We start from the raw sequence: 55,135 nt of genomic DNA, 5'->3' as shown, positions 1-55,135 counted from the left end.
CCGGGGCCAGCGCCACCGGCACGGACACCCGCTGGGGGCGCAGCCACGAGGCCAGGTGTCTGAGGGTGTGGTCGATCTCGTTGACCACGAACCCGATCTCGGTGGTGTGCGCCTCGACCGGGGGCTTTCCCAGGTCGGAGCGGAGCGCCTTCTCCAGGGTGGGGCGCTCCTCCGTGAGCATGCGCCGCAGCGCGCGCAGCTGCGCGCGGCGCCAGGAGAGCGGCTTGGTGCGGCCGCTGTCGAAGGTGGCACGCAGCCCGGCCACGATCTGGGGGATCTCGGAGGTGAGCGTGAGCGATTCGGAGGCGTTGGTGTGAGCCATGGCCCCAGAGTAAACGAAAACGTTTCGTTTCCAAGTGTCCGATCACCTACGATTTGAGCCATGACGACGGACCATCTGCCGGAGACGTCCGCCGGGGGCGCCCCACGGGGCCGCCCCCGCGACGCGAGCCGGGACCGCGCGCTGATGGACGCCACCCTCGCCGAGCTACAGCTACACGGTTACAGCGGCCTGACCACCGCTGCCGTCGCACGCCGCGCGGGGGTCTCCACCGCCACCCTGTACCGACGCTGGCGCTCCAAGGAGGACCTGGTGGTCGGTGCCGCCAGGGCCTGGGCGGAGAACCTCGGCCCCGACCACGACCACGGCGACCTCACCGCCGACCTCGGGGCCCTGCTCCGGGACAAGGCCTCCGCCCTGGAGGGCCCCTCCGGGCGGCTGCTCCGCGCGGTCCTCGGCGAGGCCGCCCACAACCAGGCACTGGCCGACGTGCTCTTCGATGCCTTCGTGGTCCCTCTCCAGGAACGCGTACTGGCCGTCCTCGACCGGGCGGTGGAGCGCGGGGAGATTCCCCTGGTGGAGGACCCGCTGGTGGTCGCGGAACTGGTCATCGGCCCGATGGTCAGCCACACCTTCCTGGTCCCACCCGGGAGCGGCGGCGGGGCCGCCGCCACCCCCGGAGCCGACATCGCCGAACGCCTGCTCCCCTACCTACTCCGGGCCCTGGGCCTCCGCGCCGCCTGAGCGCCGTGGGTCGGGGAGGCGGTCAGCCCACGGCCCCGCGCACCGGGTCGGCCAGAGGATCACCGCACCCGCGTGGGACACGGACGTGCTGGCCCGCTTAACGGCGCATGACCCGGCGTGCCAGCGCGTTCCCCACCACCTGCAACGACTGAACGAAGACGACGACCACGACCACCGCCAGCCAGGTCACCTCGGGCCGGAACCGGTTGTAGCCCTCCACGATGGCGAAGTTGCCGATCCCACCGCCCCCGATGATGCCCGCCAGCGCGGACATGTCGGTGATCGCGATGACCACGAACGTGTAGCCGAGCACGAGCGGCCCCAGCGCCTCGGGCAGCAGTACCGTGAGGACCACGCGTATCCGCGAGGCGCCCATGGACCGGGCCGCCTCGATCACGCCCGGGTCGACCGACACCAGGTTCTGCTCGACGATCCTCGCGATCGCGAAGCTGGAGGCGCAGACCATCACGAAGACGACCGCGTCGTTGCCGATGCCGCTGCCCACCACCTGGATGGTGACCGGTTGCAGGGCGGCGATGAGGATGACGAACGGGACGGGACGGACCAGGTTCACCAGGACGTTGGTCAGGTGCCACACCGGCCGGTTGGCGTACAGCCCGCCCTCGCGCGTGGTGTAGAGCGCCAGACCGATCACCAGGCCGAGCAGGCCGCCGATCAGGAACGCCCAGCCGACCATGTACAGCGTGTCGAGCATCGCCCGGACCAGCGCGGGACCGTAGTACTCCCAGTCCAGACCACGGTAGGCCTCGACCATCAGTCCACCTCCTGGACGGGACCGGCCGCGGCCAGCGCCTCGATGAACCGCCGGGCCGCGGCGTCGGGCCCGCCGACCGCCAGGGTGACCAGGCCGTAGGACGCGTCCTTCGTGGTGCTCATCCCGCCGTGCACGATCTCGAAACTCGCCCCCAGACCTTCGGCGCGCCCGAGCACGGACCCGACCGCGCCCGGGTCGCCCAACGACACCGTGACCAGCCTCCCCGAGGTCGTCCTCCTGATCCGCGCCACGTCCTCGGGCGTGGGCCGCCCCTTCAGCGCGCGGGACACGAAGCCGGTCGCCTCACCGGCGCGCGGGTCCGAGAAGAGCGCGTGGACCGTTCCGGTCTCGACGACGCGGCCCCGGTCCATCACGGCCACCCGGTCGGCGATGGCGCGGATGACCTCCATCTCGTGGGTGATGGCCACGATGGTCACGCCCAGTTCCTCGTTGGCGCGCCGCAGCAGGGCCAGGACCTCCCCGGTGGTGGAGGGGTCCAGGGCCGAGGTGGACTCGTCGGCGAGCAGGATGTCCGGCTCCGCGGCCAGGGCGCGGGCGATGCCGACCCGCTGTTTCTGCCCTCCGGAGAGCTGCTCGGGGTACTGGTCGGCCTTGTCCGTGAGGCCGACGAACTCCAGGAGTTCGGCGACCCTGCCCCCGCGCCGCCGCCGGTCCCATCCCGCGACGCGCAGGGGGTAGGCGACGTTTCCGGCGACCGTGCGGGACGTGAACAGGTGGAACTGCTGGAAGACCATCCCGATGCGGGAGCGGACCCTGTTCAGGCTCCGCTCCGGAAGGGCGGAGATCTCCTGGCCGAGCACGTGGACCGACCCGGACGTGGGCTTCTCCAGACCGTTGACGAGCCGGATGAGGGTGGACTTGCCCGCACCGGAGAAACCGATGACCCCCAGGACCTCGCCCCGGTGAACGCTCAGCGACACGTCGTCGACGGCCGTGACGGCCCGCTCCCCCTGGCCAAAGGTCCGGGTGACGCCCCGCAGCTCGATCAGGGCCGTGCCCGGCGGCGGACCGCCGCCGGGGTGCGCCGTGCTCATCTATTCACCGTCTCCGATGGCGGCCTGGTAGTCGGACAGGGCCGTGCGCAGCTCGTCGACGTCGACATCGGCCGGTACGGAGGTGCCCTCCGACAGTTCCGAGGCGATCTCCAGGACGCGGTCGTCGTGGTAGAGCGCGGCGATCGCCGCCAGGGCCTCGTTGTCGCCGTCCTCGGCGCGCACCACGAAGGCGTTGACGAAGGGGAACGCGGCGGGGTCGCCGGGGTCGTCGCCGAACAGGGCCGACTTCGGGTCGATTCCGGCGTCGTTGAGGAAGCTGTTGTTAATGACCGCGCCCTGGACCGACTGGAGGGCGTTGACGGTCTGTTCGGCCGAGAGCGGGGTGACGGTGACCGTGGAGGCGTCCTCGTCCACGTCCCGCGGCTGGGGCTGCGGGGTGTCCTCCCTGAGCTCGACCAGCCCGGCCTGGGCCAGCACGTTGATGGCGCGCCCCTGGTTGACGGCGTCGTTGGGGACGGCGATCTCGTCGCCCTCGCGGAAGTCGTCGACCGCTTCGTAGTCGGCCGAGTACAGGGAGAGCGGGACGATCTCGGTGGGCCCGATCGGGGTCAGGTCGTCGCCGGAGGCGGCGTTGTAGTCGGCCAGGTAGGCGATGTGCTGGAACCAGTTGGCGTCGAGGTCGCCGTTGGCCAGCGCGGGGTTGGGCTGGTTGTAGTCGGTGAAGTTGACCAGCTCGACCTCGTGGCCGAGCTCCTCCTCCGCGAGCTGGGCCAGGAGCCGGTGGGTCTCGTTGACTCCCACGACCCCGATCCGGAAGGGCTCCCCCTCGGCTCCGGACGAACCGCCGTCTCCCCTGTCGGGTCCGCAGCCGGTCAGGGCCAGGGCGAGGGCCGAGGCGGCGGCGAGCGCCGAGGCGCCGTGCGGGTACAGGGAGGAGCGTTCGGTGGTGGACATGGGTGTTCTCTTTCGCATGGGTACGGGCACGCCGCGCGGGAGCGGCGCCGGACAACGTTCCGGAGCGGGCGGTGAGGAATTCCTGGACGAAAGGAGAATAACCCAAAAAGGCAAAACGAACTTCAGAAATATTTCGGCAACAATACAGTGTGCGCGTCATGTTAACGCCCCTTGAAAAACGTTCCCTGTTTCCCTTTCGCCTCCGGACCGGCCACCAGCCCTGAAGGGGTTACACCCGACGTGACCAGGGGGGAACCGTGAGGCGACTCACAGATCAGAATCGACCGAAAGCGCGGGGGCAGCCTTGTTGCTTTCACCGATTCCCGACTACCTCGACGCCATCGTCGACCGCAGCGGACACGTCGTTTCCGGAGAACGGGCCGACTACATCCCGGAACCGGCGTCGGACGATCCGGACCGCGTGTCCGTGACCGCGTGGCCGTGACCCGTGCGCGGACAACGGGGCCGTTGACGCGAGCGGAGACGCCGACCACGCGTTCGGCGTCCAGCCATCCCCCCACCCTTCGCCCAGGCCCGGGCGATCGAGGACCACGGCGTGGAGTTCGCCCTGGAGCGCGTCGGGTGGAACCCAGCGGCGAGGCCTTCACCGGGGCGGGCCACTCCCGGGCACGTGAACCGCGTGATCCACAGCCCCGCCGAACGACTGGACAGGAGTTCGAAACCATGTTCGAATAACGCCCATGCGCTGGGAGAACCTTCGTGAGGAAACCGACCACACCGGGCAGCGGGCTCTGTTCGCCCCCGCCGCACCCGCACCCTCGCGCGGCACCGGAAGGGCCGGGCTGGGCGCACCGGCCCCCGGTCCGGTACTCGCGGGACAGGACGGCGAGGCGGTCGCCATCGAGATCCGCGCCCGGTCCGTCATCAACCGGGTCCCCGGAGACGACCCCATGTTCCGGTGGACCCTCAACCCCTACCGGGGCTGTTCGCACGCCTGCGTGTACTGCTTCGCCCGCCGCACTCACGAGTACCTCGACCTGGACAGCGGACACGACTTCGACACACGCATCCTGGTCAAGGTCAACGCCGTTGAGCGGCTGCGCGCCGAACTCGCCCGCCCGTCCTGGACCGGCGAGCACATCGCGATGGGCACCAACACCGACCCCTACCAGCGCGCCGAGGGCCGCTACCGGCTGATGCCGGGGATCATCTCCGCGCTGAGGGACACCGCCAACCCGTTCTCCATCCTCACCAAGGGGACCCTGGTCCTGCGCGACCTACCCCTGCTCGAACAGGCGGCGCGGGTGACCCGGGTGGGCATGGCGGTCTCGGTCGGCTCCGTGGACCCCCGGGTCTGGCGCACCGTCGAGCCGGGCACGCCCCGCCCCCGCGCCCGTCTGGGCGTGGTCCGCGCGCTGAGCGAACGCGGCCTGGAGTGCTCGGTACTGATGGCACCGATCCTGCCCGGGCTGACCGACTCCGCCGAACAGATCGAGGAGACGGTGGCCGCCATCGCCGAGGCCGGGGCGAAGCGTGTCTCCCCGGTCGTGCTGCACCTGCGGCCGGGCGCCCGGGAGTGGTACCGCGCCTGGCTGGCCCGGGAGCATCCGCGCCTGCTGCCGCTCTACCGCGAGCTGTACGGGGGCGGCTCCTACGCGCCCCGGTCCTACCAGCGGATCGTCACCACGGCCGTGCGCGAGATCGCCGCCCGGTACGGCCTCAACAGACCGGGTTCCCCCCGGGGCACCGAAGGCGCGGGCGGAGACGAGGCCGGAGAAGGCAGGAGCGGGGAGGCCGGGGGCGGGGAGGCTCCCGCGGGAGGAGCGGCCCGAGGTGACGAGCAGCTCCGACTCGATCTCCCCGTGGCCTAGCGGCGTGCCCGGCGCGGGGGCGCTCGCGCGCCCCACCGGTACGGCCCCCGCTCCCCCGGGCCCTCGCCCGGCTGCCGCCGCGGCCCGGTGTACGGGTGCCGGTGATCAGTGCCGGTGTCAGTGCCGGGGAACGGCGGCCAGGGCGGCCGGGGTGACCACGCGCAGGAAGGGCACGACGGTCAGCAGCGCCGCCACGGCGAAGAACGCGAAGGCCGCCCGTATCCCCACCAGTTCGGCGAGCACACCCACCAGCGCCGCGCCCAACGGCATGGCTCCCCATCCGAACAGGCGGAACGCGGCACTGAACCGGCCCAACATGGCGTCGGGCACCATCCGCTGGCTGATGGTGCGGGTGTTGACGGTCCACAGGGTGCCGCCCATACCGCCCAGGAACGCGGCGGCGCCCACCACCCACAGGTTCGCGCTCAGCACCGGAGCGGCCATCATCGCGGCGGTCCCGAGCAGATCGGCGAACATCGCCCAGCGCCTGCCCAGCAACCGGTTCACCCATCCCACGGTGAGCGCTCCGACGATGCCTCCGGCCCCGAGCGCGCTCATGAGCACACCGAACTCGGCCGCGCCGAGGTCCAGCAGTTCGGTGGCCACGAGCGGCATCAGCGCCAGCCACGCGCCCCAACAGGCGCACAGCACGGTGAGCAGCAGTGCCATGCCGCGCAGCATCGGCTGCCGCCACAGGTAGGCCAGCCCCTCGCCGATCCGTTCGTGGACCGACCCCTGCGGGCGCGTTCCCCCCGCGTGCGGGGCGAAGCGCCCCACCAGGAACAGCAGCACCAGCATGCCCACCACGTACGCGGCCCCGGTGGCTCCCAGAGCGAGCCCGGCACCGACGGCCACCAGTACACCGCCGACGAAGGGACCGGTGAACTCCCCGCAGGCGGTCTCGGCTCCGGCCATCCAGGCGTTGGCGCGTTCGCGGCCCGGTGGGGTGACGGCGGCGGGGACCAGGGCCACCGACGCGGTGGTGGCCACGACCTCGGCCACCCCCATCAGCGCGGCGCCCGCGTAGAGCGGGAGGAGCGAGAGGGAGTCGGCGAGCAGGGCCGCCACCAGGCCCGCCATGGTCGTCACCCGGACCAGGTTGGCGGCGAGCAGCAGCGCGCGGCGGTCGAAGCGGTCCACCAGCACGCCCACGTGTAGAGAGGTGAGCAACCAGGGCAGCGTGAGGACGGTCGCGACCGCCGCGACGAGCCCGGGCGAGGAGGTCAGCGTGGTGGCGACCAGGGGCAGGGCCACCTTGAGCACGCCGTCCGCGAGGTTGGTGAGCGCGGTGAAGGCGACCAGGACACCGGTGTTGCGCGCGTCCGAACGGGCACCGGAACGCGTCGTGGCGAGGAGCTTCGACATGACTAACCACCTTAAGCCGTTTGGTGGATAGTAGCCCGGAATGGGCGGCACCGACAGTGGGTTTGCACCAGAACAGACCCGTAACCGCTAACCTTGGTTGACCAGTTACTCGAAGGAGGCGAACATGGAACGCCCGCCCGCTGCCGCCCGCGTCGAACTGTTCACGAACACCTTCGACCTGGAGAGTGGCCGCGACGAGCTGTCCACGCCCGAGGACCTGACCCGCTGGCTGCGCGAACAGGGCCTGATCGGGGCCGGAACCCGGGCCGACGAGGCCGACCACCGGGCCTTCACGGACCTGCGCGCCGGGCTGAGAGCCGCCCTGGACGGCGCCGACGCCGATCCGCACGCGCTGGCGCGGGGAGACGCGCTCCTGGCGGAGCTGCCGCTGCTGGCCTCCCTCTCCCCCGGCCAGCGGACACTCGTCCCCGACCCGGACCTGGGCCCGGTGCGCGCGGCGTGCGCCTCGCTGGCCCTGGACTGGGTACGGCTGGTGACCACCGGGGACGTGGCGCGGCTCAAGAGGTGCGCGGAGCACACCTGCCTGTGGGTGTTCTGGGACGGCTCCCGCAACCAGAGCCGCCGCTGGTGCTCGATGCGGGTGTGCGGGAACCGGACCAAGTCCCGTCGGCACTCCGAGAGGGAGCGCCGAGCGCGCACACGGGACTGAGGTTTTTTGGAGAACGGCTCTCCTGTGGAGAGGCGATGGAGGGGTTCAAGCGGTTGCTATCGACCCGAACCGACACCTTTACGTTGTAGATTCACATGCGTGGCGCCGGGTGTCTCACCCGAGCCTTCGCGCCTCCTCGGCGCGGCGCACCATCTCCCCGATCCACACCGGCGCGTACGGGGTGAGGCACCCGGGCGGGGTCGGGTAGTCCTCCAGGACCCGCAACCGCTCCCCGATCGCCACCGCCCGCTCGCGGTACTCCGGGTGGTCGATACCGATCCGCGCCAGGCAGTTGTTCATCTCCCACTGCAACCGGTCGGGGGCGTCGGCCATGCCGTCCTCGATGGTGTCCAGCAACCCCGGTAGGTCCAGCCCCTCGGGCCGCTTCCCGACCCGCTCGACAGTCAGCGCCCAGCCCGCGCTCGCCACCACCGGGTCGGGGTCGTCGAACCAGGCCAGGCGCAGCTCCTCGGCGTGCGGGCCCTTCTTGACCACGTAGTTGACCAGCCAGTCGTGCACCTTGGGAGTGCGCGCCCCGCGCAGCATGGCGTCCAACTCGTCGCGGCCGAACTCCCGGGGGCGGCAGACGAGCAGCGCGAGCAGCCGCGCGGCGCTGTCGCCGGTCGCCCAGAGCTCCACTGCCAGGTCCTGTCGCTTCCTGAGCCGTTTCGCCACGGCCCGCAGCTTGGTGAGGTTCACACCGTGGTCGTCGCCGTGCCTCTCGTTGACCGCACGGACCCGGGCGTCCTCCAACCCGGCCAGCTCCGCCATGACCTCGTCCACCGTCGTCTCGACCACCTCGACCACCCCTCCCCCACTCGACGCACCCAACCTACGCCGGGCGGAGGACCCGAACGCACAGGTCGGTGCACACGTCGTGGAGGGGGTGCCCCGGGATCACCACGATGCGACGACCGGGTCCACGTGCCCCTCGCGCGACCACGCTTCGGAGAACCGGCCGAGCCGCTCCGCTGAGGCGGTTCCGACCACCTCCGCGATCCGTCCGTCCCGCATCCCCAGGGCCATGACCCCCACGACCCGATCACCCAGGGCGACGACCATGGCGGGCGAACCGTTGACCACGGTGGCGTGGACCGACGGTGATCCGCCCACCAGGCGTCTCTTGGCCTCGGTGGGCCGGAACCCGGCACGCAGCACGGAGGCGACCTTCTGCGCCCCGGAGTGCCACCGCACCCTTCCGAAGCCCCCGGCCCCGTCGCTGACCACGGTCGCGTCGTGCGTGAGCAGCGCCACCAGCCGCTCGGTCCGACCCGAGGAGGCGGCCTCCACGAAGGCCTCCACCACACGCCGGGCGACGGCGCGGTCGACCTCGCGGGTCTCCCGCTCGGCGCTGACCCGGCGCCGTGCCCGGTGGGCGTGCTGTTGGCTCGCCGACTCGCTGATGTCGAGGATTCCGGCGATCTCCGCGTGTGTGTAGGAGAAGGCCTCCCGCAGCACGTAGACGCCCCGTTCCACGGGAGTGAGCCGCTCCATGAGCAGCAGGACCGCCAGGTTCACCGAGTCGCGCTGTTCGGCGGTCTCGGCGGGGCCCAGCATCGGGTCGCCGTCCAACAGGGGCTCGGGGAGCCAATCCCCCGCCGCCCGCTCGCGGCGTGCCCGCGCCGACCGCAGCCGGTCCAGGGCCAGGTGGGTGACGACCCGGGTGAGCCAGGCCTCGGGGACCTCGACGCTCTCGCGGTCGGCACCCTCCCAGCGCAGGAAGGCGTCCTGCACGGTGTCCTCTGCGTCGGCGGCGGAGCCGAGCAGACGGTACGCCAATGAGGCCAGCCGGTCCCGGTTGGCCTCGAAGCGCGCCACTGCGGCGGTGTCCACGCGGGTCACGTTAGTCGGCGACCGCCCCGGCGGGCCTGACCGGGGCGGTCAGGCGAAGCCGGCGCACCGGCAGACCGTAGGTGGGGTGACCCATGGTCCAGGCGACGGTGGAGATCACGCACCTCTTGAAGAACGCGACACCCCGGCCGCGCAGAGAGGAGGCCTTCGCCCGCGCCTGCTTGTCGACGCCCTGGTAGATCGCGTTGTCGCGGCCCAGGCTGACGCAGTTGCCCAGGTAGCCGAGCGGGGTGGGCCAGGACCGGTGTCCGGTGAGGTCCGCGATGATCGCGGCGGTGGCCCGCATGCGGGTGAACCCGGCCGAAGCGCAGGACATCGGCAGCGGGAGGCCGTTGTCACCGACAGCCAGGACGCTGTCACCCGCGGCGTAGACCTCGGGATGGGAGACCGAACGCATTCCTTCGTCCACGATCATCCTGCCCCGCTCGTTTACGGCCAGTCCGCCGTGCGCGGCGATCGGGTGGACGGCGAACCCTGCCGCCCACACGATCACGTCGGCGTGCAGCGTCTCTCCCGTGTCGGTGGTCGCCCGCCCGCGTTCGACCCGGGTGACCGCGCTGTTCTCACGCACGGTGACACCCAGCCGTTCGAAGGCCGCCAGCGTGCGGGAACGGGCCTGATCCCCCAGCCATCCACCCAGTTCACCACTGGTGGCCAGGGTGACACGCAGCCCGGGGTGAGCCTGCGCGACCTCGGTGGCCGTCTCGATGCCGGTGAGGTTGCCCCCGACGAACAGCACCCGCCCCGTGCCGTTGAGTTCCCGGAGCCGGTCGCGCACCCGCGACGCGGCCTCCCTGTCGGCCACGTGCAGGGTGTGCTCGGCGGCGCCGGGCACCCCACCGTGGCCGACGGTGCTGCCCAGGGCGTACAGGAGGGTGTCGTACCCCAGCTCCTCGGTACCGGACCCCGAGTCCACCGACACCGTCCGCCGGTCGGCGTCGACCGACGTGACCCGTGCGACCCTCAGCCGGATGCCGGTGCCCGCGAACATCTCGGCGAGTTCCCGGCTCCCGGTGTCGCGACCGGCGGCCACCTGGTGCAGGCGCATCCGCTCGACGAAGTGGGGGGAGGAGTTGACGACGGTGATGTCCACGTCGTCAGAGTGCAGGCGGCGGGCGAGAACCCCGGCTCCGGCCGCTCCGGCGTACCCGGCCCCGAGAACCATGACGCGGTGTCGCATGATCGTGCTCCTGTCCGTTCGTGTACGCCTTGAACGGGACGGCTTCCGCATCCCTGACAGCTCCGCGATGTGATCTGGCCCACATGTCCATGCACCACCACCTTGACGTCGTAGATCTCCCTTCAAGGGGCTTCCCTGACCACGACCTCCGCCCAGCGACGCGGTCATGCGCGCCCACAGTTCATCATCCGGGGATTCCGGCACGATCGGAGCGGAATCCACCGGCTCACCCACGGGCTTCGGCTCGGGTTCGTCGATGGCGCGCTTGAGGCTGCTGACGCCGAGGGTTCCGCCCGAGCGCCCGGCCAGGTTCTCCAACGGGAAGGAGCACCACCGCCCGTCGACGTCGACCACGTCGGCGATGGCCATGAGGGCCGAGAGTGAGCGGGGAATGGGGCCCTTCGCGAGAACGAAGGGCCCCGGCCGAAGCACCCGGACCCGAAGGCCCCGGATCACCGTCTAGGGCTTGCGGGCCACGCCACAGTACTGGTCCGCCTCGGTGACACTTCCCACCTCGGTCTTCGCCGGGTTCCAGAAGGGGGCCGAGACGACGCCGGGCTCCAGGAGATCGAGCCCCACGAAGAAGCCCTCGATTTCCCTGGGGCTACGCAGGTGGTACGGAATCGCCGCCGTCTCGTTCCAGCGCCGGGCGGCCTCCACCATGGGTGCGCTGGTGTCCGTGCCGTCGCACAGGGCCAGGAAGCTGCCCGAGGACAGCGCGTCCACGTAGGCCCGCACCACGGCGTAGGCCTGCTCGGTGTCCGGGGTGTGGCCCATGGTCCCCAGAATGGTCAGACCGATCGGCTGGGAGAAGTCCAGGTGCTCCCGGGCGGCGGACAGGACGGTGTCGGGCCGGTGCAGGTCCGCATCGACGTAGTGCACCTCGCTGAGGGCCTGGCCGGTCAGGAGGGCACGGGCGTGGGCGAGCACCATCGGATCGTTGTCGACGTAGACCACCCTGACGTCCGGGGCCACGGCGCGGGCGACCTCATGGGTGTTGTCGTGGGTCGGCAGTCCGGTGCCGATGTCCAGGAACTGGCGGACTCCTCGCTCATCGGCCAGGTGGGTGACGGCCCTGATGAGGAACTGCCGGTCGGCACGGGCCGCCCCGACCATCTCGGGGTAGGCCTGGAGCACGTAGTCGCCGACCTCCCGGTCCACGGGATAGTTGTCCTTTCCTCCCTGCCAGTAGTTCCACACCCGGGCCGAGTGCGCCTTGGTGGTGTCGATCTCGGGGTAGGGGCTCATTGGGGCCTTCCTCAGGGGGCGGAGCCCGTATTCTTCCGCTTGCGCCCCGGCGCGGACAAGCCGCTACCGGCCAGGCGAACGCCCTCCTTCTCCTTTCTCGGCAGCTTCCTCCCCTGGAAGCGGGAACGGGCGGTGACGGTGCTCGCCGCACCGCCGCCGCCCGCAGCACCGCCCTTCCCCCTACCTCGCCGGGAGAATCCTGCCGGTGACCTCGCCGAAGTCGATCCTCGAACCGTCCGGGCCGGGCGCGGTCGCGGTGATGGTGACCTCGTCGCCGTCCTCCAGGAAGGTGCGCTCGGTGCCGTCGGGCAGCCGCAGCGGCTCCCTGCCCGACCACGTGAGCTCCAGGAAGCAGCCACGCTGGTCCGCCTCCGGGCCGCTCACCGTCCCCGAAGCGTAGACGTCGCCGGTGCGCAGCGACGCCCCGTTGGCGGTCATGTGCGCGAGCTGTTGGGCGGCGGTCCAGTACATCTCGGAGAAGGGCGGCGTGGCAACGAGGTGTCCGTTGAGCCGCACCTCCAACCGCAGGTCCAGGCCCCAGGACCGCGCACCCCGCAGGTAGGGCAGCGGCTCGGGGTCCTGGGCGGGCTGCTCGACGCGGGCCGCCTCCAGGGCGGCGACCGGCACCACCCACGGGGAGACGGACGTGGCGAACGACTTGCCCAGGAACGGGCCCAGCGGGACGTACTCCCACGCCTGGAGGTCGCGCGAGGACCAGTCGTTGAGGAGGAACACCCCGAACACGTGGTCGGCGAAGTCGTCCACCGCCACACGCTCGCCCATCGGGCTGGGGGTGCCGACGACGAAGCCCACCTCGGCCTCGATGTCCAGGCGCGCCGACGGCCCGAACACCGGGGCGGGATCGGTCGGGGGCTTGCGCTGGCCGGTGGGGCGGACGATGTCCGTGCCCGAGACCACGATGGTGCCCGAGCGGCCGTGGTAGCCGATGGGCAGGTGCTTCCAGTTGGGGGTGAGCGGCTCCTGCTCGGGGCGGAAGATGCGTCCCACGTTGGTGGCGTGGTGCTCGGAGGCGTAGAAGTCGACGTAGTCGGCGACGGTGAAGGGCAGGTGCAGGTTCACCGTGGCGCGGTCCACCAGGTGCGGGCGCACGGCCGCCTCGTGGGCGGGGTCGGTCACCCACGAGGTGAGGGCCGCCCGGACCTGCTCCCACACGGGCCGCCCGGCCGCCAAGAGCGCGTCCAGGTCGGGCCCGGAGACGGACTCCGCGAAGGGGGCGCCGAGATCGCGGGCGACCGCTCCCAGGTCGAGGACGTGGTCGCCGATGGCCACACCGACCCGGGTTCCGGGAGTGCCCTCGGTGGAGAACACGCCGTAGGGCAGGGTGGCCGGGCCGAACTGCGTCTCCGGGGCGATGTCGAGCCAGCTGTCAGGCATGGAGTGTGCTTTCTGCGAGTGGGTGGGGTCAGGTGTGGAGCGCCCCGAGGACGAGGAGGTCCTCCAGGGGTTCGGCGATGCTGCACGTGCCGAAGGAACGGAATCTCGACCGGATACGGGCCGCCTCGGTGACGGTGAGCGCCCCCGCCCGCGCGGCCAGGGCGGGGCCGTCGCGGTCGGCGAGGTCCCGCGCGGCCTCGGTCCGGTCCCCGCTGGTGAGCAGGGTGTGGGTGGCCAGCAGCACGTTGAGGAACCCGTGCTGTTCGAAGCCCTCCCCAGTGGTGTGGCGGACGGCGTGGTGGAGCCCCGCCGTGCACTTGAACGCGACACCGGCGGTGACGGCGGCGGCCATCAGCGCGGCGAGTTCGGCCTCGTCCGGGTGCGCCTGCGGGGTGAGACCGCCGGTGCGGAACTTGGCGTGCGCGCCCGTTCCGGCCAAGGCCGCGACGTCGGCGGCGGCGCCCGCCCCACGGGCGACCTCCACGTAGGCGTCGGCCTCGTCCGCCAGCGCACGCACCACCGTGTCGGCGGTGGCGGCGGCCGCGCCGGGAGCGGACGCCACCTCCACCCCGGCCAGGGTCAGGGCGGGGTCGGCGCGCACGGCGTCGACCGCCGCGGCCACGCCCTGGGCCCCGCCGGGGACGGTGACCACGAGCGCGAGCGCGGCGTGGTCACCATCCTCCCGGGAGAGCACCGCGCGCAGTTCGGCAAGGCGCGCGTCCGCGACCAGGAAGGGGCCCACGTAGGGCGCCCGGCGTGAGGCCAGGTGGTCCCGGTGGGCGGGGATCGCCTCACCCAGGGGCGCGTTACCGGGCGGGAACAGCGCGGCGTCGTCGAACAGGGCACCGTAGAGGGTGCGGGCGGTGTCGCTCACGCCTGCCCCTGTTCCCGCTGGGCCCGCCGCCCCTTGGCCCAGGTCCACGCGTAGGTGCCGTCGTCCACGGCGGCGCCGCCTTCGCCCAGGTCCAGGGGACGGAAGGTGTCGACCATGACCGCGAGCTCGTCGAAGGCCTCCGCGCCCACGCTGCGCTCGTAGGCGCCGGGCTGCGGTCCGTGCGAGTGGCCGCCGGGGTGCAGGGAGATGGAGCCCTGGCCGATACCGGAGCCCTTGCGGGCCTCGTAGTCGCCCCCGCAGTAGAACATGACCTCGTCGGAGTCCACGTTGGAGTGGTAGTACGGCACCGGGATGGCCTCGGGGTGGTAGTCCACCTTGCGCGGCACGAAGTTGCAGATGACGAAGTTGTGGCCCTCGAACACCTGGTGAACGGGCGGCGGCTGGTGGACACGGCCGGTGATGGGCTGGAAGTCGTCGACGTTGAACACGTACGGGTACAGGCAGCCGTCCCATCCGACCACGTCGAAGGGGTGGGTGGGGTAGGTGTAGCGGGTTCCGGAGATCCCGCCCGGCCCGTCGCCCCGGTGCTTGATGAGCACGTCGACGTTCTCGCCCTCGACCAGCAGGGGACCCTCGGGGCCGCGCAGGTCGCGTTCGCAGTAGGGGGCGTGCTCCAGCAGCTGGCCGTAGCGGGACAGGTAGCGCCTGGGCGGGGCGATGTGGCTGTTGGCCTCGACCACGTAGGCGCGCAGCGGTGCGTCGCCGGTGGGCACCCAGCGGTGGGTGGTGGCGCGCGGCAGGATCACGTAGTCGCCGCGGCCGACCTCCAGCAGGCCGAACACGGTCTCCACGCGGGCCGTGCCCGACTCGACGTACACGCACTCGTCGCCGATGCCGTTGCGGTACAGCTCGGAGGGCGCTCCGGCGACCACGTAGGAGATGCGCACGTCGCCGTTGCCGAGTACGAGGCGTCGGGACTCGACGACGTCGTTGGTCCGCCACTCCTCTCCCTGGAACAGGTCGTGGAGTTTGAGGTGGCGCGGCACCATCGGGGCGTTGCGCCGCAGGGACTGGTCGGGGACCTCCCACTCGGCGGCGTCGACGATCGCGGACGGAATCGCCTTGTGGTACAGCAGCGAGGAGTCGGCGGAGAAGCCCTCCTCCCCCATCAGCTCCTCGTAGTACAGGCCGCCGTCGGGGTTGTGGTGCTGGGTGTGGCGGGTGCTGGGCACCGCGCCGACGCTGCGGTAGTACGCCATGTCCGGTCTTCCTCCTTGGTTGGGTCCGGTGGTCTGTCGGGAGCCGCGCGGTCTAGGCGGGAACGGTGTCGGTGGCGGGGCGGCCCAGGGCGGTGCGGACCGCCGCGCGGACGGCGTCGGGGTCGTGTCCGGACACCACGGCGGCGACGTGGGCGTCGGGTCGCACGAGCCAGACCTGCCCGGGCAGGGGGTCGAGCGCCCCGCGCAGGGCTCCGGTGGTGTCCACGTCGTCGAGGAGCAGGGTGGTGACGGGGGCCGGGGTGGCTCCGGTGGCGGCCGCGTGAACGGCGGCGCGGTCGGCGTCCCGGCCCAGCAGCAGCGTGAGCCCCTCACGTAGGAGTGGGCGCAGGCGGGTGAGTTCGGGGCGGCCGGGGACGGTGACGGGGGCGTCGGGCAGGATCACGCCGGGGCAGGGCGCGGGAGCCTGGCCGCGCGGGGGGCGGCCTCCGAAGGGGCGTTCGGGGCAGGCCGTGGTGAGCGCGGAATCGGTGTACCAGAACGGTTCGGCGAGTCGCCCGGAGTCGACCATCGGGTGGGCGACGGGGTCGTTGACCGCCCTCTCCAGGACGCTGACGCGGAGCTCGTGCTCGGCATCGTCCTGCGGCACCAGGAACCGCATGGTGGCGCTGGTGACCTCGGCGTTCTCCAGAGCGGCGGCGTGACGCTCGGTGTGGTAGCTCTCCAGGAGCGCCTCCCCTGCCCAGCCGTCACGCACGTAGGCCAGTTTCCAGGCGGCGTTCTCCGCGTCCTGGACCCCGGAGTTGAGGCCGCGCGCGCCGAACGGGGCGACCAGGTGGGCGTTGTCACCGGCGAGCAGAACGCGCCCCGAGCGCATGCGGTCGGCAACGCGGGTGTGGAAGCGGTACACCGAGTGCCAGACGATCTCGTAGGGGGTGTCGCCGATGATCTGCCGGATGCGGGCGTCCAGGCGGCCGCTGGACTCCTCCGCCTCCAGGTCGAAGTCGGAGGGCACCTGCCAGTCGATGCGAAAGACCGAGTCGGGGCAGGGGTGGATGAGGACCTGGCGCCCCGGGTTCCACTCGGGGTCGAAGTAGAAGCGGCGTTCCCGCTCCCAGTCGCCGAGGTCGGCCCGGATGTCGCAGATGAGGAAGCGGTCGTCGAAGCTCGTGCCGGAGAAGTCCAGGCCGAGGGCCTTGCGCACCACGCCGCCGTGAGCCCCCATGCACGACAGCGCGTGCGAGCCACGCAGGCGTACCGGGCCGCGCGGGGTGGCGCACTCCACGGTGACGCCGTCGGCGTCCTGGTCGATCGCGGTGACCTCGTGGCCCCAGCTGATCCGCACCCCGGCCTCGGCCAGGAGCCCGTCGAGGACCTCCTCGGTGCGGGACTGGGAGATGTTGACGAAGGAGGGCAGGGAGGAGGCGCCGGGGTCGGGCAGGCGCACGCTGAAGAGCTCGTGCTCCCGGTAGAAGGTGCGGGCCGTGTCCCAGGTCAACCCCTCCTCGATGATCCGTCCGCCGCCGAGCCACTCCCAGACGTCGAGGACGTCGCGCTGTTGGCAGATGGCCTTGGAACCGACCGCGTCGCGTTCGGGGCGGCCGTCGACGACCAGTACGGGGACCCCACGGCGGGCCAGCAGCAGGGCCGCGGTCTGACCGACCGGCCCCGCGCCGAGCACCAGGACGGGGTCGGTGCCGGTGTCGGCTGGGGTGCGAGGCGCGGGGGGGCGCATGATGGACTCCGTTCGTGGGGCGCCCCGTACGGGCGCGGTCGATGGGGTGGGGGCGGTCAGCCCTGGAGCTGGGCCCAGACCTCGCGGTCGCGGTCGGCGGTCCAGATGACCGGGCGCTCGATACCGGAGAACTCGTCCCACAGGCGGGAGACGTCGAAGGGCAGGCAGTGCTCGAAGATCGGCCAGTGGCCGTAGCCGTCGACCAGGGCGGCGTGGGTGGCGGTGAAGGCCTCCTTGAGGGTGCCGCCGCGTTCGTGGACGGCGCCGACCTCGCGGATCATCACGTTGAGGAAGGCGCGGGTCTGCTCGATGGCGGCGTCGACCTCGTCGCGGCCCCGGCTGACGGCGCCGCGCCCGCCCACGAGCATCTCGGCGCCCAGGGCCTTGACACGGTCGAGGGTGGACCCGGCCCAGTCCTTGTGGAAGGCGTCGCCGGTGTAGAGGGCGGCCTGGGCCTCGACGAGGTCTCCGGCGAAGAGGATCTTCTGCCGAGGCAGCCAGGCGACGACGTCGCCCTCGGTGTGGCCCCGCCCGAAGTACTCCAGGACCAGTTCGCCCCGGTCGCCGCCGAGGTCGATGGTGGTGCGGTCGGCGAAGGTCTGGGTGGGCCAGGTCAGCCCGGGCACGGAGTCGGCGTCCTTGGCCAGTCGCGGCATGCGACCGAACTCGCTGGCCCAGTCCTCCATGCCGCGTTCGCGGATGAGCTCGTGGGTCTTCTCGTGGGTGAGGATGACGGTGGCGTCGAAGGCGCTGGCGCCCAGGACGCGGACCGCGTGGTAGTGCGAGAGCACCAGGTAGCGGACGGGCTTGTCGGTGTGCTCGCGGAGCTTGGCGAGCCACTCCTTGGCGGCGGTGGGGGTGGCCAGGGCCTCGAAGGCGACCACGAAGTCCTCGCCCTCGATGGCGCCGACGTTGGGGTCGCCCTCCGCGGTGAGGGCGTAGACGCCGTCGGCCAGGACCTCCAGGGTCTGCTCCTTGACCTCGGTGTCGGCGGATGAGGCGAACGGCTTGGCTGCCATGGTCGGTGCGCCCTTCACTCGTCGCGGGCGGCTGCCGCCGCCCAAATGATCAAACGTTTGATGAAAAAGACCATAACGTGCTCCGCGCCACAGGGCCAAGAGGCCCAGAACCCCCGGAGCGGTGATGCAGATCACTCCACCAGGCTACCCACCGTGCCCCCTCTGTCACGGGCCGACCTCCCCGACGGAGGGCGATCGGGAGGTGACGCCCGAGCCGCGACGGGACGGACGCCGATCACTCCCCGTACTAGGCTGGTCCGCGTGACTCACAACACGGCACCCCCCGACGAGCTCACCTTCTGGTCGTTCGTGGACTACGCGGTCCACAAGGCCGAACGAGAACTCCCCACGGTCAACGCCGAGGCCATGCGCATGGTGCTGACCCTGAACCGGGCGACGAGCATGGTCGTCTACGACCTGGAGTCCACCGTGCACCGCCCCCGGGGGTGGACCTGGCCGGGGTTTCGCGTGCTGTTCGCCCTGTGGCTGGCGGGGCCGATGGAGGCCAAGACCACGGCGGAGATCTCCGGCATGAGCCGCGCAGCGCTGTCCGCGCTGCTCAACACCCTCGAACGCGACGGGCTGCTGACCCGCGAACGCGCCGTCCACGACCGCCGCGCCCTCCAGCTCAGCCTCACCGAGGCCGGATACGGGGCGATCCTCGGAGTCTTCCGCGCCCACAACCGCAGGGAGAGCGCCTGGGCCGAGGCGCTCGAACCCGAGGAGCGCCGCGAGCTGGTACGCCTGCTCAACAAGCTGATGGCCGGTTCCACCGACGCCCAGGCCAAGTTCCGCAGCTGAGACGGTCGACGCGGTCGACGCCGCAGGACGCGAAGGGAACCGAGAACCCGTGAGCCCGACCCGAACCCGGCGCGCGGTGGCCGCCGCCACCGCCGTCGCCGCCGCCCACGGCCTGGCCGCGGACGACGCCGTCGTCCTCCAGGCGTCGAACCGGATCACCCTGCGACTCCTGCCCTGCGACATCCTGGCCCGGGTCGCTCCCCCGGGCGTGGACTCGACGCGGACCGAGGTCGAACTCGCCCGGCGGCTCGCTCTGACGGGTGCGCCCGTTGCCGCGCCCGACCCCCGCGTCACGGCCCGCGTCCACGAGCACGACGGACTCGACGTCACCCTGTGGACCCACCACGCGGCGGTAACGACCTCGCGGGTCCCCGCCCCCGACTACGCCCTGGCCCTCACCCGGCTGCACGACGGGCTGCGCGGGATCGACCTCGACACCCCGCACTTCACCGACCGCGTCGCCGAGGCCCGCGCACTCGTGGCCGACCCCCACCGCACCCCCGCCCTCTCAGGTCCCGACCGACGACTGCTCGCCGACACCCTGCGCGACACGGAGCGCGGCATCGCCGAACACGACGCCCCGGAACAACTCCTGCAAGGCGAGCCGCACCCCGGAAACCTGATCGCCACCGCACGGGGGCCGCTCTTCGTCGACCTGGAGACCGTCTGCCGGGGGCCGGTCGAGTTCGACCTCGCACACGCACCCGAAGCGGTCGCCGACCACCACCCGGCCTTCGACCCCGAACTGCTGCGCCGGTGCCGCCTCCTCGTGCTGGCGATGATCACCACCTGGCGCTGGGACCGCCACGACCGGTTCCCCGACGGACACCGACAGGGCGCCGCGTGGCTGGACCAACTGCGCACCGCGACCGAGGGCTCGGGCTCCCGCTGAACCGCCCCGGGCCCGGCACACCCGAAAGAGTCCAATCACGGCCGATTGGACCTTGAACCACCCCCGGGCGCCTGTGAACATGCGGTCCATGAACCAGACCGCACGCACGAGCCTCAGCCAGGCACGGACCCAGTTCTCCCCCCAGGGCACCTACCTCAACACCGCCACGCACGGCCTCCTGCCCCACCGCGCCCGCCAAGCCCTGGAGCAGAACCTCCACGAGGTGGCGACCGGCCGGTTCTCCCCCGGGTCCGTCGACGCCGCCGTCGACGCCGCGCGCGCCTCCTACGCCCGACTGGTCGGCGTCGACACCGAGAACGTCGCCGTCGGCACCCACACCGCACAGTTCGTCGGAACGGTCGCGGCGAGCCTGCCGGCGGGCTCGGAGGTCCTGCTCGCCGAAGGCGAGTTCACCTCCGTGGTCTTCCCCCTGATGGCCCGGCAGGCACACGGCGTGCGGGTCCGGGAGGTGCCCCTCGATCAGCTGCCCGAGGAGGTCGGCCCGGCCACCGCGCTCGTGGCCGTCGCCGCCGTGCAGTCCGCCACCGGCCGCGTCGCCCCGATCAGGGAACTGCGGGCCGCCTGCACCGACCACGGCGCCCGGCTCCTGCTCGACACCAGCCAGTCCGCCGGATGGCTCTCCACCCCGGTGCACGAGGCGGACTACGTCGTGTGCAGCACCTACAAGTGGCTGCTCGGCCCCCGCGGGGCGGCCTTCCTGACCGGCACCGAGGAGGCCCTGGCCGCGCTCTCGCCCCTCGCCCCGGGCTGGTACGCGGGGGCCGACCCGTGGGACTCGCTCTACGGGGGGCCGCTACGACTCGCCCACGGGGCGCGCGGGCTCGACCTGGCGCCGGTGTGGCCCGCCTGGATCGGGCTGGCCCCGGGGCTCGCGCTCCTGGAGGAGATCGGGGTGGAGGAGGTACACGCGCACGACGTCGCCCTGGCGGACCGGTTCCGCAACGCCATGGGTGAGGAAGCCGGGGGCTCGGCGATCGTGTCCCTCCCCGTACCGGAGGGCACCGCCGGACGCCTCGAAGAGGTCGGGATCTCCGCCGCCCTGCGCGACGGCCGCCTGCGGGTGGGCTTCCACCTGTACAACACCGAAGAGGACGTCGACCGGCTGGTCAGCGCCCTGACCTAGGCCGACCGGCCAGCCCCGGCCCGGTCAGCTCAGGCCGACCGGGCCGTGACGCGGCCAACGGGCACGGTGGCGGGGCACGACCGATGCCCTGTGAGGAGGCGTCGGCCGTGCCCGGCCGCGTATCGCGGTCAGTCCACGCGTTCGACCACGAACACGGGGATGACCCGGTCGGTCTTCTCCTGGTAGTCGGCGTAGGGCGGGTAGGCGCTCACCGCACGATCCCACCACCGTCGCCGCTCCTCGCCCTGGACCTCCCGGGCACGGGCGGCGAACGGGGCCGGGCCGTCCTGGAGCGCGACCTCATCGGGCGCCGCGCGCAGGTTGCCCACCCACGCCGGGTCCTGCGGCGCCCCGCCCTGGGAGCCGATCACCGCGTAGGCGCCGTCGTGCTCCACCCGCATCAGGGCGGTCTTGCGAACCTTGCCGCTGCTGCGGCCGCGCGTGCTCAGGATGATCACCGGCATCCCGGTGTCCATGAGGGTGTCGCCCTCCCGACCGCCGGTGCGCTCGTACAGCTCCACCTGGTCTCGGACGAACTTCGACGAACTCGGCTCGTACTCGCCCTGGAGTACGCCACTGGCGGTCATCGCTCTCCCCGGTGCTCGGTTACGGAGTCCTCCCCGATCGTGCCACGCCCGCGAACCCCGGCGGAGGCCCGACGCGCCTCCCCTCCTGGGCCGTGCTCAGAAACCCTGGTCGCAGAAGGGCGACTCGGGACGGAACAGCGCGGCGTCCCACGCGGCCACGGCTCCCGGGGTGTGCTCGACGAGCAGCCCGTTGCGCAGGAACCCAGTGAGCGTGTTCCCGCCCAGGTGGACCGCGCCGAGGCGGGCCACGTCCAAGGAGACGTCGGGCGCGTCGCGGGTGGTCTCGCAAGCGGCGCCGGAAGCGTCGGCGCTCAGCCGCCAGCGGCCCTCGTTCCAGGGGGCGTGCCGGTCGGTGACCTCCAGGACCAGGTCGACCGGGGCGGCGTAGGAGCGTTCGGCCAGGGCGGTGCGCACGTCCACCAGGCGCACCCACAGGGAGTCGTCGTAGGTGGTGACCAGCCGTTGGGGGTCGACCAGCAGGAAGTGCGCCGGGTCGTCGCCGGCCATGCCGTCGAAGACCAGCCGAGCGACCAGGTCGCGGCTGGCCAGGTGCTCGAACAGCGTGGTCCACGCGGCGGGGGTGACGGCGAGGAGCTCCTTCACATGGACCTCGGAGCAGGGGTTGGCGTCCTCCCACCGGTTACGGGTGCGGTACAGCGCATAGCCCACCGGCCCCTCCATGCCGTGGACCACGGCGGCCTTGAGAAGGCTGCGGCCCTCCCGATCGTCGGCGAGGTCCCTCAGGGCGCTGTCCCAGAACGCCGGGGAACGCCGGAGCCGACCGACCTGGCGGGCGGTGACGGCGGCGTGGACCAGCTCCAGGTCGGCGCGCGCCCTGGAGGCGTGGGTGAGCTCCACGAAGAGCGCGGGATCGCGCGGGGCGTCGGGGCGCAGACCGGTGTGCGAGGTGGCGAGCCTACCCGTGTACTCGCTGGTCGCCGGGGCGTAGCCGAAGCGGCCGTAGATGGAACCCTCGGAGGCCCACAGAACCGCGAGGGACTCACCGCGCGCGTGGACGTCCGCGAGCTGTTGGCGCATCAGGGCGGAAAGGACGCCCTGACGGCGGCGGGTGGGCCACACACCGACCCCGGTGACCCCCGCGACCGACCGGGTTCCGCCAGGCAGGGTCATCTGGAAGGGGAAGGAACTCACCGACCCGATCACCCGGCCGTCGCCGACGACCCGTTCGTCCTCGGTGGTGCGGTGCCGGTGGGGCCAGTCCGCCTCCACGGCCACCAGGAGGCGGTCGAAGCCGTTCTCCTCGAAGAGCGGGGAGAGCCGGGCCTGGGAGGTCGCCCGCTCGTCCGGGGCGAGGAGTGCCTCTCCGACCGTCTCGACGACGGCGGTGAAGTCGTCCCTGCCTCCGGTACGGACCGTCCAGCCCTGTGGTTCTGCCTGGCTCATGTGTGTGTCGCCCTCCTGGGGGTGTGGCCGGTGTGTGGAGTCGTTCTACCAGCCGGTCGGAGAGCGCGGCCAACGGTTTTCCGGGATGCTGGGAGGGGAAGTGGAGGTGCCGAGGTGACGTCGCCCCGGTTTCTGGAAGGATGAGCGCACAGCGGGAGCCGCCGTTGGCGGTCAACCAGGCCAAGCGGAGACAACGAGCCGCGTTGTCGCAGGTCATGAGGCGCAAGCCCCACGCACGTGGGGATGGACCGCACCAGGCCGACGAACTGGCCGGGCGAGTCGAGCGAGCCCCACGCACGTGGGAATGGACCGCTGAGATACCCCTGGTCACGGTTCTGCGTGTCGCAAGCCCCACGCACGTGGGGATGGACCGACCAGTCTGGCTGCTGGCGCACTCGTGCTGCGGAGGAAACACCCGCCATCCGAGGCCGTTCCACCTCCGACTGTGGAACGGGAACCCCCTGGTCGCGATGCACCACGCTGTCCCTTCCGGGCATCCGGGTGCTTCTGATCGGGTTGAGGACACCGAGAGGTTGGAAGGAAGTGATGGTGACCTCCACCCCCTGATGACGAGGACCTCCATGTCGCCCTCCCTGCCGCGTGCGCAGTACCAGGCCCTGATCCTCGACTTCGTCGGGGTCCTCACCGAGGGTGTGCGCGAGGCCCTTCAGGGGTGGTGTGTGGAACAGGGGCTCGCGCCACGTGCCTGGGGCACGGCTTTGAACCATCACCCCGAGGGACGCCGTCTCTACCTGGAACTGGAGGCCGGGCGACTCACGCAGCAGGAGTGGAACAGGTCCACCGCCCGCCTCCTGGGGGTCGACGAGCACGAGAACCTCATGGGGCGGGCCTGGGAGAGGGTACGCCCAGCTCCTGACATGATCGGGCTGGCGCTCGCAGCGCGACAGTCGGGGTTGAAGACCGCGCTGTTGTCCAACAGCTTCGGGTTGGACCCCTACGACCCCTATCGGAGGCTGGGGGTGCACGAGTTGTGCGACGTCACGGTGCTCTCCGAAGTGGAGGGGGTCGCCAAGCCGCACCCGGAGATCTACCGGCGGACACTCGAGCGCCTGGGTGTGCGGGGTGAGAGGTGCGTCTTCGTCGACGACAACCCCGACAACCTTCTCCCCGCACAGGAACTGGGGATCACGACGGTTCTGGCGGACGGTCGGCCAGGTCTGGCCTCGCACGTCAGGGGTCTGCTGGGCGTCCCCGACCCGGTCGGGGGCGGATGACCCGGACCGGCGGAGGCCACTCGTAGCTCCGGCTCAACGGTCGGGCCGGGCTCCTCGCACAGTGAGTGCGTCCGGGAGTTCCTCCGCGCTGGTCGGGGGACGGTGGGCCGCGCCCTGGCGGGGAGGCAGAATCGGCGTATGCGAAGAACTCCGGCATGGCCCCCCACCGCGACCCGAGAGGCCCCCGCCCCGGCGCCACGAACGCCCCTGGCGGACTCCGCTCGTCTCCCCCGATTCCGCTCCCGGCGCGGGTGATCGGGTTGGCCGACGACCACGCCGACGACCACGCACGCGACGTCCACGGGCCGTCCCTCCCGGCTGGTGGCGCCCACGAACGGGCCGACGTCGACCCTCCGGGCACACTGCCGGTGCCCGGGTGGGTGGACTCGGCTGTGCCCGTCCGCCAGCACGCGGTGGGCGACCTGTTCGCCGACGTCCGCGTTCCCGGCTCCGAGGACACCGGGTTCCCGCCCTACGTGGCCAGGGACGTGGACCCCCAGCTCGACTCGCTCCTGGCCACGGCAGCCGCCGCACCGCGCGGAGAACTGGTCCTGGTGGCCGGTCCCCCGAACGTGGGCAAGACCCGCACCCTGGCCGCCGCGCTGGGCCGTGTCCTGCCCGACCGGGTGCTGCTGGCCCCGCCCCGGGGCACCGACCTACGCCCCCTGCCCGCGTGGCTCAACGCCAGGGCCGAGCGCGCTCCTCGGGGGTGGGTGATCTGGTTGGACGACCTGGACCACCACCTGGCCTCGGAACTGCCCCAGACTCTGGTCGCCGCACTCGGCGCGGCCGACGCGGTGGTGGCGGCCACCATCCGGCGTGACCGGCTGGAGGACCTGCGCCCGGGCGACGTCGACGAGGACCGTCCCCGGTTGTGGACCGGGTTCTCGGCGCTCGACGTCGCACCGGTCGTCGTCGCACGCCGCTGGAGTCCCTGGGAACGCGAACGCGCGCGTGCCAGCGGCGACGAACGCCTGGCGGAGGCCGTGACCGCGGCCGACGAGCGGTTCGGGGTGACGGAACGGCTCGCGGCGGGCCCCGTGCTGGAGCCGATCTGGAGCGGCGGCCCCGACAACGGCCATCCGCGCGGGTACGCGCTGGTCGCGGCGGCCGTGGTGCTGGCACGGATCGGCGTGTCCGGCCCGTTGACGCGGGAAGAGATCGAGGCCGCCCACACCGCCTACCTGCCCGATCCACCGCCCCTCTTGGAGGACGCCGACCAGGCCTGGGCATGGGCCACCCGCCGACGCGACGGGCTGCCCGGATTGCTGGTACCCGCCGGTCGGCAGGGCCGGTGGCGGGCGTTCGGTTCCCTCACCCTCAGGGGGATGCCGCCCGAGGGCGTGTGGCGCACGGCCCTGGACCTGGCCACCGAGCGGGAGCGGATCACCGTCGGGGTCACGGCGCTGAGCGCCCGCAGGTTCGACATCGCCGAGGCGGCCTTGGAACCGTTGGCTCGCCAGGGGGACCTCGAGGCGATGTACCACTACGCGGACCTGACGTCCCAGCGGGGGACCGGCAAGTGGAAGTGGATGGCCCAGGAGTGGTTCGAGAAGGCGGCCGAGCGGGGGCACGTCGACGCGATGGTCGAGCTCGGCCGTCTGCTGTGGTTGGAGGAGGGGCTGGAGTCGTGGGCCGAGGAGTGGTACCGCAAGGCCGCCGACCACGGTCATCCCGACGCCGTGTGCGCGCTCGCGACACTGCTGTCGGAGGAGCCCGGCCGGGAGGAGGAGGCCGAGGAGTGCTACCGGCGGGCCATCGACCAGGGTGACCCCGACGCGATGCAGGGGCTCGGATACCACCTGAGGGACGCGGGGCGGGAGGAGGAGGCCGAAACCTGGTTCCTCCGAGCCGCCGAACAGGGCCTGAGCGACGCGATGGAGCAGCTGGCGGGAATGCTGGCGAAGAAGCCCGGTCGGGAGCAGGAGGCCGCCACGTGGAACCGGCGAGCCCGGGCTCAGCACGCGGCGATGCGCGAGCGGTTCGCCGACGCCGAGTGGTGGCTGGAGCCCGGCTCCTGGAAATGATCTCTTGCGGCAACGCCACCGGCGTGGAGTGAGTTCCCGCTGGGCCCGCTCCGCCTCCGTGCCGTCGTGGTGGTCGGTCGGGCACCCACGGGCGCCTACGGGCACGGCGGCCTCCCGCGCGCGCTGACAGGCCGGTCCGGGTCGGACCTGCCTCCAGCGGGCTCCAGGGCCGGTTCTCCGGCCGGGTCCGGTCATGGCCCGCACCGGCCACACCGGCTCCGGTCCGGTCGGCAGGGGGTAGAAGAGGGTGAGGCGGGCGCGCCGCGCGCCCGGGAGCGGGAGGCGAAACGTGTACAGAGCCAAAGGCGGCCCCTCGGTGGGGGTGCGCCGGGGCGAGGCGCCCCTGGAGCCGGTCCCCGAGCCGGAACCGGTCCCGGAGCCCGAGGAGGGCGGGAAGCCGGAGTGATCCCCGCCCCCGCCGGCCGGCGGGGGCGGCCCCGTACCCGTGCGTGCTCCCCTCGCCCCGGGTGCCCGCCACTCCCGGGGCGAGGGGATGTCACACCAGGAGCGGCACGGCGACAGGGCGGGCGATCACGGCGACGCCCAGCTGAGCGAGAGCGACCGGTCCGGCACCGAGGCGCCGCCCGGCACGGTGCGCCACCGGCCGTCGGCACGGCGACGACGCCGAGGGCATCGCCGGGATCACCAGCGGGCCGGTCGTCGGCGCGCGAACACCCCAGGTGCGGTTCGCTAACCTGCGGGGACGGCGGGGGCCGCCACCAGCAGCATCAGGGGTGCCGCGGCCAGCGACACCCATCGGATCGCGACCTCCACCGGCGACCGGCCCGTGTGGAACGCGACCGGGGACCGGAACATCCACCACCGCTTCCCGTTCACCTTCAACGGCCACGCCAGCGGCACCCCCGAGCGGGTCAGCCAGTCCCCCAGCACGTGGGTCAGCGACCCCACCGCCACGGTCAGCCCGATCAGCCACGGCGCACCGCCCGGCGCGTACACCGCCGTCGTCGCGCACACCACCGCGAGGACGGCCGCCGCGATCGCCCGCTTCCGTTTCGGGCCCCACCCCTTCAACGACCGGGCGACCGTGCCAGCGCCCAGGGCCGCCATGGCGAACACCACCAGCGCGGTCCCGAGCGGCGCGACGGCGGCGACGACGTACCCGAGGAGGCCGAACACCAGTACGGCGGGGACCGTGTGCGTGAGGTGGCGGTGCCCGCCGTCCTTGCCCGCCTCCAGCTCGTAGCGGGTGCCGGTGGCCGCGTACACCCGCCGTGACAGGGCGCGCAGCCCCTCCGACACCTTCTCCGACACCAGCCCGAGCGACCGGCCCACGGACGACCCGGGCTCGTCCAGGTCGGGGAGCAGGGCGGCGCCCGCGCCGACGGCCGCGCACACGAGAACGTCACTGACCTGAGCGCCGGCGAGCGCGCCGACGGCGGCTCCGGCCAGCACACCGGTGGCGGCGTGCGAAGAGCCCATCATGGGGGGACCTCCAGGGGTGGGGGGAACGGGGGGCACGACCTCTGGGGTAGAGCGTCCCAGGAGCGGCGGGGGGACGCCAACCGCTCCCCTGGCGGGCGGTCGCGGGCACCGCGCCCCTCCGTCCGGAGGACATGACGGACGACGTCATGGCGCTGGGGGCACGGGTGTCCCGGCCGGCCGGGACACCCGTGTGCCTAGAAGATGACCCCGCAGAAGGGCGCGTCCACGCGGTGCAGGGCCGTGTCAAGCCGGGCGACGGTTCCCGGGGTGTGCTCGGTGACCAGACCCGCGCGGAGGAAGCCCGTGAGTGTGGTCTGGCCCAGGTGGGCGGCCCCCAGGTGGTGTACGTCCAGCGACAGGTCGGGCTCGTCGTCGGTGAGCTCCACCCGGGCACCGTCCGTGTCGGCCTTGATCCGCCACCGCCCGGCGTTCCACGGCGCGAAGCGGTCCGTCACGGCCACGACCCCCTCGAAGGGGGCCGCGTAGGGCCGCTCCGAGAGCGCTCCGGCCACGTCCACCAGCCGCAGCCACAGCGACGGGTAGTGCACGGCCACCGCGCGTCCCCGGTCGGGGAGGAGGTGGTGGAGCGGGCAGTCCGCGGGCAGGAACGGGAAGAACACCTTCGTGACCAGGTCACGGCTGAACAGGTGGTCGAAGAGGGCCGCCCAGGCGGCCGGGGTGGTGGCGGTGATCTCCTGGACGTGCGCCTCGCCCTGCGCGCCGTCGTCCTCCCACTTGGCCTTGACCCGGTACAGGGCGTAGCCGAGGGGGCCGTCCGGTCCGCTCACCACGGCCGCCATGAGGGGTGCCTTGTCCCCGCGCCGGGCGGGGCCGTCGAACAGCGCGCGGTCCCACCAGGGCTCCGTGCGGCGGAACTGGCCCACCTGGACGGCGCAGACGTCCTCGTGGACGCGTTCCAGGTCGGCGCGGAGCCGGGCGGGTTCGCGCAGCACCACGCGCAGTTCGGGGTCGCGGGGGGCGTCGGCGCGCAGGGCGGCGTAGGGGCGGGTCAGGGTGGTGTCGAGTTCCGTGCAAGCGTTGCCGTAGCCGAACCGCTCGTAGATGGCTCCCTCGGAGGCCCACAGCGCGGCGTAGCGCACGCCCTCGGCGCGGATGTCGGCGAGCTGGCGGCGCATCAGCGAGCTGAGCACGCCCCGGCGGCGGTGGGTGGGCCACACACCGACTCCGGTGACCCCCGCCACGGGCACGCGCCCCTCGGGCATGGTCATCTCGAAGGGGAAGCGGTTGGCGGTACCGATGACCTCGGGTTCGTCCTGGGTCTCGTCCACGGCCACCAGGACCCGGTCGTAGCCGACGGCGCCGTGGAGCGGTCTCATCCGCTCCAGCAGCGAGTCGATGTCCTCGGGGAACAGCAGGCTCTGCCCGAAGACCCTGGCCGCCTGGGCGAACTCGTCCGTGTCGGTGCCTCGTACGGTCCAGCCCCGGGTCGGTGCGTCGGGGTTCACCCTCGTGTCGTCAGTCATACGGACAGGCTTACCAGGGGCGGTGAAGCGGCGGCCAGTGGTTTTGGGCGTGGTGTGGGGCTCCCTTCGGGCGGGCCGGGTGAGTAAGTCGGCCGGGCCCGGGGCACGCTCAAGTGGTGACGACACGACGAATCCCCTCCCCCTCCCCCGCGCTGGTCGTCGGGGTCGACGCCGGGGGCACCACCACACGCGCCCTGGTGACCACCCTGACCGGCGAGCGGCTCGGACGGGCCCGTTCCGGCGGCGCCAACCCCAACACGCACGGCCCCGACACGGCGGCCGAGCGGCTGACCGAGGCGATCGGCGCCGCGCTGGACCGGGCCGGACCCGACGCCCGTGACGCCGTGGCGGCGACCGTGGTGGGGCTCGCCGGGTACTCCGGGCTGCGTGACCCGCGCGTGCGGTCCCGGTTGGACACGGCGTTGGTCAAGGCCGGGCTGCGCCCCACCGGTGAGGAGTTCTCCGGTGACGACGCCGTGGCCTTCGCCTCGGGCAGCTCCGAGCGCGACGGTACGGTCCTCATCGCTGGGACCGGGGCGATCGCCTCCCGGGTCGAGGACCGTCGGCGGGTGAGGTCGGCCGACGGCATGGGTTGGCTGATCGGCGACGAGGGGTCGGCGTTCTGGATCGGGCACCAGGCGGCGCGGGAGACCGCGCGCCAGCTGGGCCGGGGCGGTGAACTGAGTCCGCTGGCCCGCACGGTGGCCAAGCGGGTGATCCCGGGGCAGCGGCCGAGCGGTTCGGAGCGGCGTCCGGAGGAGCACGCCCGCGACTTCGCGCGCACGTTGACCTCGGCGCCGCCGATCGGGCTCGCGGAGCTGGCTCCGCTGGTCTCGGAGGCGTTCCTGGCGGGGGACCCGGCGGCCGTGGTGATCGTGAACGCCGCCGCCGGGCACCTGGCGCAGTCGGTGCACCAGGTGCGCACACCCGGGGAGCACCTGCCCGTGGTCCTGTCCGGCGGTGTGCTCACCGGTTCCGCTCCGGTCCGGGAGGCGTTGGCGCACAAGCTCACCATGGGTACCGGCGCGCCGGTGCTGGTGGCGGGGAGTACCGCCGGGGGCGCGGCCTGGATGGCGGCGCTGCGCGCGGGCGCGGACGAGCGGGACGTGGACCTGCACGGCGCGTTCACCCGTCCCGCGGGGTGGTCGGGGGACTGAGCGGTGCCCCGGTTTGCCCGTTTCCGCGTCCGCACCCTACTGTGGGTCCGGTTAGGTTTGCCTAACCTCAAGAGAGTGGGGGAGTCGTGACGGAGCGGCGGGAGCGTCCGAGAAGGACCGTGCACACCGGGCGGGTCGAGCGCGTGGAGCGCCTGACCCCGCACATGGTCCGCGTGGTCCTGGGCGGTGAGGGGTTGTCCGGGTTCGCCACGGCCGGCTGGACGGACAGCTACGTGAAGCTGCTGTTCCCGGCGCCGTCGCCCGACGACCCCGAGCCCTACGACATCGACACGGTCCGGGCCGAGCGCCCCCGTGAGGAGTGGCCGGTCACCCGCACCTTCACGGTGCGCTCCTGGGACGCCGGTGCCCGCGAACTGACGATCGACTTCGTGTACCACGGCGAGGTCGGCCTGGCCGGGGTGTGGGCGGCGGGGGCGCGTCCGGGCGACCGACTCCGCTTCCTCGGCCCCGGTGGCGGGTACGCGCCCGTTCCGGAGGCCGACTGGCACCTGCTGGCCGGAGACGAGAGCGCGCTGCCCGCGATCGCCGCGAGCGTGGCGGCCCTGCCCGAGGGCGCCATGGCCCACGTGTTCGTCGAGGTCGACACCCCCGCCGACGAACAGCCGCTCTCCTCCGGCTCCGACGTACGGGTGACCTGGCTGCACCGCCACGGCGCGGCACCGGGGTCCCTGCTGGTCCCGGCGGTGCGTGCCCTGGAGTTCCCTCCCGGTCAGGTGCGGGCCTTCGTGCACGGGGAGGCGCACTTCGTCCGCGACCTCCGGCGCCTGCTGCGGGTGGAGCTCGCCGTGCCCAAGGAGCACCTCTCGGTCTCCGGCTACTGGCGGTTGGGCCGCGACGAGGACGGCTGGCAGGCCTCCAAGCCGGAGTGGAACCAGAGTGTGGAGGCCGAGGAGGCCGCCGCGCTCGGCGCGCGGCCCTGACCCCGGCCCCGCCTCACAGGTCCAGGGCCTCCAGGGCGATCAGGTAGCCCTCGTTGAAGGTCGGGAACTGCGGGATGGTGTCCCGTAGCGCGGCGACCGGAAGCTCCATGCGCACGGCGAGCGCGGCGGTGTGAATCCACTCCGCGGCCTGCGGCCCGAACGCCCAGGCCCCCACCAGCACCCCGCGTCCGCGGTCGGCGACCAGCCCCAGCGTGCCGCGCGGGTCGGTCTCCATGGTCCAGGGCCGGGCCAGCACCGAGGGCAGGTCCGTCTCGGAGGTCGCCGTGTCGATCCCCCGGTCCCGGGCCTGGGCCGAGGTGAGCCCCACCGCGGCGATCTCCGGTTGGGCGAACACCACCCTGGGGACCCCGGTGTAGTCGGCCACCCGGTTCCCGCCGAGGATGTTGGCGCTGACCACCCGGCCCTGGTACTTGGCGACGTGGGTGAACATCGACCGGGCGGTGACGTCGCCCACCGCCCACAGCCCGGGGGCGACCCGGCAGCGGTCGTCCACCGGCAGCGCCGAGCGGTCGAGCTCCACCCCGAGCTCGGCCAGGCCGAGCTGGTCGCCGCGCGGGACGCGCCCGGTGGCCAGCACCATCACGTCCGCGCGTACCCGGTCGCCGCCGGTCAGTTCGGCGAGCACGCCGTCGCCGTCCCCGGTCACGGAGACGACCTCGCTGTTCAGCCGCACGCTGACGCCGTCGCGGTCGAACTGGTCGCTGACCAGCTCGCACAGGCGGGGTTCCTCGCGGTCCAGCAGCCGGGGTCCGCGCTGGACGACGGTGACCCGGGTTCCCATCCGGGCCAGGAACTGGCCGATCTCGACCCCGACGGCGCTGCCCCCGACCACGAGGGCGCTCCCGGGGATCTCGGTGAGGGTGGTGGCCTCGCGGTTGGTCCACAGCACGTCCGGCCCCAGGTCCTCCAGCCCGCCGATAGGCGGGACGAGCACCCCCGAGCCGGTGGCCACGACCACGTGGTCGGCGGTGTACTCGGCGTCGCCGACCGCCACCCGCCAGGGGTCGCGGCCCACGATCCGGGCGTCGCCGCGCAGGACCAGGGCGCCGCGCTCCTCGTACCCGTCGACCTGCCCGGAGTCGTCCAGGTGCCGGATCATCTGGTCCCGGTAGGCGCGCAGGGCAGGCCAGTCCAGGGCGGCGTCACCGACCCCGGCGGCGCCGTCCGCCTCGGCCCGCACCTCGGGTGTGCGCAGCAGGGTCTTGGTGGGGACGCAGGCCCAGTAGGCGCACTCGCCGCCGACGAGGTCGCGTTCGACCAACGCCACCCGGCGTCCGGCGGTGAGCAGACGGTCGGCGACCGTCTCCCCGCCCGGTCCCATACCGATCACGATCGCGTCCAGGTGTTCCATGTGCCTCGCTCCGCCGTGGTCCGGTGTCTCACTCCCCGATGGTCGGCCATCGGCGTGGCGGCGGGGAACCGACACGCCCGGAGAACCCGCTCGGCTCCGCCCCGCCACGCGGCCGGGGCCCTCGTACCGCGGCGCGCCGCCGGGCGGAGCGCACCACCCTCCCGGACGTGATGGAATAGCCGGTCGGTGGTCCGCTCGGTGCCGCCTCGCACCTCGTCTCGCCCGAAGGACCCTCGCGCCGCCATGTCCACGCTCGAACTGTTGCTCCTCCTCGACCTCCTGGGAATCTTCGCGTTCGCGCTGGACGGCTCCCTCACCGCGATCCGCACCGCGCGGGTCGACATCGTCGGTGTCATGGTGCTCGGGATGGTGACCGCCCTCGGCGGCGGCATCATCCGCGACGTCCTGCTGGGTGAGACCCCCGCCACCTTCCAGGACTGGCGGTACCTGGTGACGGCTCTGGCCGGAGGCACACTGGCGTTCTTCCTCAGCCGTCAGCTCACCCACCTGAACAAACCCATCCTGGTGTTCGACGCGGCGGGGCTCAGCCTGTTCGCGGTGATCGGGGCGACCAAGGCCCTGGAGTTCGGGTTCGGCCCGCTCCAGGCGGTACTGCTGGGCGTCATCACGGGCGTGGGCGGCGGCACCATCCGGGACGTGCTGCTCAACCGCGTGCCGACGGTGCTCAGCGCCAACTCGCACCTGTACGCCATCCCGGCGATGATCGGGGCGGTGTTCGTCGTGGTCGTGGACCTGACCGGGTTCGGACCCGGCTGGATCGCGGTGGTGGGTGCCCTGCTGTGCTTCACCATGCGCATCCTGGCCCTGCGGTACCGCTGGAACGCCCCGAGCCCGCCCGGCGCCCCGCCGCTCTAGCCGGGACGCCCCGGTGCGACGGGGTTCGGGGCGGGTCCGGGCGCTCGGTTCAGCCCTCCAGGGTGACCTGCCAGAGGTGGCCGTCGGGGTCCGCGCACACGCCCGAGTACCCCCAGGGCTGCCGCTCGGCCGGGGTGACGACCTCTCCCCCGGCCGCGCCGACCCGCTCCATCAGGTCGTCGACGGCCGACTCGGTGGTGAGCGTCCTGGTCATCAGACACTCGTTGGTGCCGGGCCGGGCCACCCGGCGGCTCTCGCCGAGGACCCAGGCCAGCCCGTCGGCGGGGATCAGTGTGAGCACGGCGTGATCGTTCACCCGCAGGCGCAGGGGTTCGGGCACGCCGTCCTCGGCGGGCTCTCCCAGAGCCGCGAATCCGAAGGCCTCCTGGTAGAAGTCCATCGCCCGCCTCCGGTCGGCGATGGGCAGGGCGATCTCGAAGAGTGGCGCGGGTGTGGTCATGGCGGGTTCCGTCCTTCGCTCGGGCGCCGCGTACGTTCGCGCGGCGCGTGTTCACACCTACCGACCCCCGTCGGCGGCCGAACTCATCGGGCCTCTCGGGTTCGCGGGCTCCGGACCGCGGTGCGGCGCAGGGTGGCGACCATGTCGGGGACCGGTTCGGGCGGGCGGGGACGGTGTACGGCGTAGATCTCCCTGGCCAGGTGGGTGCCGCTCAGGGGCCGACTGACCCATCCGCCGTTGTGCGAGGCGTCGAGGACGCTCTGGGGCAGGAGCGCCACTCCCACCCCCGCCGTGATGAGCGCGAGGGCGACCTCGTAGTCGCGGGTCTCGTAGGCGACGGTCAGGGTCACCCCGGCCGCCTCGGCGGCGGTGTCCAGGCTGACGCGGTTGTGGATGCCGGGGGCGCCGCAGATCCACTCCTCGTCGGCCAGGTCCGCCAGGGAGGGTTCGGTGTCCGCGACGGGGTGGCCGATGGGCGCCACCACCCTGAGCGGGTCGACCAGGAGGCGTTCGCGGTGCAGTCCGCCCGCGCGCGGCATCGGCACCCCGGGGTAGCGGTGGGTGATGAGCAGGTCGAGGTCGCCGGAGGTGACCAGTCCGAACCCGTCGGGCGGCTCGATGTCGGACAACGACAGCCGCACGTGGGGGTGCTCGTGTCCGAAGGCGGCGAGCGCGCCGGGGAGCAGGACCTTGCCCGCGCTGGCGAAGGCTCCCAGGGCGAGGCGGTCGGCCCGTTCGCCGGCGACGGCGCGGACGGCGGTCTCGGCGTCGCGCAGCTCGCCCAGGACCCGTTCGCCGTGTTCGAGCAGGACCTCGCCCGCCCGGGTCAGGACGGCTCCGGTGCGGCCGCGCTCCACCAGTCGGCAGCCGACCTCGCGTTCGAGTTTGGTGAGCTGCTGGGAGAGCGCGGGCGGGGTGAAGGAGAGCCGTTCGGCGGCGGCCGCGATCGATCCGGCGCGCGCGACCTCCACGAGCACGCGCACCCGGTTGGCGTCCAGCACGCGCCCACCCCCTTCCCACGCTTCCCGCCAGGCACGACACCGCCGTACCGGACAAAGTCTGACACAAAGTTTTGCTTCATGATCTTTAGCAGGCCCAACTTTAAGTTAATGGTCAGTAGCGGCAGAGTGGGACCATGAGCACCACGACCGCGCCCGCCGTGCCCACGGCCACCGACGTCCGCGCCGCCGCCGAACGCATCGCACCGTACGCCCGGCGGACCCCGGTCATGCGTGCCGAGATCGACGGCCGCCCCCTCACCCTGAAACTGGAGCACCTCCAGCGCACGGGCGCCTTCAAGCTGCGCGGCGCCCTCAACGCCCTGCTCGGCGGGGAGCCCACGGACCGGGTCGTCACCGCCTCCGGCGGCAACCACGGCCTGGGCGTTGCCACCGCCGCGAGCCTGCTGGGCATGCACGCCACCGTCTACGTCCCCGAGACCGTGCCCGAGGCCAAGGCCGAGCCGCTCGCGGACACCGGCGCCGAGATCGTCCGGGTCGGCGAGGAGTACGCCCAGGCCGCCGAGGCCGCGCGGACACGCGCGGAGGCCGAGGGCGTGCGCTACCTGCACGCCTTCGACGACGCCCTGGTCGTCGCCGGTCAGGGCACGCTCGGGCTGGAGATCGCCGCCGACGCCCCCGAGTGCGACTCGATCGTGGTCGCCGTGGGCGGAGGCGGGCTGGTCGCCGGGGTGCGGCTGGGCGCGGGCGGCCGCGAGGTCGTCGGGGTCGAGCCCGAGGGCTGCCAGAGCCTGCACGCCGCGCTGGCGGCCGGGCACCCGGTCAGCACCCCCGTGGACTCGGTGGCCTCCTCGGCGCTGGGCGCGGCCACCCTGGGCAGGGTGCCCTTCGAGGTGCTGCGCGCGAACACGGTGATTCCCGTCCTCGTCGACGACGCCGAGATCATCGACGCGCAGACCCGCCTGTGGAAGGAGTTCCGCATCGCCGCCGAGCCCGCCGCCGCCGTCCCGTTCGCCGCCTGGCTGGCCGGGCGCGTGCCCGGCGACCACCCGTGTCTGGTGGTGTGCGGCGCCAACGCTGACTGGCGACTGCACGGCTGACCCCCGCCACCTGCACTGATCCGAGCCGGTTCCTCCCCTTTTCGGTGCGTACGTGACGTGGCGCACTCCCTGTGCGACAGGTCATCGTTACCGGTGAGTCACCCTTACATTGAGGTCGGCTCCGTCCGACAACAAAAGGGAGAACACGTGCTCTACGGTGCGTTGCGGCAGACCGCGGCGGTCCTCGCCCGGACCCTGTGCCGACCGACCATCGAGGGCCGTGAGAACGTCCCGGCCACCGGCGCGGTCCTGTTGGCCAGCAACCACCTGTCGTTCGTGGACAGCGTGGTCATCCCGCTGTCGGTCACCCAGCGCCCCGTCCGGTTCCTGGCCAAGTCGGACTACTTCGAGGGCACCGGGGTCAAGGGGTACGTCACCAGGACGGTGTTCGGTTCCCTGGGCGCCATGCCCGTGCGGCGCGGCAACGCCCGCGACGCCATGATGTCGCTGGACATGATGCTGGACCGCCTCAACAAGGGCGAGGCCTGCGTGGTCTACCCCGAGGGCACCCGCTCCCGCGACGGCCGCCTCTACAGGGGCCGGACCGGCGTGGCCCACCTGGCCCTGGAGTCCAAGGCGCCGATCGTGCCGGTGGCGGTGTCGGGCACCCAGCGGGTGCAGCCGATCGGAGCCAGCATGCCGCGCCCCCACCCGTTCACCGTGCGCTTCGGCGAGCCCATGGACTTCTCGACCGGTTTCGACAGCATGGCGCCCGGCAAGGCCCGCCGGGTCATCACCGACGAGGTCATGGACGCCATCCACGCGCTGTCCGGCCAGGAGCGGGCCGACGGGTACAACGACTTTCGGGGCGAGGAGTAGGGCGCTGGGGCCGGGTCAGCCGCGGGCGCGCGGCCCCGGGCCCAGCAGCCCCACCACGAGCGATGTCACGGCGAGGGCGGCGGCGCACCAGAGCAGCCAGGTGACGCCCACGACCCCCACCACGCTCCCACCGACCAGCGCGCCCAGGGCGATGGCGGCGGTGAAGGCGCCCACGTACAGGCCCGTGGCCTGTTCGACGCGGTCCGGGGCGGCGCGAGTCATCCAGATCTGGCCCGCCACCGACACCCCGCCGTAGGCCAGTCCCCACAGGGCGACGGCCAGACCCGCCGCGACGGGAACCGTGCCGAGCAGGGCCAGGAGTGCCACGGCGGCGGCGATCCCCGCGGCCAGGACGACGAGGGTCGCCCTCTGTCGCCGGGCCGCCGCCGCACCGGCCGCGAAGTTGCCCACCAGCCCGAACAGGCCGTACACCAGCAGGACCAGGGCCACGGCGGAGGCGCCGAGCCCGGCACGCTCCTCCAGTACCGGCCGTACGTAGGTGTAGGCGGCGAAGTGCGCCGTGACCAGCAACACCACCGCGCCCAGACCGACCAGAACCGGCGGTGTGGCCAGGGCGGGCGGGCGTCCCCCTGCGGGGTGCGCGGTGGCGGGCCGGGGCAGTCGCGGCAGTGCGGCCAGCAGCGCCAGGGCCAGGAGCACGGCGGCCGCCGCGAGCAGGGCGAAGGCGGCGCGCCAGCCCAGGGCGTCGCCGACCACGGTGCCCACGGGGACCCCCGCCACGGAGGCCGCCGCGACGCCGCTGACCGTGAGGGAGACCGCCAGCGCGGCGTGGCGCGGGGCCACCAGTCGGAGCGCGACCGCCGCCGCCAGTCCCCAGACCGCACCCATGCCCGCTCCGAGGAGTACCCGGGAGGCCACGAGCGGGCCGAAGTCCGCCGCCAGGGAGGTCAGCAGGTTGCCGAGGGCGAGCACGACCATGGCGGCCGCCAGCACGGCGCGCCGGTCGAGCCCGCCGAGCAGGCGCGGCACCAGCGGGGCCGTGACGGCGGCGACCAGGCCGGTGACGGTGAGACTGGAACCGGCGGCCCCCGTGGAGACGTCCAGTCCCTCGGCCATCGGGGTGAGGACGCCGACCGGCAGCATCTCGGAGGTGACGACGACGAAGGTGCTCAGGGACAGCACCGCGACCGACGTCCACTGTCGTGGCGTGGTGTTCGGCGTGACCGGGCGACGGGTGTGGTCGGCCGGTGGCGGTGTGGGAGGCGTCGATGACGACGCGGTGGTACTCATGGGGCCAGCCAAGCGGGCCCCGGTGCGGCGAACAACGACGATCCGCTCAGCGATCGTTGAACTAGGCTCAACGATATGGCGAGTGCGCGCACGTCCCCGAACGGTACGTTGAACCAGGTCCACGTCCAGCAGATCGAATGCCTGGTCGTGCTGTCCGAGGAGCTGCACTTCGGGCGCACCGCCGAGCGCCTGGGCTACTCCCCCAGCCGGGCCAGCCAGCTCGTCGCCGCCCTCGAACGCCGGATCGGGGCGCGGTTGGTGGAACGCACCAGCAGGCGGGTGGCGCTGACGCGGTTCGGCGCCCAGTTCGTGGACGAGGTACGACCCGCCTACGAGTCCCTGGCCGCGGCCTTCACCCGCGCTCGGGACCGGGCGATGCGCGGGTCGCTGCGGGAGCTGCGCATCGGGTTCCACGGCAGTGTCCACGTCGAGGTCGCCGAGGCCTTCCGGCTGCTGCGGGAGGGGCACGGCGTCACGGTCGCGCTGAGCGAGATCCCGCTGGGGTCGCCGTTCGCGGACGTTCTGGAAGGTCGGTTGGACGCGGCGCTGGTGGAGCTGCCCTCGCACGAGAGCGAACTGACCGTGGGCTTTCGCTTCCCCCCGCAGGAGCAGTTCCTGACGGTGGCCGCCTCGCATCCGTCCGCGCCCGCGGGTCGGATCGGGGTGGAGGAGTTGGCCGGGTTCGACCTGGTGCGTCCGGCGGGCGACGCTCCCGGGTACTGGACGGCCGCGCGGGTACCTCCCACCACCCCGGCGGGCGTCCCGATCCGTTCGGCGACGGGCGTGCGCACCGTGCAGGAGGGGTTGGCCCTGGTCGCGTCCGGTGCGCACGCCATGCTGGTGTGCCGCCCGCTGGCCGAGCAGATCACCCGAGCGGACCTGCGCTGCCTCTCGGTGGAGGGGATGACCGAGCGGTCGCAGCTCGGGCTGGTCTGGCGCACCGACCGCACCGGTCCGCAACTGACGGCGCTGGCCTCCCTCCTGGCCGGTGTGTGCGACTCCCCTTCCACGAAGGTCAAGGGCTGACAAAACACCAGTTCACGACTTGATAGGCAAGTCATAGCTTGCCTATAGTGGGCGCGTGTCCGACGATCTGTTCAAGGCCCTGGCCGATCCGACCCGGCGCCTGATCCTCGACGAGCTGAGCGAGCGATCGGGGCAGACCCTGTTCGAGCTCTGCACACGACTGATCACCCGGCACCAGCTCGGCATGTCGCGCCAGGCCGTCTCCCAGCACCTCGCGGTACTGGAGGAGGCGGGCCTGGTCGAGAGCAGGCGCGAGGGGCGTTACAAGTTCCACACCATGAACCCGGCACCGCTGCGGCACATCGTCGAGCGGTGGCCCGGACCCGACCAAGGGGAGAAGCCGTCATGAGGATTCACATCAACAGCGTCTTCGTCGACAGCCAGGTCCAGGCCCTGGACTTCTACACGAACGTGCTGGGGTTCGAGAAGAAGCACGACGTGCCCCTGGGCGGACCGGAGGGCGAGAACCGCTGGCTGACCGTGGTCTCCCCGGAGGACCCCGAGGGCGCCGAACTCCTGCTGGAGCCCTCGGGCCACCCGGCCGTGGGGCCCTACCGGACCGCCCTGGTCAACGACGGCATCCCGGCGACCCAGTTCGCCGTGGACGACGTCCAGGCCGAGTACGAGCGCCTGCGCGACCTCGGGGTCACCTTCACCCAGGAGCCCCTCACCATGGGACCGGTGACCACCGCGGTGCTCGACGACACCTGCGGCAACCTCATTCAGATCGTCCACGCGGGCTGACCCGGGCACGGGAGGGCGCTCCCGTGGTCAGTGGTGTGCTCCGTGGTCCGCCTCCTCCGTGGCCGGGGCCGTCATCTCCAGGACGGGCACGTCGAGCACGACCTCGGTACCGCTGGAGAAGTCCAGGGTGACGGCGACGGAGTCCCCGACCGAGAGCGGCTCGGGGATGTCGTTGACCATCACGTGGTAGCCGCCGTCCACGAAGGTGGTGGTGCCCCCGGCCGGGACCGGGATCTCGCCGAGGGTGCGCATGACGGAGGCGCCCGACTCCGTGGTCTCGGTGGTACACAGCTCGGCGTCGGGCGAGGCGTCGGTGCGCACACCCGTGACGGCGTCGTCCGTGTCAGCGGTGTTGGTGACCGCCAGGTAGACCACGCCGACCTCCGGGTTGGCGGGTTCGGGCATCCAGGCGTCCTCGACGATGAGGGCGTCCGCCTCGGCCCCGCCCCGTTCGGGAGCGGGCGCGGCGGCCTCCTGGACGGTCGTGCCGGAGGAACATCCCGTGGCGAGCAGGGCCAGGGCCAGCAGGGTCGCGGTGCGGGTCTTCATGATGGGGTCCTGAGTCCGGTCGGGCCGCGTCACCACAGGGTGGCGGCGGGGTGGGGATCGTGGGCCGGGGGCACCGCGAAGACGGCGCTCCCCTCGTGGCTGACGAAGGCGTTGAGGGCGTCGCCGCCCTCGTCGAGTTCGCGCTGGACGGCGGTGAACCCGGCACGGGGGTCGGCCTGCCAGGCGGTGAACAGCAGCCCGGCGTCGCGTCGGCCTTCCCGCCAGCCGAGGTCGTAGTTGAATCCGCGCCGGAGCATGCGGGCGCCCAGGGTGCGTTCCGGGCTGGCCAGGCGGATGTGGGCGTCGGCGGGGATGACCGGGTTTCCGTCCCCGTCCCGGGCGGCCAGGTCGGGAAGGTCGTTCTCCCGCTCCCCGCCCAGGGGGGCGCCGTCCGACAGTCGGCGTCCGATCACCCGCTCCCGGTCCGTGGGAGCCAGGTCCGACCACGCGTCCAGGAACATGCGGACCCGGCGCACCACCACGTAGGTGCCACCGTCCATCCAGGCGGTGGCGGGGTCGGTGTGTGAGGCCAGGACCTGCGGCCCGAACCGCGCCTCGGCCGGGTCGGGGTTGACCGTGCCGTCGACCTGGCCCATGAGGTTGCGCGGGGTGGCCGAGGGGTCCCGCGCCGTCGCGGCCGCCCGCTGGAACCCGGGCAGCGACCAGCGCACCGTGGCCCGGTCCCGGACCAGTCCGAGCAGGTGGTCCACGGCGGCGCTGACCACGAGCGGGTCCTCGGCTCCCACGTGCAGCATGAGGTCTCCCCCGCACTGGTCGGGGTCGAGCCGGTCGGCCGCGAACGCGGGCAGGTCCTCCAGGGGCGCGGGGCGCCGGTCTCCGAGTCCGGCCCGGTCGAGCAGTCCCGCACCCAGCCCCAGGGTGACACCCAGCGAGGCCGGGTGCAGCCCCTGGGCGGGCGCCTCGGCTCCGAGCGCGGACAGACCCCGTTCGTGCAGGTCGAAGGCGTGTTCCCCCCACACGGACAGGACCTCCCGCGCCAGCTCTGACACCTCCTCGGGTTCTTCCGCCGCCAGGTCCACGGCGACCACGTGAACGTGGGCGGGAGTCGGGGTGAGCAGCGCCGGCGGACGACCGTCCTCGGGACCGCCCAGGGACAGGGTGAGGTCCCGGGCCGGGTCCCCGACGTCCAGGGCGCGGGCGGCGCCCACTCCCAGCAGACCCCCTGCGGCCAGGCCCGCCGCTCCGGCGGCGCCCAGCCCGGACAGGAGCCCCCTACGGGAGACCCCGGTTCCGGCGCTCACAGCAGTTCCGAGGCGAGCACGGGCAGCAGCGGGGCGATGTCGTCGGCACCCACCCCTTCGTCGAACATGCCCGCCGCCTCACCGCCGGGGGTCAGGACCAGGACGCGGCCTCCGTGCGAGACCAGGTACTCGCCCTCGGTGACCTCGGGAGCCTCGATCGGGATGCCGTAGTCCAGGGCCGCCCGCACCGTGTCGTCCACGTCCCCGCGCACCCCCTGGAAGTCCGGGTCGAACCGGTCCAGCCAGGTGCGCAGCTGCTCGTCGGTGTCCCGTTCGGGGTCGCTGCTCACCATCACGACGTCGAAGCGGTCGGCGTCGTCCCCGGCCTGCTCCAGGGCGAGGTTGATCTCGGCCATGGTCATGGGGCACACGTCGGGGCAGCTCGTGTACCCGAAGAACAGCAGTGTCAGCCGGTCGTCGGCCACGTCGGCGAACCCCCAGGGCTCACCGTCGACGGTGGTCAACCCGACACCCGACGCGGCCATGGGCTGGTCGGAGAGGTCGAGGTAGTGCTCGGCCCCGGCCAGGTCGGGTCCCCCGCAGGCGGTGGCGCCCAGCAGGGCGGCGGCGAGCACCAGGGAGCGTACGGGGGCCCGGCGTCGGTTCTTCATCGGTCGGTTCCTCACGGGACGGTGCGGTCGGGTCGGGGACGCGGGGGGCGCGGCGGGAGGAGGCGGGGCCTTCACGCCGCCTCCCGGAGCAGGCGGGCCAGGTCGCGGCGGCCCCGGGCCACCCGCGAGCGGACCGTGCCGATCGGGACGCCGGTGAGCGCGGCGACCTCGGCGTACGGAAGGCGCTGGACCTGGGTGAGGACGAAGGCGGTGCGCCGGTCCTCGGGCAGGGCCTCCAGCAGGGAGACCAGGGCCAGGTACTCGTCGAACCTTCCCGGCTCCGCGGAACCGGGACCGAGCGCCCGCTCCCAGTCGTCGACCGGTTCGGTGCGCGGCGAGCGCTCCCGGTCGCGGTAGCGGTCGGCGACGGTGTGCCGCGCCACGGACAGCAGCCAGGCGCGCACCGGGGCGCGTCCGGCGTAGCGGGGCAGTCCGCGCAGGGCCCGGTGGAAGGTCTCCTGGGTGAGGTCCTCGACCCAGGCGGGCTCGACCCGGCGCGCGATGTAGCGCACCACGTCGGAGCGGGTCAGGGTGAACAGGGCGTCCAGTGCCCCGGGGGCGCCGGCGCGGGCGCGCAGGGCCAGCCGGGACAGGTCGGAGTGCGTGTGGGCGTCGGAGCGCCCCTCACTTCGGGTCATGCGGATCGGGACTTTCTGTCGCCGCCCACGCGGCCGCCGCGCCGCCGTGGGGCGACGCGGGCCGCGGGGCCGTTCCGGGCAGGCGGTGCCGTGGGCACCGCGGGACACCGAGGGCGGCCTGACGGATACGGGGGTGGGCCCCCGGCCCCTCAAGGGCTCGGTCAGGCGGCCGGAACGTGCGGCGGGCCGCGCAGGACCCGGGAGTGGCGCAGGTAGGGAGCCCGGGCCGGGGGACGCTGGTCGGCGGCGCGGTACCGGGCCGGGGAGGAGGTCCTCTCCACGGTGACGGCGCCGACCACCAGGAGCAGGGGGACCAGCGTCAGCGCCATGAAGCGCAGGAAGGCGAAGAGGGCGTTCTCGCCCCGGTGCAGCCAGAAGGCGCTGACCAGCGCCATCACCAGGTGCATGAGGATCATGGCCCAGGCGGGCATGGGGTCCTGGGAGACCAGGGCCGCCCCGGTGTGGTCGGCGTGCCCGCCGCCCGCCTCCTGTGTGGCGGAGAAGGTGACGTGCAGGGCGAGCTGGCCCCACAGCATCCACGCGGTGAGCATCCCGGGGCCGTGCCTGCGTCCCGTGAGGGCCCAGGCCACGGCGAGGACCACGGCGGTACCGACCAGGAGCCCGGGAACCGGGACGTCGTGTCCGGAGCTGACCGTGTGGCCGATCGCGGACAGGCTCACGCACACCAGGGTGAACACCCCGGCGCGCAGTGGTCGGCACTGTTCGCTGTCGGACATGGTCCCCACATCGTCGCACCCTCCGGTCGGCCTCGGGCACGGGGGTGGGGGATCACCCGAACCGCCGGACCGTCCTCCGTTATGCTCGCTGGCGTCCCCGGCGTGAGAACAGAGGTCGCCCGTGTCCGTCTCCCCGCTCACCCTGCTGCATGAGTGGACAGCCCGCACCGACGAGGCTCCGCTGCGTGAGTTCCTGCTGGTCGGAAGGGTGGTGGATCTCTCCGCCCTCGAACGCGAGCTGGTGCCCGCCGCCCAGGATCTGGGCGCGGCGGTCACGGTGCTCGGCACCGCCGACGAGGAGGCACTCGTGCGGCGACCGGACCGCGTGTACGCGTTGGTCGACCGGCCCGTACCCGACCTGGCCCTGTTGCTGGGAGACGAACACGTGGTGGCCGCCTTCGGCTCCGGACCGCCCTCCGGTGGCGAACGGGTCTGGACGGTGCTGCGCGGCGGACCGGACGGGGTCCCGTGGGCGCTGGCCGAACTCGGCGCCTGGATGTCCGCCTGCGCGAGCGACCTCGACCTGCCCGCCGCCCTGGCCGAGCGGCTCGCCGCCCTGGCCGACCGGCTGGAGGACCTACTGCTCACCCGGCCCCTGGAGACCCCCGTCCGGGTGGTGCACAACCTGGAGGCTCCGCTCGTCGACCAGCTGCCCGAGGGGCCCGTCGACGAACTCACCCTGCACGCGCCCCTGCGCGGGTACGACGCCCCGGCGCTGGCCGCCCTCACCGGGCGGCTGTCCCCGTCCCGTGTACGGCTGGGCGTTCCCGGGTCCTGGGCCGACCAGGACCGGGAGGACGCCGTACGGTCGCTGGCCGAGGCGGGCGTGGTGGCGGACGCATACCTCGTGGCGGAGGGTTTCCCGGCGCACGGCGGCCTGGTCGAGTGGTGCGCGGGCGATCGGCGTTCCGCGCTGACCTGCGGGTCGGGCCTGGCAGCGCTGACCCGCACGGCCGTGTCGGGAGCCGCCCTGGAGCTGGGCCTGGTCGTCCCCGCCGACCCCTCGCCCGAGCCCACTCCGCGAGTCGGCGCCACCGCCGACGACCCCCGCCTGTCGGAGGTGACCGCCGAGTTGGAGGAGGCGGGCTGGAGCCTGGAGTCCGATGCGGGCCTGCACCGGGTGCGAGGGGCCTTCACCAATCCGGTACCGGTCGCCGCGCGGGTCGCCGAACTGCTGGAGGAGGACACCGGTCCCGTCCTCGTGCACGCCGAGGGGCCCAAGGGGTGGGCGCTGATCGTGTGGCGGCGGCCCACGCTGCTGCTCGCCTCCGCTCCGCGAGGCAGCGCCTGGCGTCTGTACCGCGTGGACCCGCCCGCGACCCCCTCCTCTCGTCTGGGCGGGGGCGAGGGCGTGTCCCGGGTGGGTCTGCTGCGCACCAGCGCCCCGCTGCACCGGGTCCCGCACCGCGACGTGCTGGCGTTCCTGGAGTCGTTGGGCACCGACCACATCACCCTGTTGGAGCGGGTCGGGCACCTGACCACCCCCCTGTGACCGCGCGCTCCGGGCACGGGGACGGGTGCGCGGCGCGGACGGGGGCCGCACGTGCCAGGTGTACTTGACCCGAGAGGTCAGTACACCTGGGACTGGCCGGGCGTCTCCTCGGGGGTGTGCCGCTCCCCCCGGAGCCGACGGGCGAAGGCGGCCGGGGGACGGACGCTCCGGACCCGGGCCCGGAGCGCGCCCAGACGGGCGCGCGCCGCCCCCAGCGCGCGTCGCGGGCCGCCCGGGGGCGGACCGGGCGCGCCACCCTCCGCGCCATCGCCCTCGGCGCCACGGGCCCGGTCGACCTCGGCGACCCGGGCGTGCAGACGGTCCCTGACCTGTTCGGGGGTGTAGGCACGGCGCTCACGTTCGGCCCGCGCGATCGCCACTCCGGTGGCCGCCACACCCACGAAGGCGGCCACACCCAAGGCCTTCCACCACTTCATGCTCTTAGGCTAGTGCCTGTGGCAGACACGAGCATGGACCTGGACGCGGCCGTCGACCTGACCAGAACCGGTGACGTGTGGGTGTTCCGGGGCACGAGCGTGCCCGACCGGGCCATCCAGCTCACCACCAACAGCCCGGTGAACCACGTGGGCATGTCCGTCGTGGTGGACGACCTCCCGCCGCTGATGTGGCACGCCGAACTCGGCCGGTCCCTGGTGGACATGTGGACCGGCGCCCACCAGCGCGGGGTGCAGCTGCACGACCTGCGCGACGCCGTCCTCGTGTGGGGGCGCCGGTACGGGCAACAGGCCTGGCTGCGCCAGCTCGAACCCCTGGCCGACCGGCCGATGGAGGACGCCGCGCTGCGGATGGTCGCCCGGCTGAACGGCACGCCCTTCCCCTCGACCGCGCAGCTGGCCGGACGGTGGGCGCTGGGCCGGATGCCGTTCGGCGGCCGGGCCCGCGAACGCCGGTTGGAGACCGCCTACTGCGCCGAGGTCATGGCCCTCACCTACGAGGAGATGGGGCTGCTGTCCCGAGGGAAGCGGCCGGGCTACTACGACCCGGGGCGGTTCTGGAGTGGGGACTCCCTGGAGCTGGAGGGCGGCTTCTCCCTGGGCGGGGAGATCCGGGTGGACCTCCCGGATGAGTTGACCGGCCCCGTGTAGTCGACGCGTCGGACGGGCACTGACCTGGTCAGGGCGCAACCTCATCGGAGAGGGACACATGACGGAGCATTCTCTGGAGGCGGTGGCCGAGTCCGACCTCGTCGTACGCGGCGGCACGTTCCGCTGCGTGGCCTTCCGCGACCCGGTCGACGGCCGGGAGCATCTGGCCCTGGTCACGGGCGAACTGGGGAACGGCGAGGAGGTGCTGGTCCGGGTGCACTCCGAGTGCGTCACCGGTGACGTGTTCGGGGCGCTGCGCTGTGAGTGCGGCGACCAACTCGACGCGGCCCTGGCCACGATCCTCACCGAGGGCCGGGGCGTGTTCGTGTACCTGCGCGGCCACGAGGGACGCGGGATCGGCCTGGTGAACAAGGTGCGCACCCAGGTGCTCCAGGACGAGCGTGGGTTGGACACCGTCGACTCGGCCACGGAACTGGGCCTGCCCGTGGACGTGCGCGACTACGGCCCCGCCGCTCGGGTGCTGCGGCACCGGGGCGTGCGTTCGGTGCGATTGCTGTCCAACAACCCCGCCAAGGTGCTGGCTCTGGAGGCCCACGGGGTGCGGGTGGCCTCGCGGGTTCCGCTGCTGGTCGCCGCGCACCAGCACAACGCCCGCTACCTGACCGCCAAGCGCGACCGTCTGGGGCACGACCTCCCCCACCTGAACGGTGACGCGAGGAGGGCGGGTGGCTGACCCGGCCTCCTGGGCCGTCGACTGGCCCGGCGCGCGGGGCTGGGCGGCGGCCGTTCTGTACGTGTCGCTCGTGGGCGTGGCGCTGGTGGTGGCGGTCCGCCGCCACCAGCGGTGGCCGCTGGGCCCGGCTGACCTGGTCACGCTGGTGCGGGTCGGCCTCATCGGCGCGGTGACGGTGCTGGTGGCCGAGGGCGGCCCGGCGGGGCCGGTGGTGGCGGTGGCCTCGGTCGCCCTGGTTCTGGACTGGGTGGACGGGCGGGTGGCCCGGGGCACGCGCACGGAGTCGGACTTCGGGGCCCGGTTCGACATGGAGGCCGACGCGTTCCTCATCCTGGCCCTGAGTGTGTACGCCTCCGGGGTGCTGGGAGCCTGGGTCCTGTTGATCGGGGCGATGCGGTACCTGTTCGGGGCCGCCGCCCTCACGGCGCCGTGGCTGCGGGGCCCGTTGCCGCCGAGCACGGCGCGCAAGACCGTGGCCGCCGCGCAGGGGATCGTGTTGACCGTGGTCGCGTCCGGCGTCCTGCCGCTCGGTGCGGCGGAGGCCGTGACGGCGACGGCGCTGGCCGCCCTGCTGTGGTCGTTCGGACGTGACGTGGTGGGGCTGTGGAGGGCGCGTGCCCCCGGGGCCACGACCACCGAGAGGAAGAGGTGACGGATGGGACGGACGGCTCGGGCTTTTTGGGTGCGCTCCCCCGGTGTCGGCGAGATCCGGGAGGTGGAGCTGCCCGCTCCCGGCCCCGACGAGGTGCTGGTGCGCTCGCTGGGATCGGGCATCAGCCGGGGGACCGAGACGCTGGTGTTCGGCGGCGGTGTGCCGCCCAACCAGTACGGGGTGATGCGGGCCCCCTACCAGGAGGGTGACTTCCCCGGTCCACTCAAGTACGGGTACCTGAACGTGGGGGTCGTCGAGGAGGGGCCCGGGGAGTTGGCGGGGCGCACGGTGTTCACCCTGTTCCCCCACCAGACCCGGTTCGTGGTGCCCGCGTCGGCGGTGTCGGTGGTTCCCGACGCGGTACCGGCCGCCCGGGCGGTGCTGGCGGGCACGGTGGAGACCGCGATCAACGCGCTCTGGGACGCCGCTCCACTGGTGGGCGACCGGGTGACGGTGGTCGGCGCGGGCATGGTGGGCTGTTGTGTGGCGCGCCTGCTGGCCCAGGTACCGGGAACCCGCGTCCAGCTGGTGGACGTGGACCCCGGGCGCGCCGCCGTCGCGGACCGCCTGGGGGTGGACTTCGCCCGCCCCGAGGAGGCCGAGGGCGGGCGCGACCTGGTCTTCCACACGAGCGCCACCGAGGCGGGGCTGGTCCGCTCCCTCAGGCTGCTGCACGTGGAGGGCGAGGTGGTGGAGCTGAGCTGGTACGGGGACCGGAGGGTGATCCTGCCGCTCGGTGAGGACTTCCACTCGCACCGGCTGGGCGTCCGGGCCAGCCAGGTCGGCATGATCTCCCCGGCCCGGCGCTCGCGCTACGACCACTCCGAGCGCCTCAGCCTGGCGCTGCGCCTGTTGGAGGACCCCGCCTTCGACGCGCTCCTGACCGGGGAGAGCCCCTTCGAGGAGCTGCCCTCCCTGCTTCCGAGACTGGCCGCCGGGGAGCTGTCCGCCCTGTGCCACCGCGTCGTCTACGAGACCTGACCGTACCGACCGATCCTGACGAGCCTGGGGAGTCCGCATGTTCAGTGTCACCGTCCGGGACCACCTGATGGTCGCGCACAGCTTCCGGGGGGAGGTCTTCGGCCCCGCGCAGGCCCTGCACGGGGCGACCTTCGTGGTGGACGCCACCCTGCGCCGCCCGGAGCTCGACCCCGACGGCGTCGTCGCGGACATCGGCGCCGCCACCCGGGAGCTGGCCGCGGTGGTGGCCGAACTCAACTACCGCAACCTGGACGAGGTGCCGGAGTTCGCGGGGAGCAACACCACGACGGAGTTCCTGGCCCGGGTGGTCGCCGACCGTCTGGCGGAGCGGATCGGCGCCGGTGCGCTGGGACCGCACGCGGCGGGGTTGGCGTCGGTCGCGGTGACCCTGCACGAGTCGCACGTGGCCTGGGCCTCCTACGAACGGGAGCTGTGAGCGCCTCGGAGCCCGCGCCGGTGCTCTTCGTCGTGCCCGAGGCGAGCGCGCCCAGCGGCGGGCACACCTACGACCGCAGGATCGCGCGGGCCCTGGAGGCGGTACTGGGCGCGACGGCCCGGCAGGGGCGGTCCAACGGCGCGCACGGAACGATCGGAGGACCGGCGCCGGACGGCGCGGGGGTGTGCGGAGGCGGGGAACCGTCAGGCCCCCCGGTGCGGGTGGTGACGGTGCCGGGCGCCTGGCCGCGTCCCGGCCAGGACGGCGCCCGCGCGCTGGGCTCCGTCCTGGCCGGGGCCCCCGAGGGCGCGCGTGTGCTGGTCGACGGGCTGGTGGCGTGCGCGCTGCCCGAGGTGGTGGTGCCGTGCGCGCGACGCCTCCGGCTCCACGTGCTGGTGCACCTGCCCCTGGCCGACGAGACGGGGCTGGCGGAGGTGGAGGCCCGCGATCTCGACGCCCGTGAGGGGGCCGCGCTGCGGTGCGTCGACGGTGTGGTGGCCACGAGCGCGTGGGCGGCGCGGCGGCTGGTCGCGCACCACGGTCTGGCCAAGGACCGCGTGGCGGTGGTGCGGCCGGGGGTGGAGGCGGCCCGGCTGGCGCCCGGGAGCGGTTTCGAGGCCGGTTCGGGGCGGGTGCCGCGGCTGTTGTGTGTGGCCTCGCTGACCCCGCGCAAGGGCCACGACGTGCTGTTCGACGCCCTCGCACCGCTGGTGGGGCTCGGGTGGGAGTGCGTGTGCGCGGGGCCGGGCACACCTCCCCCGCTGCCCGGCGCCCTCGCGGGGCGGGTGCGCTTCACCGGTCCGGTGACCGGGCCGGAGCTGGAGGACGCCTACGCCTCGGCCGACCTGCTGGTGCTGCCCTCGCGCGCGGAGACCTACGGGATGGTCGTGACCGAGGCGCTGGCGCGGGGCGTGCCGGTGGTGGCCACCCGGGTGGGCGGTGTCCCCGAGGCCCTGGGGCGGGCGCCGGACGGTCGGCTGCCCGGGGTGCTGGTCCCCCCGGAGGACGCGGTGGCGCTGGAGCGGGTGCTCCGGGGCTGGCTGACCGATCCCGGTCTGCGGTCGGGCCTGCGGGTGGCGGCGCGGCTGCGGCGGGAGGGGCTGACGCGGTGGCCCGAGGCGGCCCGGGAGCTGGCGGCGGCGCTGGGCCGCTGACGGTTCCGGTGCGGGTCACCCGTGTGACGGGGTTCTCCGACCGGTTCCTGTCCCGGTGTCGGACCCGGTGGTACCGTGCATAGGGTGCAAAAATTCTTACGATGCATTTTTGCCTCCCCAGCAGAACTCCCCCACCTGCGCGCCCGCACCCGTCACTCGTTCACCAGAGGCCAGCCTTGAGCACCACCCAGTCCCAGGGCACCGCACGCACACCGATCATGCGCACCCTGAGCGGGCTGCTGATCGTCCTCGGCGTGACGATGCTCAGCGGCACGATCGTCTCGGTCGCGCTGCCCCAGATCCTCGGTTCCCTCCAGGGAACCCAGTCCCAGTACACCTGGGTGGTCACCGCGACCCTGCTGGCGTCCACCGCCTCCACACCGGTCTGGGGCAAGCTCGCCGACCTCTTCCCGAAGAAGCGGCTGCTCCAGATCTCGATCGTGCTGTTCATCGTGGCCTCACTGTTGAGCGGGTTCGCCCAGAACACCGAACAACTCATCGCCTTCCGCGCGCTCCAGGGGCTCGGCATGGGCGCCTCCCAGGTCCTGGTCCAGGCCACCATCGCGGCGCTGGTGAGCCCCAAGGAGCGCGGCCGCTTCAACGGGATCATCGGCGCCATCATGGCCGTGGCCACCGTCGGCGGCCCGCTGATCGGCGGAGCCCTCACCGACTCCTCCTGGCTCGGCTGGCGCTGGTGCTTCTTCATCGGCGTCCCGTTCATGCTGGTCGCCCTGGTCGTGCTCACCCGCACCCTGCACCTGGTGGAGGAACGCCGCACCGACGCACGCGTGGACTACGTCGGTGCCACGCTGATCGCCGCGGGTGTCAGCACCATCCTGCTGTGGGTGACCTTCGTCGGCGGCAGCTTCGCGTGGGCCTCCTGGCAGACCGGGGCCATGGTCACCGGCGGGCTCGCCCTGCTGGCCGCCGCCGTGTGGGTGGAGAACCGCGTCGCGGAACCCGTCATCCCGCTGCACCTGGTGCTGCGCCGCGAACCGATGATCGCGATCGTGGCCAGCGTCGCGGTCGGCATGGCGATGTTCGGCGGAGCGGTCTTCCTCGGCCAGTACTTCCAGCTGGCCCGCGGCTACTCACCGACCGCCGCCGGGCTGCTGACCACCCCGCTGATGCTCGGCATGATGCTCTCCTCCACCGTCTCCGGGTGGATGGTCTCCCGCTCGGGGCGGGTGAAGTCCTACGTCGTCACCGGGCTGGTGTTCCTGACGCTCGGCTTCCTGCTGCTGTCCACCATCGACGCGACCACCTCCCTGTACGTGGTGTCGCTGGGCATGCTGGGGGTCGGCGTGGGCGTGGGCCTGTCCATGCAGAACCTGGTGCTGGTGGTCCAGAACTCGGTCCCGCTGCGCGAACTCGGGGCCGCCAGCGGGGCGATCACGTTCTTCCGGTCCCTGGGCGGCACCATCGGCGTGTCCGTGCTCGGCGCGATCCTGGCCAACCGGGTGAGCACGAACGTGACCGACGGCCTGGCCGCCTCGGGTGTGGAGATCCCCGCCGGAGGCGCGGACGGCTCCACCCTTGACCTGGCGGGCATGCCGCCCTTCCTGCGCGAGATCGTGGAGGGCGCCTACGGCAGCTCCACCGGCGACATCTTCCTGGTCGCCGCGGGGATCGCCGTGGTCGGTCTGGTCGTGGCGCTCTTCCTGCCCCGGGTCCGGCTGCGCGACACCGTGGACATGGAGCCGCCCGCGGCCGAGGACGAGGACCCGGAGTCGGCACACCGGCGCGGCGAGGGCGCCCTCTCGTCCTGAGCGCCCCGGTGGCGGTCCCGCCGGGGCCGTGAGGGGAAGGGGAGACAGATCCGGGCAAAGGCTTCCCGGATCGGCCCTCCCGTGCGCGGTGGAACTGGCACCCTGGAAGGAGGCGACCGTCCGCTGACGGCCGTACTCCACCGGGAGGGGTCCCGATGAGCCCAGTGTCCGAGAACCCGCCGCCCGTGTTCGACCCGGGGTGGCTGGCCCTGCGCGAGGAGGCCGACTCCGGGGCCCGCTCCCCCGGCTCCCTGGCCCCGCTGCGCGGCCTGCTGTCCTCCCGGGGCGCACCGGCGCGCCCGGTCGGAATCGCCGACCTCGGCTGCGGCGCCGGGTCCCAGGGGCGCTGGTTGGCGCCCCGGCTGCCCGGCCCCCAGCACTGGACGCTCTACGACCGCGACCCCGGGCTGTTGTCGACGGCCGGGGCCCGCCTGCCCGCCGTCTCCGCGGACGGCGCCCGGGTGAGCGCACGGATGTGCCTGCGCGAGGTGGGGACCCTGTCCGGCGACGACCTGGCCGGGATCGACCTGGTCACCGGGTCGGCCCTGCTCGACCTGCTCACACGCGAGGAGCTGGACGCCGTCGTCGGGGCCGTCGCCGCCGCCGGGTGCCCCGCGCTGTTCACCCTGTCGGTGACCGGGCGGGTGGAGTTCTTCCCCGGCGAGCGCGAGGACGCGGCGCTGACGGAGGCCTTCAACGCCCACCAGCGGCGCGGCGGTCGCCTGGGGCCGGACGCGGTCGGGGCCGCCGCCGCGTCGTTCGCGGAGCGGGGCTACCGGGTCCTGACCCAACCGAGCCCCTGGCGCCTGGGCCCCGAGCACGCGCCGCTGGTCCGCGCGTGGTTGCGGGGGTGGGTCGGGGCCGCTCTGGAGCAGGACCCGGACGCCGCCGCGGGCGGGTACCTGGAGCGCAGGCTCGGGGAGTGCGACCGGGGCGAGCTGGGTGTGCTGGTACACCACGACGACCTGCTGGTGGTGCCCGGCGGGGGGACGGGTTCGCCGTGAGACGCGCGGGTTGGCCGCGCGCGCTGGTCGGGGCGGCGATCCTGGCGGGTGTCGTGTGGTGGTTCCCGCTGGAGGCCCTCACCTCCGCGTTCGGCGCGGTCGACGCGGCCACGGTGGTGGCCGCGTTGGGAATCGGCCTGGTCACGACCGCGCTGTGCGCGACCCGTTGGGCGGTCGTGGCGCGCGGGGTGGGGCTGCGGCTGCCGTGGACGCGTGCCGTGGCCGACTACTACCGCTCGCTCTTCCTGAACGCGGTGCTGCCCGGCGGGGTCCTGGGTGACGCGCACCGCGCGGTCGCCCACGGGCGCGCCGCCGCAGACCTGCCCCGGGCCGTGCGGGCGGTGCTCCTGGAGCGCATGGCGGGCCAGGTGGTGCTGGCGGCGCTCTGCGCCGCGCTGTTGTTCACGCTGCCCACCGCGCTCCTGGGCCCCGGGCTGCTGGCGGTGACCGCCTCCCTGGGGGTGTTCGGCACGGTCGCGCTGGTGGTGGCGGTGGGCTGGCTCCTCGGCCGCCGCCGGGGCGCGGCCTGGTGGCGGATGCTGTCGGCGACGGTCGCCGACACCCGGGCCGGTCTGTTCACGTGGTCGACCGGCCCGGGCGTGCTCGTGCTGTCGGCGGCGGCGTTGGCCGGACACCTGGTCCTGTTCCTGGTGGCGGCACGGGCGGCGGGCGTCACCGAGGCCGCCCCGACACTGCTCCCCCTCCTGGTCCTGGCCCTGGTGGCGATGGCCGTCCCGGCCAACCTGGGCGGTTGGGGTCCGCGCGAGGCGGTGACGGCGCTGGCCTTCGGAACGGCCGGGCTCGGCGCCGACCTCGGGCTGACCGTGTCAGTGGCGTACGGGTTCCTCGCGCTGGTCGCCTCCCTTCCCGGTGGGGCGGTGCTGCTGTGGAGGCTGCTGCGGGTCGAGCACCTTGAGGTACCCGGAGAACGCCGTCACCAGGTGGGCCAGAAGATCCCGGCCCTCGGTGGCGGTGGCGCGTGAGGGCTGCCCGACCACCCCGGTGCGGGTGTAACGGGAGAGCCCGGTGGTGAGCATGTGGTCACGCCGGTCGGCGAGGTGGTCGGCCTCCTCGTAGCCCGGCCGGACCAGGTCGGGTCGCACGTGGAGCAGCACCGAGGTCTCCAGCTCCCCCGCGTGCATGTCGCGGTCGTTGGTGGTGCTCATCCGCGCGGCCCGGCGCGCGGCCTCCCAGTCGTGCGGTCCGGGAAAGAGCGCCATGGCACCGCGCGAGGCCTGGACGAGGTTGGCCAGCACGTGGTTGCCGCCGTGCCCGTTGACCAGCACCAGCTTGGGGGTGCCCGCCGCCCTGAGCGAGTCCGCGATGTCGGAGGCCATCGCGTACAGGGTGGGCGCGGTGACGCTCACCGTCCCCGGCCAGGCCTCGTGTTCGTGTGAGCAGCCGAAGCTGATCGGCGGCAGGACGCGCAGTCCGGGGTGGGCGTCGGCCAGGCTGCGCGCCACGGCGCAGGCGACGACGGTGTCGGTGGTCAGCGGCAGGTGGGGACCGTGCTGTTCGAGGCTGCCCACGGGAAGCAACGCCACTCGGGCGCCCCGCGCGCGCTCTTCCTCGCTGGTGCTGCCGGGGAGGGGGTCGGTGAAGTCCATGGCCCCATCCTCCCCTGCCGTCACGACGGGACGGAGCGCACCGGCGCGGCGGGCGCGCCGGGGAACCTTGACCTCAACCTGGGTTGAGGTGGTGTGCTGGTCTCCGTGGACGTGTTCGCACCGACGAGGAGGAGCCGTGACGGGGAACAGTGACGGGGTCCGCGGATTCACCGCTGAGGGGATCGAGGGGTGGCGGGCCTGGGACGAGGGGCGCGTGCGGATCGGCCCGGCGGTCGGCAAGGAGGACGGAGGCCCGCTGAGCGCCTACTACGCGCGGTTCGACCGGGGGGCGACCGCCGCGCTGCCCGCCCCCTGGGAGGAGGTGTGGGTGGTCCTCGCCGGGTCCCTGATCCTGCGCACCCCCGACCGCACGGTCACGGCGGGACCCGGCGACCTCCTGCACGTCCCGGCCGACTCCCCGGGGGAACTGCGGGCGGAGGAGGACACCACGCTCGCGTGCGTGTCCGTACCGGCGCACTGACCGCGTCGCGTCCGCCGACCACCGGGGGCGCACCCCACATCCGCGACCCCCTCACCCACACCGGAGACACGCTCGGCCTCCACCCCACCCAGATCGCCCGCGCCGCCGACCTCACCACCGCCAC

The 55,135-nt window shown here is 73.2% G+C and carries 56 protein-coding genes and 1 pseudogene (1 of these 57 cut by a window edge); 28 read left to right on the top strand and 29 right to left on the bottom strand.

Translation table 11 applies throughout. The annotated features are described in order from the left end of the window. Positions 1–322, bottom strand: the beginning of a protein-coding gene (locus ABZ635_RS15180; RefSeq protein ID WP_357764623.1) for an aldehyde dehydrogenase family protein. It extends 1,088 nt beyond the left edge of the window; 322 of the gene's 1,410 nt are visible here — the first part of the coding sequence; its start codon is at positions 320–322; its stop codon lies off the left edge, out of view. Positions 323–382: 60 nt separating this feature from the next. On the opposite strand from ABZ635_RS15180, the gene ABZ635_RS15175 reads away from it, so the two are divergent. Next, the gene (locus ABZ635_RS15175; RefSeq protein ID WP_357764620.1) at positions 383–1,024 is read left to right on the top strand and encodes a TetR/AcrR family transcriptional regulator; all 642 of its coding nucleotides are present in this window, start codon (positions 383–385) and stop codon (positions 1,022–1,024) included. 97 nt (positions 1,025–1,121) lie between these two features. On the opposite strand, the gene ABZ635_RS15170 is transcribed toward ABZ635_RS15175, so the two are convergent. The 3 genes from ABZ635_RS15170 to ABZ635_RS15160 are packed head-to-tail and all read right to left on the bottom strand — an operon-like array spanning position 1,122 to position 3,769. Further along, positions 1,122–1,799, bottom strand: a complete 678-nt coding sequence (locus ABZ635_RS15170; protein WP_357764619.1) for an ABC transporter permease subunit — start codon at positions 1,797–1,799, stop codon at positions 1,122–1,124. Further along, positions 1,799–2,854 (bottom strand): methionine ABC transporter ATP-binding protein, encoded by a 1,056-nt coding sequence (locus tag ABZ635_RS15165; protein ID WP_357764616.1) that lies wholly within the window; start codon positions 2,852–2,854, stop codon positions 1,799–1,801. The genes ABZ635_RS15170 and ABZ635_RS15165 overlap by 1 nt, the downstream gene beginning before the upstream one ends. Further along, positions 2,855–3,769, bottom strand: coding sequence for a MetQ/NlpA family ABC transporter substrate-binding protein (locus ABZ635_RS15160; RefSeq protein ID WP_357764613.1), 915 nt, complete (start codon positions 3,767–3,769; stop codon positions 2,855–2,857). A gap of 304 nt (positions 3,770–4,073) precedes the next feature. Between ABZ635_RS15160 and ABZ635_RS15155 the strand changes: the two genes are divergently transcribed. Then, positions 4,074–4,214 carry a hypothetical protein gene (locus tag ABZ635_RS15155; RefSeq protein ID WP_357764610.1) on the top strand — a complete coding sequence of 47 codons (141 nt, stop codon included), beginning with the start codon at positions 4,074–4,076 and terminating at the stop codon, positions 4,212–4,214. Between the two features lie 256 nt (positions 4,215–4,470). After that, positions 4,471–5,601: an Rv2578c family radical SAM protein gene (locus ABZ635_RS15150; protein ID WP_357764608.1), complete on the top strand. Its 1,131-nt coding sequence runs from the start codon at positions 4,471–4,473 to the stop codon at positions 5,599–5,601. A gap of 117 nt (positions 5,602–5,718) precedes the next feature. On the opposite strand, the gene ABZ635_RS15145 is transcribed toward ABZ635_RS15150, so the two are convergent. Continuing rightward, positions 5,719–6,966, bottom strand: a complete 1,248-nt coding sequence (locus ABZ635_RS15145) for an MFS transporter (protein ID WP_357764606.1) — start codon at positions 6,964–6,966, stop codon at positions 5,719–5,721. A gap of 124 nt (positions 6,967–7,090) precedes the next feature. On the opposite strand from ABZ635_RS15145, the gene ABZ635_RS15140 reads away from it, so the two are divergent. Continuing rightward, positions 7,091–7,636, top strand: coding sequence for a CGNR zinc finger domain-containing protein (locus ABZ635_RS15140; protein ID WP_357764604.1), 546 nt, complete (start codon positions 7,091–7,093; stop codon positions 7,634–7,636). Between the two features lie 114 nt (positions 7,637–7,750). On the opposite strand, the gene ABZ635_RS15135 is transcribed toward ABZ635_RS15140, so the two are convergent. From ABZ635_RS15135 to ABZ635_RS15095, 9 genes are all read right to left on the bottom strand, one after another. Beyond that, a complete protein-coding gene (locus ABZ635_RS15135) occupies positions 7,751–8,407 on the bottom strand; it encodes a DNA alkylation repair protein (protein WP_357764712.1) in 657 nt (218 codons plus the stop codon). 126 nt (positions 8,408–8,533) lie between these two features. Continuing rightward, positions 8,534–9,469, bottom strand: coding sequence for a sigma-70 family RNA polymerase sigma factor (locus tag ABZ635_RS15130; protein WP_357764601.1), 936 nt, complete (start codon positions 9,467–9,469; stop codon positions 8,534–8,536). Between the two features lie 10 nt (positions 9,470–9,479). Continuing rightward, positions 9,480–10,667 carry an FAD-dependent oxidoreductase gene (locus ABZ635_RS15125; protein WP_357764598.1) on the bottom strand — a complete coding sequence of 396 codons (1,188 nt, stop codon included), beginning with the start codon at positions 10,665–10,667 and terminating at the stop codon, positions 9,480–9,482. 459 nt (positions 10,668–11,126) lie between these two features. After that, positions 11,127–11,915 (bottom strand): SAM-dependent methyltransferase, encoded by a 789-nt coding sequence (locus tag ABZ635_RS15120; protein WP_357764595.1) that lies wholly within the window; start codon positions 11,913–11,915, stop codon positions 11,127–11,129. Positions 11,916–12,095: 180 nt separating this feature from the next. Then, the gene (gene fahA, locus ABZ635_RS15115; RefSeq protein ID WP_357764592.1) at positions 12,096–13,310 is read right to left on the bottom strand and encodes a fumarylacetoacetase; all 1,215 of its coding nucleotides are present in this window, start codon (positions 13,308–13,310) and stop codon (positions 12,096–12,098) included. Between the two features lie 28 nt (positions 13,311–13,338). Beyond that, the gene (locus ABZ635_RS15110) at positions 13,339–14,184 is read right to left on the bottom strand and encodes a hypothetical protein (RefSeq protein WP_357764590.1); all 846 of its coding nucleotides are present in this window, start codon (positions 14,182–14,184) and stop codon (positions 13,339–13,341) included. Next, the gene (locus ABZ635_RS15105) at positions 14,181–15,404 is read right to left on the bottom strand and encodes a cupin domain-containing protein (RefSeq protein ID WP_357764589.1); all 1,224 of its coding nucleotides are present in this window, start codon (positions 15,402–15,404) and stop codon (positions 14,181–14,183) included. The genes ABZ635_RS15110 and ABZ635_RS15105 overlap by 4 nt, the downstream gene beginning before the upstream one ends. A gap of 52 nt (positions 15,405–15,456) precedes the next feature. After that, positions 15,457–17,097, bottom strand: coding sequence for an FAD-dependent monooxygenase (locus ABZ635_RS15100; protein WP_357764586.1), 1,641 nt, complete (start codon positions 17,095–17,097; stop codon positions 15,457–15,459). Between the two features lie 56 nt (positions 17,098–17,153). After that, positions 17,154–18,116, bottom strand: a complete 963-nt coding sequence (locus ABZ635_RS15095; RefSeq protein ID WP_357764583.1) for an MBL fold metallo-hydrolase — start codon at positions 18,114–18,116, stop codon at positions 17,154–17,156. A 261-nt stretch (positions 18,117–18,377) separates the two neighbouring features. Between ABZ635_RS15095 and ABZ635_RS15090 the strand changes: the two genes are divergently transcribed. The 3 genes from ABZ635_RS15090 (at position 18,378) to ABZ635_RS15080 (ending at position 20,953) form a co-directional block, all read left to right on the top strand. Next, positions 18,378–18,917, top strand: a complete 540-nt coding sequence (locus tag ABZ635_RS15090; protein WP_357764580.1) for a MarR family transcriptional regulator — start codon at positions 18,378–18,380, stop codon at positions 18,915–18,917. A 49-nt stretch (positions 18,918–18,966) separates the two neighbouring features. Continuing rightward, positions 18,967–19,809 carry an aminoglycoside phosphotransferase family protein gene (locus ABZ635_RS15085; protein ID WP_357764578.1) on the top strand — a complete coding sequence of 281 codons (843 nt, stop codon included), beginning with the start codon at positions 18,967–18,969 and terminating at the stop codon, positions 19,807–19,809. A gap of 88 nt (positions 19,810–19,897) precedes the next feature. Beyond that, positions 19,898–20,953, top strand: a complete 1,056-nt coding sequence (locus tag ABZ635_RS15080) for an aminotransferase class V-fold PLP-dependent enzyme (RefSeq protein ID WP_357764576.1) — start codon at positions 19,898–19,900, stop codon at positions 20,951–20,953. 128 nt (positions 20,954–21,081) lie between these two features. Here the strand turns inward: ABZ635_RS15080 and ABZ635_RS15075 are convergent, their stop codons facing one another. Further along, positions 21,082–21,540 (bottom strand): nitroreductase family deazaflavin-dependent oxidoreductase, encoded by a 459-nt coding sequence (locus tag ABZ635_RS15075; protein WP_357764573.1) that lies wholly within the window; start codon positions 21,538–21,540, stop codon positions 21,082–21,084. A gap of 96 nt (positions 21,541–21,636) precedes the next feature. Then, positions 21,637–22,944 (bottom strand): GNAT family N-acetyltransferase, encoded by a 1,308-nt coding sequence (locus tag ABZ635_RS15070; protein ID WP_357764570.1) that lies wholly within the window; start codon positions 22,942–22,944, stop codon positions 21,637–21,639. A gap of 581 nt (positions 22,945–23,525) precedes the next feature. On the opposite strand from ABZ635_RS15070, the gene ABZ635_RS15065 reads away from it, so the two are divergent. Further along, positions 23,526–24,179: an HAD family phosphatase gene (locus ABZ635_RS15065; RefSeq protein WP_357764568.1), complete on the top strand. Its 654-nt coding sequence runs from the start codon at positions 23,526–23,528 to the stop codon at positions 24,177–24,179. Between the two features lie 260 nt (positions 24,180–24,439). Beyond that, positions 24,440–26,206, top strand: a complete 1,767-nt coding sequence (locus ABZ635_RS15060) for a tetratricopeptide repeat protein (protein ID WP_357764565.1) — start codon at positions 24,440–24,442, stop codon at positions 26,204–26,206. Positions 26,207–26,896: 690 nt separating this feature from the next. On the opposite strand, the gene ABZ635_RS15055 is transcribed toward ABZ635_RS15060, so the two are convergent. Continuing rightward, a complete protein-coding gene (locus ABZ635_RS15055; RefSeq protein WP_357764563.1) occupies positions 26,897–27,649 on the bottom strand; it encodes a metal-dependent hydrolase in 753 nt (250 codons plus the stop codon). 194 nt (positions 27,650–27,843) lie between these two features. Next, positions 27,844–29,133 carry a GNAT family N-acetyltransferase gene (locus ABZ635_RS15050; protein WP_357764560.1) on the bottom strand — a complete coding sequence of 430 codons (1,290 nt, stop codon included), beginning with the start codon at positions 29,131–29,133 and terminating at the stop codon, positions 27,844–27,846. Between the two features lie 116 nt (positions 29,134–29,249). Between ABZ635_RS15050 and ABZ635_RS15045 the strand changes: the two genes are divergently transcribed. Both ABZ635_RS15045 and ABZ635_RS15040 read left to right on the top strand, forming a co-directional pair. Beyond that, entirely contained in the window at positions 29,250–30,290 is a 1,041-nt protein-coding gene (locus ABZ635_RS15045; protein WP_357764557.1) for a BadF/BadG/BcrA/BcrD ATPase family protein, read from the top strand. Between the two features lie 119 nt (positions 30,291–30,409). Then, complete coding sequence (locus ABZ635_RS15040) at positions 30,410–31,231, top strand: siderophore-interacting protein (protein WP_357764554.1); 822 nt, start codon at positions 30,410–30,412, stop codon at positions 31,229–31,231. Between the two features lie 13 nt (positions 31,232–31,244). Here ABZ635_RS15040 and ABZ635_RS15035 read toward each other — a convergent pair whose 3' ends face one another. Next, complete coding sequence (locus ABZ635_RS15035) at positions 31,245–32,603, bottom strand: NAD(P)/FAD-dependent oxidoreductase (RefSeq protein WP_357764551.1); 1,359 nt, start codon at positions 32,601–32,603, stop codon at positions 31,245–31,247. A 243-nt stretch (positions 32,604–32,846) separates the two neighbouring features. On the opposite strand from ABZ635_RS15035, the gene ABZ635_RS15030 reads away from it, so the two are divergent. Beyond that, complete coding sequence (locus tag ABZ635_RS15030; RefSeq protein WP_357764548.1) at positions 32,847–33,479, top strand: TRIC cation channel family protein; 633 nt, start codon at positions 32,847–32,849, stop codon at positions 33,477–33,479. Positions 33,480–33,528: 49 nt separating this feature from the next. Here the strand turns inward: ABZ635_RS15030 and ABZ635_RS15025 are convergent, their stop codons facing one another. Continuing rightward, entirely contained in the window at positions 33,529–33,939 is a 411-nt protein-coding gene (locus ABZ635_RS15025; RefSeq protein ID WP_357764545.1) for a VOC family protein, read from the bottom strand. Positions 33,940–34,022: 83 nt separating this feature from the next. Beyond that, positions 34,023–34,940 (bottom strand): LysR family transcriptional regulator, encoded by a 918-nt coding sequence (locus ABZ635_RS15020; protein WP_357764542.1) that lies wholly within the window; start codon positions 34,938–34,940, stop codon positions 34,023–34,025. Positions 34,941–35,074: 134 nt separating this feature from the next. On the opposite strand from ABZ635_RS15020, the gene ABZ635_RS15015 reads away from it, so the two are divergent. Together ABZ635_RS15015 and ABZ635_RS15010 are read left to right on the top strand one after the other, a co-directional pair. Then, positions 35,075–35,998, top strand: a complete 924-nt coding sequence (locus ABZ635_RS15015; RefSeq protein ID WP_357764539.1) for a serine/threonine dehydratase — start codon at positions 35,075–35,077, stop codon at positions 35,996–35,998. Between the two features lie 147 nt (positions 35,999–36,145). After that, positions 36,146–36,817 (top strand): lysophospholipid acyltransferase family protein, encoded by a 672-nt coding sequence (locus tag ABZ635_RS15010; protein ID WP_357764536.1) that lies wholly within the window; start codon positions 36,146–36,148, stop codon positions 36,815–36,817. A gap of 15 nt (positions 36,818–36,832) precedes the next feature. Here the strand turns inward: ABZ635_RS15010 and ABZ635_RS15005 are convergent, their stop codons facing one another. After that, positions 36,833–38,068 carry an MFS transporter gene (locus ABZ635_RS15005; protein ID WP_357764533.1) on the bottom strand — a complete coding sequence of 412 codons (1,236 nt, stop codon included), beginning with the start codon at positions 38,066–38,068 and terminating at the stop codon, positions 36,833–36,835. A 75-nt stretch (positions 38,069–38,143) separates the two neighbouring features. On the opposite strand from ABZ635_RS15005, the gene ABZ635_RS15000 reads away from it, so the two are divergent. Genes ABZ635_RS15000 through ABZ635_RS14990 form a run of 3 tightly spaced genes read left to right on the top strand, consistent with a single transcriptional unit; the run spans position 38,144 to position 39,838 of the window. Continuing rightward, entirely contained in the window at positions 38,144–39,094 is a 951-nt protein-coding gene (locus ABZ635_RS15000) for a LysR family transcriptional regulator (protein WP_357764530.1), read from the top strand. 55 nt (positions 39,095–39,149) lie between these two features. Beyond that, entirely contained in the window at positions 39,150–39,443 is a 294-nt protein-coding gene (locus ABZ635_RS14995) for a metalloregulator ArsR/SmtB family transcription factor (RefSeq protein WP_357764528.1), read from the top strand. Continuing rightward, entirely contained in the window at positions 39,440–39,838 is a 399-nt protein-coding gene (locus ABZ635_RS14990) for a VOC family protein (RefSeq protein ID WP_357764525.1), read from the top strand. Before ABZ635_RS14995 ends, ABZ635_RS14990 begins: the two co-directional genes overlap by 4 nt. A gap of 27 nt (positions 39,839–39,865) precedes the next feature. Here the strand turns inward: ABZ635_RS14990 and ABZ635_RS14985 are convergent, their stop codons facing one another. The 5 genes from ABZ635_RS14985 to ABZ635_RS14965 all read right to left on the bottom strand — a co-directional run bounded on the left by ABZ635_RS14985 (position 39,866) and on the right by ABZ635_RS14965 (position 43,635). Continuing rightward, entirely contained in the window at positions 39,866–40,387 is a 522-nt protein-coding gene (locus ABZ635_RS14985; RefSeq protein ID WP_357764522.1) for a copper chaperone PCu(A)C, read from the bottom strand. A 29-nt stretch (positions 40,388–40,416) separates the two neighbouring features. Further along, positions 40,417–41,649: a Dyp-type peroxidase gene (locus ABZ635_RS14980; RefSeq protein WP_357764519.1), complete on the bottom strand. Its 1,233-nt coding sequence runs from the start codon at positions 41,647–41,649 to the stop codon at positions 40,417–40,419. Then, entirely contained in the window at positions 41,646–42,260 is a 615-nt protein-coding gene (locus ABZ635_RS14975) for an SCO family protein (RefSeq protein WP_357764516.1), read from the bottom strand. The genes ABZ635_RS14980 and ABZ635_RS14975 overlap by 4 nt, the downstream gene beginning before the upstream one ends. A gap of 71 nt (positions 42,261–42,331) precedes the next feature. Next, the gene (locus tag ABZ635_RS14970) at positions 42,332–42,898 is read right to left on the bottom strand and encodes a sigma-70 family RNA polymerase sigma factor (RefSeq protein WP_357764513.1); all 567 of its coding nucleotides are present in this window, start codon (positions 42,896–42,898) and stop codon (positions 42,332–42,334) included. A 161-nt stretch (positions 42,899–43,059) separates the two neighbouring features. Next, positions 43,060–43,635 carry a hypothetical protein gene (locus ABZ635_RS14965; protein WP_357764510.1) on the bottom strand — a complete coding sequence of 192 codons (576 nt, stop codon included), beginning with the start codon at positions 43,633–43,635 and terminating at the stop codon, positions 43,060–43,062. A 121-nt stretch (positions 43,636–43,756) separates the two neighbouring features. Between ABZ635_RS14965 and ABZ635_RS14960 the strand changes: the two genes are divergently transcribed. Then, on the top strand, positions 43,757–45,127 hold the full coding sequence (locus tag ABZ635_RS14960; protein ID WP_357764507.1) for a hypothetical protein: 1,371 nt from the start codon (positions 43,757–43,759) through the stop codon (positions 45,125–45,127). Between the two features lie 77 nt (positions 45,128–45,204). Here ABZ635_RS14960 and ABZ635_RS14955 read toward each other — a convergent pair whose 3' ends face one another. Beyond that, positions 45,205–45,564 (bottom strand): hypothetical protein, encoded by a 360-nt coding sequence (locus ABZ635_RS14955; RefSeq protein ID WP_357764504.1) that lies wholly within the window; start codon positions 45,562–45,564, stop codon positions 45,205–45,207. Positions 45,565–45,597: 33 nt separating this feature from the next. Between ABZ635_RS14955 and ABZ635_RS14950 the strand changes: the two genes are divergently transcribed. The 9 genes and pseudogenes from ABZ635_RS14950 to ABZ635_RS14910 form a co-directional block, all read left to right on the top strand. Continuing rightward, complete coding sequence (locus ABZ635_RS14950; protein WP_357764709.1) at positions 45,598–46,233, top strand: hypothetical protein; 636 nt, start codon at positions 45,598–45,600, stop codon at positions 46,231–46,233. 58 nt (positions 46,234–46,291) lie between these two features. Then, on the top strand, positions 46,292–46,927 hold the full coding sequence (locus tag ABZ635_RS14945) for a GTP cyclohydrolase II (RefSeq protein ID WP_357764502.1): 636 nt from the start codon (positions 46,292–46,294) through the stop codon (positions 46,925–46,927). Next, complete coding sequence (locus ABZ635_RS14940; RefSeq protein WP_357764499.1) at positions 46,920–47,579, top strand: CDP-alcohol phosphatidyltransferase family protein; 660 nt, start codon at positions 46,920–46,922, stop codon at positions 47,577–47,579. The genes ABZ635_RS14945 and ABZ635_RS14940 overlap by 8 nt, the downstream gene beginning before the upstream one ends. 3 nt (positions 47,580–47,582) lie before the next feature. Beyond that, the gene (locus ABZ635_RS14935; protein ID WP_357764496.1) at positions 47,583–48,560 is read left to right on the top strand and encodes a dehydrogenase; all 978 of its coding nucleotides are present in this window, start codon (positions 47,583–47,585) and stop codon (positions 48,558–48,560) included. A 37-nt stretch (positions 48,561–48,597) separates the two neighbouring features. After that, the gene (locus ABZ635_RS14930) at positions 48,598–48,996 is read left to right on the top strand and encodes a 6-carboxytetrahydropterin synthase (RefSeq protein ID WP_357764493.1); all 399 of its coding nucleotides are present in this window, start codon (positions 48,598–48,600) and stop codon (positions 48,994–48,996) included. Next, positions 48,993–50,150 carry a glycosyltransferase family 4 protein gene (locus ABZ635_RS14925; RefSeq protein ID WP_357764490.1) on the top strand — a complete coding sequence of 386 codons (1,158 nt, stop codon included), beginning with the start codon at positions 48,993–48,995 and terminating at the stop codon, positions 50,148–50,150. Before ABZ635_RS14930 ends, ABZ635_RS14925 begins: the two co-directional genes overlap by 4 nt. A gap of 218 nt (positions 50,151–50,368) precedes the next feature. Then, on the top strand, positions 50,369–51,919 hold the full coding sequence (locus ABZ635_RS14920; RefSeq protein WP_357764706.1) for an MFS transporter: 1,551 nt from the start codon (positions 50,369–50,371) through the stop codon (positions 51,917–51,919). A gap of 155 nt (positions 51,920–52,074) precedes the next feature. Then, entirely contained in the window at positions 52,075–52,923 is an 849-nt protein-coding gene (locus ABZ635_RS14915) for an SAM-dependent methyltransferase (protein WP_357764487.1), read from the top strand. Next, positions 52,842–53,735, top strand: a pseudogene (locus ABZ635_RS14910) (lysylphosphatidylglycerol synthase transmembrane domain-containing protein); the annotation flags it as partial. The gene ABZ635_RS14915 and the pseudogene ABZ635_RS14910, both read left to right, overlap by 82 nt. Before the next feature lie 15 nt (positions 53,736–53,750). On the opposite strand, the gene ABZ635_RS14905 reads toward ABZ635_RS14910, so the two are convergent. Further along, entirely contained in the window at positions 53,751–54,530 is a 780-nt protein-coding gene (locus ABZ635_RS14905; protein WP_357764484.1) for a creatininase family protein, read from the bottom strand. 136 nt (positions 54,531–54,666) lie between these two features. Here ABZ635_RS14905 and ABZ635_RS14900 point away from each other — a divergent pair, with 136 nt between their 5' ends. Continuing rightward, a complete protein-coding gene (locus ABZ635_RS14900; protein WP_357764481.1) occupies positions 54,667–55,011 on the top strand; it encodes a cupin domain-containing protein in 345 nt (114 codons plus the stop codon). Positions 55,012–55,135: the final 124 nt, after the last annotated feature.

It is taken from the genome of Nocardiopsis sp. NPDC007018 (assembly GCF_040635075.1).
Taxonomy (GTDB): domain Bacteria; phylum Actinomycetota; class Actinomycetes; order Streptosporangiales; family Streptosporangiaceae; genus Nocardiopsis.
This window is presented reverse-complemented; position numbering and strand designations above follow the sequence as displayed.

Bases quoted from the DNA above. Each gene is read 5' to 3' on its own strand.
- ABZ635_RS15175 (WP_357764620.1), top strand. From the start codon at position 383: ATGACGACGGACCATCTGCCGGAGACGTCCGCCGGGGGCGCCCCACGG.
- ABZ635_RS15170 (WP_357764619.1), bottom strand. From the start codon at position 1,799: ATGGTCGAGGCCTACCGTGGTCTGGACTGGGAGTACTACGGTCCCGCG.
- ABZ635_RS15165 (WP_357764616.1), bottom strand. From the start codon at position 2,854: ATGAGCACGGCGCACCCCGGCGGCGGTCCGCCGCCGGGCACGGCCCTG.
- ABZ635_RS15160 (WP_357764613.1), bottom strand. From the start codon at position 3,769: ATGTCCACCACCGAACGCTCCTCCCTGTACCCGCACGGCGCCTCGGCG.
- ABZ635_RS15150 (WP_357764608.1), top strand. From the start codon at position 4,471: ATGCGCTGGGAGAACCTTCGTGAGGAAACCGACCACACCGGGCAGCGG.
- ABZ635_RS15145 (WP_357764606.1), bottom strand. From the start codon at position 6,966: ATGTCGAAGCTCCTCGCCACGACGCGTTCCGGTGCCCGTTCGGACGCG.
- ABZ635_RS15140 (WP_357764604.1), top strand. From the start codon at position 7,091: ATGGAACGCCCGCCCGCTGCCGCCCGCGTCGAACTGTTCACGAACACC.
- ABZ635_RS15135 (WP_357764712.1), bottom strand. From the start codon at position 8,407: ATGGCGGAGCTGGCCGGGTTGGAGGACGCCCGGGTCCGTGCGGTCAAC.
- ABZ635_RS15125 (WP_357764598.1), bottom strand. From the start codon at position 10,667: ATGCGACACCGCGTCATGGTTCTCGGGGCCGGGTACGCCGGAGCGGCC.
- ABZ635_RS15120 (WP_357764595.1), bottom strand. From the start codon at position 11,915: ATGAGCCCCTACCCCGAGATCGACACCACCAAGGCGCACTCGGCCCGG.
- fahA (WP_357764592.1), bottom strand. From the start codon at position 13,310: ATGCCTGACAGCTGGCTCGACATCGCCCCGGAGACGCAGTTCGGCCCG.
- ABZ635_RS15105 (WP_357764589.1), bottom strand. From the start codon at position 15,404: ATGGCGTACTACCGCAGCGTCGGCGCGGTGCCCAGCACCCGCCACACC.
- ABZ635_RS15100 (WP_357764586.1), bottom strand. From the start codon at position 17,097: ATGCGCCCCCCCGCGCCTCGCACCCCAGCCGACACCGGCACCGACCCC.
- ABZ635_RS15095 (WP_357764583.1), bottom strand. From the start codon at position 18,116: ATGGCAGCCAAGCCGTTCGCCTCATCCGCCGACACCGAGGTCAAGGAG.
- ABZ635_RS15080 (WP_357764576.1), top strand. From the start codon at position 19,898: ATGAACCAGACCGCACGCACGAGCCTCAGCCAGGCACGGACCCAGTTC.
- ABZ635_RS15075 (WP_357764573.1), bottom strand. From the start codon at position 21,540: ATGACCGCCAGTGGCGTACTCCAGGGCGAGTACGAGCCGAGTTCGTCG.
- ABZ635_RS15070 (WP_357764570.1), bottom strand. From the start codon at position 22,944: ATGAGCCAGGCAGAACCACAGGGCTGGACGGTCCGTACCGGAGGCAGG.
- ABZ635_RS15065 (WP_357764568.1), top strand. From the start codon at position 23,526: ATGTCGCCCTCCCTGCCGCGTGCGCAGTACCAGGCCCTGATCCTCGAC.
- ABZ635_RS15055 (WP_357764563.1), bottom strand. From the start codon at position 27,649: ATGATGGGCTCTTCGCACGCCGCCACCGGTGTGCTGGCCGGAGCCGCC.
- ABZ635_RS15050 (WP_357764560.1), bottom strand. From the start codon at position 29,133: ATGACTGACGACACGAGGGTGAACCCCGACGCACCGACCCGGGGCTGG.
- ABZ635_RS15035 (WP_357764551.1), bottom strand. From the start codon at position 32,603: ATGGAACACCTGGACGCGATCGTGATCGGTATGGGACCGGGCGGGGAG.
- ABZ635_RS15030 (WP_357764548.1), top strand. From the start codon at position 32,847: ATGTCCACGCTCGAACTGTTGCTCCTCCTCGACCTCCTGGGAATCTTC.
- ABZ635_RS15025 (WP_357764545.1), bottom strand. From the start codon at position 33,939: ATGACCACACCCGCGCCACTCTTCGAGATCGCCCTGCCCATCGCCGAC.
- ABZ635_RS15015 (WP_357764539.1), top strand. From the start codon at position 35,075: ATGAGCACCACGACCGCGCCCGCCGTGCCCACGGCCACCGACGTCCGC.
- ABZ635_RS15005 (WP_357764533.1), bottom strand. From the start codon at position 38,068: ATGAGTACCACCGCGTCGTCATCGACGCCTCCCACACCGCCACCGGCC.
- ABZ635_RS15000 (WP_357764530.1), top strand. From the start codon at position 38,144: ATGGCGAGTGCGCGCACGTCCCCGAACGGTACGTTGAACCAGGTCCAC.
- ABZ635_RS14990 (WP_357764525.1), top strand. From the start codon at position 39,440: ATGAGGATTCACATCAACAGCGTCTTCGTCGACAGCCAGGTCCAGGCC.
- ABZ635_RS14985 (WP_357764522.1), bottom strand. From the start codon at position 40,387: ATGAAGACCCGCACCGCGACCCTGCTGGCCCTGGCCCTGCTCGCCACG.
- ABZ635_RS14975 (WP_357764516.1), bottom strand. From the start codon at position 42,260: ATGAAGAACCGACGCCGGGCCCCCGTACGCTCCCTGGTGCTCGCCGCC.
- ABZ635_RS14970 (WP_357764513.1), bottom strand. From the start codon at position 42,898: ATGACCCGAAGTGAGGGGCGCTCCGACGCCCACACGCACTCCGACCTG.
- ABZ635_RS14965 (WP_357764510.1), bottom strand. From the start codon at position 43,635: ATGTCCGACAGCGAACAGTGCCGACCACTGCGCGCCGGGGTGTTCACC.
- ABZ635_RS14955 (WP_357764504.1), bottom strand. From the start codon at position 45,564: ATGAAGTGGTGGAAGGCCTTGGGTGTGGCCGCCTTCGTGGGTGTGGCG.
- ABZ635_RS14950 (WP_357764709.1), top strand. From the start codon at position 45,598: ATGGACCTGGACGCGGCCGTCGACCTGACCAGAACCGGTGACGTGTGG.
- ABZ635_RS14945 (WP_357764502.1), top strand. From the start codon at position 46,292: ATGACGGAGCATTCTCTGGAGGCGGTGGCCGAGTCCGACCTCGTCGTA.
- ABZ635_RS14935 (WP_357764496.1), top strand. From the start codon at position 47,583: ATGGGACGGACGGCTCGGGCTTTTTGGGTGCGCTCCCCCGGTGTCGGC.
- ABZ635_RS14930 (WP_357764493.1), top strand. From the start codon at position 48,598: ATGTTCAGTGTCACCGTCCGGGACCACCTGATGGTCGCGCACAGCTTC.
- ABZ635_RS14920 (WP_357764706.1), top strand. From the start codon at position 50,369: ATGCGCACCCTGAGCGGGCTGCTGATCGTCCTCGGCGTGACGATGCTC.
- ABZ635_RS14915 (WP_357764487.1), top strand. From the start codon at position 52,075: ATGAGCCCAGTGTCCGAGAACCCGCCGCCCGTGTTCGACCCGGGGTGG.
- ABZ635_RS14905 (WP_357764484.1), bottom strand. From the start codon at position 54,530: ATGGACTTCACCGACCCCCTCCCCGGCAGCACCAGCGAGGAAGAGCGC.